The organism is Caldalkalibacillus uzonensis (assembly GCF_030814135.1).
In the GTDB taxonomy this organism is placed as follows: Bacteria; Bacillota; Bacilli; order Caldalkalibacillales; family Caldalkalibacillaceae; genus Caldalkalibacillus; species Caldalkalibacillus uzonensis.
In genome coordinates this window covers 1-57,542 of record NZ_JAUSUQ010000001.1, presented here as the reverse complement: position 1 = coordinate 57,542, position 57,542 = coordinate 1, and the positions used below count along the sequence as shown (strand labels likewise).

Below are 57,542 nucleotides of genomic sequence, written 5' to 3'. Positions count from 1 at the left end.
AGATCCCCTATCTGACAAGCAATGGACACGAACAGTACCAAACTGAGCATTTTCCCGTAGTTGGCAAAATGACCGGTCAAAAGCTGGAAAAGGAGAGCAACAGCCACTGCAACCCCAATCCCCCCTAGAGCGCCTTCAATGGTTTTGTTGGGACTGATACTGGGCCACAGCTTATGCTTGCCCAAAGACCGTCCAATAAAATAGGCACCGCTGTCGGTTGACCAGATCACAGCCAGAATAAAAAAAATAAAAGTGAGTCCTTCCGCTTCCCGGGCATAGATAAATTGGGCTAAACCAATGCCAACATAAAAAACGGCAAGCAAAAAAGGACCAAGGTGTTCAATAGTGACCTGATTTTTGGTCATAACTGTCATGACCAAGAACAGGATCAGAAACAGGACAAACAGTGCTTCCAGGGAGATCATCAAAAAGGACGGAACCGGGATGACATTGGCACGATGCAGGAAGGACAACAAGAGAGCCAGCAGAAAGGCCAGACCCAAGAGAGAGGGAGCGGAATAGACAGGAATACGGGCCATGTGGATCATCTCACGATAAGCCAGCACAGCCAAGACAGAAATGAGCAGGGCAAACCACAAGCCTCCCAAGATAAGAACAACGATAAACAGAGAACCACCAATTGCTGCTGTAATGATGCGCTGCTTCAACACACACCCTCCTCACGTTTGTCATCTTGAGTCTCGGCCTCTGTTGTTAAACAGAGCCGTAACGTCGAGCCCGCTGTTGAAACTCACTAATTGCTTCTTCAAAGTGCTTCTTGGTAAAATCAGGCCAATACACATCGGTGAACCATAGTTCGGTATAAGCCAGCTGCCAAAGCATAAAATTGCTTAAGCGAATCTCTTTGGTACGGATCAACAGATCAGGATCGGGTAATCCTCCCGTCTGCAGAGACTGGCTGACAAGCTGCTCGTTAATATCGTCGATGCTCAGTTCATGACGCTCAACTTTGGCGGCCAGCATTTTGACCATTTGGACAATCTCAGAACGGCTGCCATAGTTTAAGGCAAAATTAAGGATTAGTCCCGTATTGTGGCGTGTTTTATGTACGGCCTCTTTGACAGCCTCAAGGGTATGGGGTGGCAAACCTTCTTCCGAACCCAGCAAGCGGACCTGCACATTGCGCTGATTTAATTCGTCCAATTCGGTTGCCAGATACTCCTGCGGCAGCTTCATCAAGTAATCCACTTCTTCCCTTGGCCGCTTCCAGTTCTCTGTGGAAAAAGCATAAAGGGTTAATATTTTAACACCGATTTCATCAGCCGCTTTAGTAATTTCTTTCACGACTTTCATGCCGGCCCGGTGCCCGGCTACCCGCGGCAAGCCGCGCTGATTGGCCCAGCGGCCGTTGCCGTCCATAATAATGGCCACATGTTGAGGGATATTGGCTTGATCTATTCGTTGACTTCCTTTTGTCTCTCTAAGTCGGTTGGTAATCTTGTGTAACATGATAATTCCTCCAAGCATTGATGAACAAAATCACCCTCTTAAGTTGAGGGTGATTTCAAGTCACCTTCCGCGTTACACTTCCATAATTTCTTTTTCTTTCTTGGCAACAATTTGATCCACCTGGGCGATATGTTCATCGGTTGTCTTTTGGATGGTTTCCTGATGACGACGGGCTTCATCCTCAGAGATGTCTCCGCCTTTTTCAATCTTCTTGATGGACTCGTTGGCATCCCGGCGAACGTTACGAATAGCCACTTTAGCCTCTTCACCGTACTTTTTAACCATTTTAACCAATTCCTGACGTCTTTCTTCCGTTAGAGCTGGGATGGCAATGCGGATAATATTTCCATCATTGTTAGGTGTCAGACCCAATTCAGATTTTAAAATCGCTTTTTCAATGGCATCCAGTACGCTCTTGTCCCAAGGCTGAATGGTTAGTAAACGGGGCTCAGGCGCACTGATATTAGCCAGCTGATTAACTGGTGTTGGGGTGCCATAATAATCAACGTAAACTTTGTCAAGCAAGGCAGGAGTAGCACGGCCTGCACGCAAACTGGCCAGCTCCGATTTTAACTGGTTGACTGCTTTTCCCATTCTCTGTCGTGCATTTTGAATCACATCATTAACCATCAGGAATTCCCCCTTACAATTGTCCCTATTTCTTCACCGCAGACAGCTCGTTTAATATTTCCTTCTTCAGCAATAGAAAAGACGATCAGCGGAATGTTGTTGTCCATACACAAGGATGAAGCTGTAGAGTCCATCACACCCAGCCCCTCTTTCAGTACGTCGAGAAACGAAAGATTATCATACTTTTTCGCCGTCGGATCAACACTTGGGTCGGCAGAGTAAACGCCGTCCACTTTGTTTTTTGCCATCAGGATCACTTCAGCTTCAATTTCTGCTGCTCTCAACGCTGCGGTGGTATCTGTGGAAAAGTATGGATTGCCGGTTCCAGCGGCAAAAATGACCACGCGTTTTTTCTCCAAATGGCGAATGGCACGGCGGCGTATGTATGGCTCGGCAACCTGGCGCATCTCAATGGAGGTTTGGACCCGGGTCTGCACACCTTCTGCTTCAAGGGCATCTTGTAAGGCCAATGAATTCATTACGGTGGCCAGCATACCCATGTAGTCTGCAGTAGCCCGGTCCATACCTTGGGCACTACCTGCCATACCTCTCCAAATGTTACCACCACCTACAACAACAGCCAATTCAACACCAAGTTGAGTCACTTCTTTGAGTTGTTTGGCAATCGACTGAATCACCGATGGGTCAATTCCAAATCCTTGCTCCCCTGCCAGGGCTTCTCCACTTAACTTGAGGACGACCCGTTTATACTTCGGCTGCATAAGGGTTCCTCCATTCTGATATTCTACGCAACTGTCTTGATTCCTGCTTCATTTTTTCCTCAAAAATAGGGAACACAACGTGTTCCCTATATGATTGACTGGCCAGGCATATTGCGATTATTTTTTGACCTGAGACATCACTTCTTCAGCGAAGTTCTCTTCTTTTTTCTCGATTCCTTCGCCAAGCTGGTAGCGATAGAATTGTTTAATGGTGACGTCCTGTCCTTCTTTTTGCAACAGTTTGCCAATGGAGAGATCAGGATCTTTAACAAATTCTTGTTCTAAGAGACATACTTCTTTATAAAATTTACCAAGCCGGCCTTCTACCATTTTTTCTACAATATGTTCAGGTTTCCCTTCATTAAGGGCTTGTTGTTTAAGGATCTCTCTTTCCTGATTAACCACATCTTCAGGCACATCATCTCTGGAGATAAAACGTGGGTTCAAGGCAGCAATATGCATGGCTACATCTTTAGCCAGGTTCTCATTGGTGGTGTTTTGGAGAACGGTTAACACACTGATGCTGCCACCCATATGAATGTAGGCACCAAATGCATCTTTATCGGTTTTTTCAACCACTTCGAAACGTCGCAGCTTCATATTTTCACCGATTTTGGAAATTAAAGCATGCAAGCGCTCCTGAAGTGTTTCTTCTCGACCTTCCAGTTTTTGGGACAACGCTTCCTGTACACTGCTCGGGCGATGTTTGATGAGATGTTTGCTAACCTCAGAGATAAAGCTTTGGAATTCAGCATTTTTGGCCACGAAGTCGGTTTCACAGTTCACTTCCAACAACACGGCCACGTTACCTTCCACCTCAACAGAGGTTAAGCCTTCAGCAGCAACACGGTCCGCTTTTTTGGCTGCCTTGGCCAGTCCTTTTTCGCGAAGGTACTCGATCGCTTTCTCCATATCTCCGTTTGTTTCCGTCAGTGCCTTTTTACAATCCATCATGCCAGCACCGGTTTTTTCACGCAATTCTTTTACCATGCTTGCTGTTACAGACACAGCAGTCATCCTCCTTTAAGTCCGTTATCAATCCGTTAGTGGGTTTAGCTATATTTTTAGCATATGTATTTTCTATAATTAAAGTTTTTCCAAGCTTACTGTTTGTAAACCTTTAAAAAAAGGGGGCTAAGGGTATTCCCTCAGGCCACCCTTTTAAGTTTTTAAACAGGCAAGCTAAATTCCTGCTTAGGATACACTGGTTTGCTCCCCTTGATTACCTTCTAAAACGGCATCGGCCATTTTGGAAGCCAAGAGTTTAACGGCACGGATGGCATCATCATTGCCGGGAATCACGTAGTCAACCTCATCGGGGTCACAGTTGGTATCAACGATAGCCACAATAGGAATGCCCAGTTTACGCGCTTCGGCAATGGCGATCCGTTCTTTGCGGGGATCAACGACGAAAAGAGCATCCGGAAGCTCTTTCATGTCTTTAATTCCGCCTAAGAATTTTTCCAAGCGTTCTTTCTCCTTGCGCAGCAAAATAACTTCCTTTTTAGGCAGTACATCGAACGTACCGTCCGTTTCCATTTGTTCCAGTTCATGCAAGCGCTCAATACGCTTGCGAATGGTTTGGAAGTTGGTTAATGTTCCACCCAGCCAGCGCGTATTGATATAGAACATGTTGCAGCGCTCAGCTTCCTCTTTGATTGACTCTTGCGCTTGCTTTTTGGTGCCGACAAACAAAATCTTTCCGCCGTTTGCGGCCAGATCACGCACAAAGTTATAAGCTTCCTCAACCTTCTTCACCGTTTTTTGCAGGTCAATAATGTAAATGCCGTTACGTTCAGTAAAGATGTAACGGGCCATTTTGGGGTTCCAGCGGCGGGTCTGATGTCCGAAATGAACCCCGGCTTCCAATAGTTGTTTCATTGAAATGACTGCCATGTAAACATATCCTCCTTTGGGTTTTTTCCTCCGACAGCCGCTTTTTTAGATGAAACCTGCCTGATGGCAAGCACCCTCACCTAAATTGGCTGTCGTGTGTGATCCACACCAACAGATAATATATCACACTCAGTACAAATTAGCAATGCTTTTCAAAAAGACGGACCAACAGCTGGGCCTCTCCTATGCCGATGTTCAGCTGCCTGGCGATTTGTTCCGGAGTATAGCCCTGTTGATGCAAATGAATGGCCCGGTCAAACACTTTTTCCCCATATGTATCCGGCTGGGGAGGATCAGCCGCTTCACGGGATGATGCCTGATTTAACTGGTTTACTTTAATCTCCCACTCTGTCTCCAGGTCCTTTAAATGAGCCAGCATGTTTTGATAATAGGCTTCATTCTCCTGTTCAATTTGCTTAACAAAGGCGTCCAACTGCTCAGTGAGCGCTTGAGGGTCATAGGTTGGCTGACTTCTGTCAGCAGAGGAAGACCGCTGGTATAAAACAATAAGAGCAAAGAGGGTGATCAGATGCAGAAGAAAGCTAAGGACAAGCCATACAGTCACTCGACCATCCCACCTTATTAAAGTAAAGTGTTTTCTTCAGATTGGCTCAATCTAACGTCATGGATTGCAAATCAGTTCTTGTTCCTTGCTCAGGGCAGCTTTTAGGCGCAATAAAGCTTTGGAGTGGAGCTGGGATATACGGGAGGTAGATAGATTAAGCAACTGCGCAATTTCTGTTAAAGTCAGTTCTTCAAAATAGGCCAGGGAAACAACCCATTTCTCCTTCTCAGGCAATCGGTCAATAGCATGAGCCAGGGTTTCTTTCTTCCATTGTTCATCCACGTACTGCTCTGGATTGTCAGCCTGGCTGTTTTCCAAAACCGTGGACCTGACCATCTGCTGGGTCTCCTCATCATAAACCACCTCGTCAATAGAAAGCATAGCCGATAACGAAACATCAGCCAGCGTCTGTCTCAGCTCATGAACACTAATGCCCAGATACTGACTCACTTCTTGATCAGTGACCGATCGTTGTTTTTCCTGTTCCAATTGAAGATAGGCCTCTTCGATCTTGCGGGCTTTTTCCCTGACAGAGCGGGGCAGAATATCGGACCTGCGTAATTCGTCAATGATAGCCCCTTTTACTCTTAACCTGGCATACGTCTCAAACTGCAAACCTCTTTCCGGTTCAAACTTATCGAATGCGTCAAGCAAGCCGTCCAGGCCCCAACTTTTCAATTCATCTTTAGTGATACTATCAGGCAGTGTCAGCGATATGCGGCCCACCACATAATCAACGACCGACATATATTTTAACACCAGACATTGTCCTGCTTCAGGGTCTCGCCCGTCTTTCCATTTCCTCCAATTTTCCCAATCTTGTTTGGTCCACTTTTTTGTGCTCAATGGGCTCACCCCCTACCTTTTCACTTACAGCTCTTTGATACCCCGGTTTGCTGTACGTATATAAAGTACACCGTTCAACGTATCCAGCTCGATGGTACGTCCGAAATTTCCGCCGGTATCTTCAGCCACAACAGGGATGTTGAAGCGTTCAAGCTGACATTTGCACGCCTCCACATTACGCTCACCGATACGCATCACCTGGCTTGATGATTGAAACTTAAACATCTGTGCACCGCCTGCCAGTTTGGCTTGAAATTGACTTCTGTTGGCACCACAAGCTATCATTTTTTCTATTAAAGCAGGAATGGCCGTATCTGCATATTTAGCCTGATTTGTATCTCCCCTGGAAAACTCCTGGCTGGGCAGCATCACATGGGCCAATCCTGCTATTTTCCTGGAAGGATCGTAGATCACAACCCCTACACATGAGCCAAGACCGGTTGTTCTGATTTTGTCCGGTGCACAAGCGACATTAAGGTCAGCCATTCCGACGTTAATCACCTTTGTCATGTTCAGTTACTCCTAATGCTTGAAATAATATTGAAAAAGAATCAGGGTCAGGCAAAAGGAAGAAATGTCCTTCTATTGGTCTCTCCTGACCGGGTCGGTCGTAAAAGCATGTATCAATCACCAATGCATGATCTCCCACTTTCCCAACTTCAAGCAATCCGTAACTTAAAATGGCAGCCGCCATATCGATGGCTACTTCGGGGACCGAAGGCTGGATGTTAAGACCGGTTAAGTCAGCCAAAGCTGATAGGTAGGAACCGCTTAAAATATTGCCTACTTCCTGCACGGCAGATAAATGAAGTTCATTACACGAGTCAGCCTCCTCTTGGTTAAGTAGGGAGTGGATCAGCCTTTTTGCACCGTCTTGCTGGAGGATAAAAAACATATATCCTGTCACATCACCTTGAATGGTAAGTAAAGTGGTGACAACAACCTGCTCCGCTCCACCCAACCGTTCAGAAATCTCATTAAAGGAAACTAAACGAGCGTCAGGCACCTTCATTTCAACCGGTTTTTGTAACAATGATGATAACGAGGTAGCAGCATGTCCAGCCCCAATGTTGCCAATTTCTTTTAATATGTCCATGTGCATCTTGCTGAATTGCTTCCAGTTATTCATGATGTCGCCTCAATCGTTTTAGTTGGTTGAAATTCATCTCTGGCTAAGACACAATCAAGATTAAGCAAAATCAACAACCTGTTTTCCAGCTGGACCACGCCTCGCAAATAATCGGCCACCTCGCCCCCCACAACCTCCGGGGGAGGTTCAATATGATCAGCGGGCAGGTCAATTACATCATTGGCTGCGTCAACAATCAGGCCCACTTCCATTTCATCAACCACAACAATAATAATACGAGTGTTGTTGGTATACTCTATTTCTTCCATGTTAAACCGGCGTCGTAAATCAATAATAGGCGTGACCACTCCCCTCAGATTGATAACCCCTTTCACAAACGGAGGCGTGCGCGGCACCCGGGTAATCGGCTGCATGCGCTCAATTGAACGAACCTGAGCCACATCAATGGCGTACTCTTCGTTAGCTAAGCGGAAAACAATGAGCTTATTTTCCCCACTGATATCATAGTTGTCCACCATGTCTAACCCTCCCTGCTTTACTTAATCAGTGCATTGCAGTCAATAATCAAAGCCACTTGTCCATCCCCCAAAATGGTCGCTCCCGATATGGCGAATACCTGATTAAGATATTGACCTAATGTTTTCAGAACCACTTCTTGCTGACCAATCAATGAGTCAACAATCAAACCAGCCATTTTTTCGCCTTTTTTGACAATCACAATGGAAAGGATGCCATCCTCCTCCACTTCACCGGGAACTTCAAATACATCTTGCAATGAAACAAGGGGGACCACTTTGCCTCTAAAATCGATCACCCTTTGTCCTTGGACGGAACGAATATCTTCCTGTTTCACGGCAGCAACTTCAATAATCGATGTCAGTGGGATGGCATAGGTCTCATCCATTACTTTGACAAGTAAGGCGGAAATAATTGACAAAGTTAAAGGCAGTTGGACCGTGAAGGTGGTGCCAGCTCCAGGCTGTGACAGGACGGACACATTGCCGCCTAACGATTCAATTTTGTTTTTCACCACATCCAGCCCGACTCCCCTGCCGGATATGTCTGACACTTTTTCGGCCGTACTGAAACCTGAGGCAAACAATAACTGGTAAACATCCTGATCGCTTAACTCTTCACTCCGTTCCCGGGAAATGACTCCCCGTTCAATGGCCTTTTTTAACACTTTGCTGCGGTCAATACCCCTGCCGTCATCCCTGACCTCGATAAAGACGTGATTGCCGCTGTGATAAGCCTTTAATTCCAGCCGTCCCTGTTCCGGCTTGCCTAGGCGTTTTCGTTCCTCCGTTGTCTCCAGTCCATGATCAATGGCATTGCGCAGCAAATGCACAAGAGGATCACCAATTTCGTCAATCACCGTGCGGTCCAGTTCGGTTTCTGTACCGCTCATGGCCAGTTCAACCTCTTTGCCTAATTCCCGTGACAAACTGCGGACCATTTTGGGAAAACGGTTAAACACCTGTTCTATAGGGACCATGCGCATATTCAAAATAAGATCTTGCAAGTCGCTGCTCATACGGCTCATATGTTCCACCGTTTCGATTAACTCTTGATGCTGAAGTTCTTTTGAGATCTTCTCCAGACGCCCCCGGTCAATGACCAGCTCACTGAATAAATTCATCAAAGCATCCAGACGGTCGATATTAACCCGGATTGTTTTATTCAATGTCCGTTGTGATCCGTTTCTATGCGGCGATGTTTCCGGTTGCCCAGACTTCAATTGCTCACTGTCAGCACTTGGAGCGCTGGCAGCTGCTGTTTCTAAGGCTCCTTCCGCTATCTCCTGAGACTGATGGTACTTCAACTCCTCTGTTTTTACCGGCTGAACATGCACCTGTTCAATCTCTGAAACTTTATGAATAAGCTGTTGAACATAATCTGTGTCTTGTTTCGTAACATAGATCAGTTCAAAAGCAGATTCAAAGGCCTCCTCTTCTATATCTTGAACAGGGGGAAGGGTCTGGATGATTTCCCCTTCACTCTCCAAAAGCTGGAAAACCATATAAGCCCGGGCCGCTTTTAATAAACAGCCTTTATCAAGAGTGACTTGGATGTGATAGATGTTAAACCCTGTTTCCTCAGATTGAGTTAAAACCGTCAGGGCAAATTGGTCAACCGCTTGCAAAATAGCCCTGGGCACGCTGCTTGAGCGGTCCTGTGTCTGCTCTTCTCCGCTGGATGATGCCCCCTTAGAACCGTCTCCCTGAATCCCGTTTAAGGCCTGTATCACCTGTCCAACATCAACTTGTGCATTTTCCTCGTTGATCAGAGCATCAATCATTTTTTCCAGCGCATCCACACTGAAAAACAACGTATCCATCATGGGTGTGCTAACGGTTAATTTTCTGTTACGCACTTGATCCAGCACATTCTCCAAGTGATGGGTGAGCTCAGCCACTTCTTCAAAACCCATTGTGGCTGCCATGCCTTTTAAAGTGTGAGCAGAGCGAAAGATCTCCTGAACCAGTTCAAGGTTGGCCGGCTCCTTTTCGAGCAACAGCAAATTTCCATTGATTGACTGTAAATGTTGAGTAGCCTCATCTATAAAGGCATCCATGTATTGATTCATATCCATCGTTAAGCTCCCCCCAGTTCTTTTATCGCCTGTTCAATCGCCCCCGGCATGCCTTCGAGCGGTACCACCTTGTCAACCAGACCGGCTTCGATCGCCGTTTTTGGCATGCCGTATACAATACAGCTGGACTCATCTTCGGCTAACGAGTAAATGTGTTTTTGCTCCTTGAGCCATTTTAATCCTTCTGTTCCGTCCTTACCCATGCCAGTCATGATCACAGTGATTACACTATAACCTACGGCCTGAACAGCTGACTCGAACAACACATCCACGGCTGGACGATGTCCTTTACGAGGTGCTTTCTTGGTCAAGTACACCACAGGAGTACCTGCTTCCATCCTGATCTCCAAGTGGTAATCGCCTGGTGCAACATACGCATGAGCTCCCTTAATGGGATCACCATGCTTAGCTTCCTTCACTGAATATGACGACAGTTCATTGAGCCGCTTAGCCAGCGAATATGTAAAATTAGGAGGCATATGCTGAACAACAAGCAAAGCGGTATCCTTTCGTGCAGTTAAGTGTGAAAATAAATATTGCAGTGCTTTTGGCCCACCGGTGGACACACCTATTAGCACTAAAAATTTAAGTTGTCTTTGTTGACTGTACAGCGTAATGTGTACTCCCTCCTCATACAACCAGACCCTGCTGTTATCCCGTTCCCTTTTGGAGAAACGGGGCGATCAACTGCTTGAAAAAGGAACGTAACCCTCTACCTTCCCGCCTGGCATTATCCTGCAAGGGTTGGTTAAGATACCTGGCTGTCAGCACAGCGATGGCCTGTGCAGCTTGACAGGCAGGAAACAATTTGATAAAAGGCGTTTGACTGAGAACCGCTTGGTGGACGGACGGGTCATTGGGCAGATACCCTAAATAACGGATCTCCTTATTTAAAAATTGCTTGGCCACTGTTTGTAACCTTCGGGCTGTTCGTACTCCTTCCACTGGTGTGTAACAGCGGTTCACGATGACATGCAAGTTGATCTCCCCATTGTATTTGCACAATGCCTTAATGACGCCATAGGCATCAGTCATAGAAGTAGGCTCAGGTGTGGTGACCAGCCATATATCGTCAACAGCCAGCATAAGGCGGAGTGATTCGGCCGACAGTCCTGCCCCTGTATCCAAAATGATATAGTCAAGCCGCTTGGATAAAGTGTCCAGTTTATCCAACATATCATTGATTTGGCCTTGATCGAGGTGAAACAAACTGCCAAGTCCCGAGCCCCCAGAGATTAACTCCAAACCATACGGTCCTCTCTCGATCACGTCATCTAGGGACAGCCCCTTTTCCACCATGTCAATCAACGTCAAACGGGGCGTGTAGCCTAATAACACATCAAGATTGGCAAAACCAAGGTCAAGGTCAAATAACAGTGTCCGCTTACCCCGTTCCATTAAACTTAAGGCAAGATTAAGTGCCACATTGGACTTGCCCACCCCGCCCTTGCCACTTGTCACCGCGATGGTGCGCGCGACAGCTGCTCCCTGACTACGGCGAACCTTTTCTCTTAAACGTTCAGCTTGATCTTTCAACTTCTATCCCCTCACTCAACAGGGTATTGGCCAGCCATTCCGGTGACGGAGAGAGCAAATCATCTGGCACATTCTGGCCATTGGTTACATAAGCCAAAGGCAGCCGGTATTCACTCAGCAGGTTAACCAGCGAACCAAGTGTGTGGGTCTCATCCGCTTTGGTTAAGATTAAGGTATTAATTGGCAATACTTTGAAATTAACCACCACTTGCTTCATATCTTCATACTTGCTGGTTAAACTGAGCACCAGGCAAGTGTGTACATCTTGTTGGTCTGGGACCAACTGTTTGAGTTCATGAATATAGTAGGCTTCCATGTAGTTGCGGCCGGCAGTGTCCATCAAGATGTAATCACAAGAAGCCAGCCTGCTCATCGCTGCTTTTAAATCCTGTGCCGAGTAAACCACCTCCAGAGGCACATTCAAAATTTGGGCATAGGTTTTGAGTTGATCCACAGCGGCAATGCGGTATGTATCCGCGGTGATCAAGCCCACATTTTGACGCCTGGAAAGCAATATTTCTGCTGCCAGCTTAGCGATGGTCGTCGTTTTGCCCACACCTGTAGGACCAACAAAACACATGAATTTGGACAACTGTCGTTGCTGTCCTAAGGGCAGAGTTTCCAAATAATTGACCAAAAACTTCCGTATCTGCCGGCTGTCCAGCTGATCATTGTGCCCCTGGTAGTGTGTGAGCAGCTGTTGCAGGAGCTGGGCGCGGATGTCAGGCAAGACACCATGCTGTTTCAGTTTTTGATCCACCTGTCGTAAGGCAGGCGGCATCTGAAGCGGCACGCCGTCCATCATATTCAGCATAAACTGCTTAATTTCTTTTATTTCTTGGGTTAGAACCAAATGCTCAGCAGCAGGCAGAGCATGATGAGCACCTGGTGAAGCAACTGCTCCTTTTAAGCGTCTCTCTCTTCTGAGCCTGACGGGTTGGCTGTTAAAGTGCTGGTTTTGATTTACGCCTTGATCTGCAGCGGCAATCACTTCGATCTGTGTTTTCTTGCCAAAGAGGCCTAAAAATCCCCTTTTTTTCACTTTTTTTGTATCCAGAATGACCGCATTGTGCCCTAAATCCTGTTTAATTTCCTGCATGGCTTCAGCCAAGTTGTCCACAATATACTTTTTGACTCTCATCACACGTTCACCACCCCTACACTTTGCACCTCAAGATCAGCTTCCAGTTCGTTATAGGACAGAACCGGTAAATCAGGCATATAGCGGGCCAGTAAATGGCGCAAATGCATTCTTATCGCCGGTGAAGTTAAGAGAACAGGCTCCAGGCCCAGTTCCTGCACGCGTTTGACTTCAGCCAACACCGCCTGGGAGATTTTCTGGGTGGTTTCCGGATCCAAAGCCAGGTATGGGCCCTGCTCCGTTTGCTGGATGGCATCAGCAATGCACTTTTCCAGGGATGCACCAGCTGTGATCACCCTTAAGGATCCGCTATCTCCTGCATATTGCTGTGTGATCTGTCTGGCCAGGCTCCCGCGGACATATTCAGTTAACAGCTCAGGATCTTTTGTATGCGGAGCATAATCGGCCAGGCATTCCAAAATAAGTGGCAAATTACGGATAGAGACTCGTTCCTTTAGCAGGTTGCGCAATACTTTCTGCACGTCCCCTATGCTGAGGAGATCCGGAATCAACTCCTCCACTACCGCTGGAGCCGATTCTTTTACATGATCAAGCAATGTTTTCACTTCCTGGCGACCCAGGAGCTCATGAGCATGGCGCTTAATCACTTCCGTTAAATGCGTAGACACCACCGATGGGGGATCCACAACCGTGTAGCCAGCCAGCTCTGCCCGTTCTTTCATTTCCTCATTAACCCACAGGGCAGGCAAGCCAAACGCTGGCTCTACAGTTTCAATACCCTCTACAGATTCATCTTCCACTCCGGGGCTCATGGCCAGATAATGATCAAGGAGCAATTCCCCTTGTGCTACACGGTTTCCCCTGATTTTGATCACATATTCATTGGGTTTTAATTGAATATTGTCTCTTATGCGTATAACAGGTACAATGATACCCAGCTCCAAGGCACATTGACGGCGGATCATGATCACTCTATCTAGTAGATCCCCTCCCTGATTGGCATCGGCCAACGGAATCAGGCTGTAACCAAATTCAAACTCGATAGGGTCCACCTGCAAAAGGGGCGTCACGCTTTCAGGACTTTTCACCTCTTCAATGGCTTGTTCTTGTTGATCATTTTCCTCTTGTTGTTGCTGCTGTTCCAATGCCTGCTGCATTCTAAAACCGCCAAAAGACATGAAGCCGGCAATCGATAAGGTCAAAAATGGGTTAATCGGTGTGACAATACCTAATAAAGCAATGGTGCCCCCAACCACATAAAGGAGTTTAGGATAGGCAAAGATTTGACGGGAGATATCCAGGCTCAGGTTACCGTCTGAAGCGACCCGCGTCACCACGATACCTGTTGCAGTGGAGAGTAAGAGAGCCGGAATCTGACTGACCAATCCATCACCAATAGAGAGTAAGGTATAGGTGGACACAGCATCGCTGAAGGCCATGCCCATCACCATAATCCCGATCAACAGACCGCCAATGATGTTAATAATGGTAATCACAATAGCGGCAATGGCATCACCTTTGACAAATTTGGCCGCCCCGTCCATGGCCCCATAAAAGTCTGCTTCTTTCTCAATTTTCTCCCGTCGTGCTCTCGCCTCCTGTTCATTAATGATCCCCGCGTTCAAATCAGCATCAATGCTCATTTGTTTACCTGGCATCGCATCCAACGTGAAGCGGGCTGCCACTTCAGCGACACGCTCCGAACCTTTGGTAATCACAATAAATTGGATAATGACTAAGATCAGAAAAACCAAAAAACCAACGATGACACTCCCCCCAACCACAAATTCACCAAAGGTCTGAATGACACTGCCTGCATCTGCACCGGTCAAAATGGCCCGGGTGGTGGATACGTTTAAGCCGAGCCTAAACAAAGTGGTTAACAGGAGTAGTGCCGGAAAGATCGAAAATTGAAGCGGCTCATTGGTATTCATCGCGACCAGGATAATCGTCAGCGCCAAGGAGATATTGATAATAATCAAGATATCCAGCATCCAGGTTGGAAGAGGAATGACCATCATCACAATGATCATAATGACGGCCAGTAATATACTATAATCTCTTAACACCAATGATAATCCTCCTCCTTAAACTTTGCCCTTCAGGCGATACACATAAGCAAGCACTTCGGCCACGGCCTGAAAGAGATGTTCAGGAATTTCTTCACCAATTTCCACCTGAGCATACAGAGCACGGGCCAGGTGTTTGTTTTCCACTACAGTGACACCGTGCGCCTCACCAATTTCTTTAATTTTTAAAGCAACAAATCCTGTGCCTTTGGCTACCACCCGTGGGGCATCCATTTGCTCTGCATCGTATTTTAAGGCTACAGCATAATGGGTGGGGTTGGTCAGAATCACATCAGCCAGAGGAACTTGCTGCATCATTCGTCTCATGGCCATTTGCCGCTGCCGCTCTTTGATTTTAGATTTGATCAAAGGATCCCCTTCTGTCCGCTTATGCTCATCCTTCATTTCCTGTTTGGACATACGAATATTTTTTTCGAACTCATATTTTTGGTAAAGATAATCAAGCATGGATAAAACCAGTAAGACAATAGCCACACTCAGACCGAGCTGAAAGGTGTACCTGCCCAATAAGGCCAGTGCTTCTCCCACCCCTGCTTGAGAAAGTTGAAAGATGTCTTCCCGGCGATACATAAGCAGCGTAAAAACCACGGTTCCGACCAGTGTGACCTTAATCAGTGATTTTAACAACTCGACCAGGGCCCGGGTGGAAAAAATACGTTTAAACCCTTTAAGGGGATTGATACGTTCCAATTTCATTTTCAATGGCTCTGTGGAAAAGAGAAACCCGACTTGGATGTAATTGCCCAGGACTCCGGCCACCAGCGCCATCAGCATCACCGGTGCTGTGACTTTAGCTGCTTGAAAGGAAAGTTCCTGAAAAATAACGGGAATCATCTGCACTGTGACTTCCTGGTGGATATATTGAGTGAGGCTTTTAACATACAAGGCCTTAAACTGGGTCAACATCCATTCTCCAATAAAAAAAAGTAAGATAAACACAAACAGTAAAATAAGGGCTGTTGGCACTTCAGAACTTTTGGCCACCTGTCCTTTGCGCCGGACTTCTTCCCTTTTTCTGGGCGTTGCTTTTTCTGTTTTTTCTTGTGAATCCTCAGCAAAAAATTGCAGTGGCAGGCGCTGTTTGTCCATCAGTTGTCACCCTAACACTCTTAACAGTTGGCCCATGGTGTTAACCATCTCCCCAACCAGACGATGCAAAAGATAGAAAAAACCTGGCAATGTAATTAAGATCAACACAAAACCGCTAAATATCTTTAAAGGCAACCCGACCACAAACACGTTGATTTGCGGTACGGTTCGGGCCAGAATGCCCAGTGAAATATCAACGAGAAATAAGGCACCTACGACTGGCAAGGCAATTAAGAGCGCTACCACAAACATCTGTACAAACACATGGGTCATTAATTGGGCTACCCCTGCTGAACCTATCTCCACCATATACTGATCAATGGGTACCAACTGATAACTGCGGATAACCCCCTCAATCAATAAATGGTGTGCATCTACAGATAATAAAAACAAGAGGGTCAAAAAGTATTTCAGATTACCAATAATGGGGACCTGGGCCCCCGTTTGGGGATCAACGAGATTGGCAATGAGAAAGCCCATCTGAAAATCGATAAACGCTCCAGCCACCTGAACCGTATAGATCACAAGAGCGGCAACAAAGCCCAAAGCCAAGCCAACCAGTGCTTCTTTGCCAACATAGAAAAGGAAGCTCAGGTCCCAAGGAATCGGGTCACCCACTTCAATGGAGGTTAAAGAGACTAAGGCGATAAAACAAGCCAGCCCGATTTTAAACATGTGCGGCACCCCTTGCATGGAAAACAGAGGGGCCGCCACAAAAAAGGTGGTCAGACGAACCAGGATCAACAAAAAAACCGGCAAAAGATTAAGCCACTCTAACAGCATTGATCACTCATCCTACAATGAGGTGTAAGTTTTGCCACAACTGATTGGTAAAGTCCAAAATCACAGACAACATCCAAGGTCCAAAAATAACTAATGATAGAAGCACAGCCACAATCTTAGGAATAAAAGCTAACGTTTGTTCCTGAATCTGTGTTGTCGCTTGAAAAATACTGACCAACAAACCCACCCCAAGCGCCATCAGCAGCATGGGGCCAGCCACTAGCAGAATGGTGAAAACCGCATTTTGGGCCAAATCCAAAACCAACTGGGGTGTCATCCGTTTCGTGCACCTACCTTAGCGAAAGCTGAACAGCAGCGATTCTACCACGAGGTACCAGCCGTCAACCAGTACGAACAATAAGATTTTAAACGGCAGGGAGATGATTACAGGCGGCAGCATCATCATGCCCATTGACATCAGGGTGCTGGCCACAATCATATCGATAATCAAAAAAGGAATAAAAATCATAAAGCCAATTTGAAAAGCAGTTTTCAACTCACTAATGGCAAAGGCAGGAACAAGGGCGGTCAAAGGGATATCCTGGACTGATTCAGGTTGTTCCTCATCCACATATCTGAGAAACAGAGCCAGATCTTTTTCCCGTGTATGTTGGGCCATAAACTCCTTAATGGGGCCGACGGCCAGATTAAACGCCTCCTCTTGACTAATCTCACCTGATAAATAAGGCTGTAGAGCATTTTCATTAATTTCCCCAAATACTGGTGCCATGACGAAAAAAGTTAGGAAAAGGGCCAAGCCGATCAACACTTGGTTGGGCGGCATGGTCTGCGTGGCGAGTGACATTCTCACAAAACCCAGCACGACCACAATCCTGGTGAAACAGGTCATCATGATCAAAATGGCAGGAGCCAACGACAGAATTGTCAATAATGCTAAGAGTTGCAGTGTCAGTGCAACATCTTCAGGATCTGTTGATGCGCCAATTTCTAGATTAAGACCTGGGATCAGTGCACCGGTTGTTTGTGCTATTAACATGTCTATCACTTACCTCAACCCTCTTTTTTTCCCCGGCCACTTACATCAGCGGAATGTCCTTGATGCAAATGACGCTGGTACTGTTCGCGCATCACTTGCTGGTTCTGTAAACTCCTCTTCAGCAGTGAATGGAAATGTGAATCTTCTTTTTGGTTTCGCCATTGATCCAGCGAGTACTTCCACCGCTCTAAAACAGGCGTCTGCAAGAATACCTGCTGTTTCTCCCTGTCCGCTTCGATCCGTTCAATTTCAGCGGGATCATCTATCTCTTTAATGAGCGTTATCTGCTCACTAACACCAAGCAGATAGATTTTATCTCCCACTTTGATTAGTTGAAGGGATTTATTGGGCCCCAGCGAAGTGCCCCCCATGTGCTGAAACAACTGGTGGTAGCCTAACTTCTGCTGCCGTTTACCCAAAAAACGGACGAATAACACAATGAGGCCTATAACAAGCAGGGTGTAAACCACGACCTGAATCATCATCCGGCCCAATGCTTTGCTTTGGTCAGGCAATTCAATTTGCTCGCTTGTTTCGCCCACTTGTGTTGTTTCTGAGGTGGCTTGCACACCTTCCGCCAGAACAAAAGTAATCCCGCAAGCCACTACTACAAGTAAGCACAACCCCAAATAACACTTGCTTAGCATCTGCTATCCCTTATCCTATCACTTTTTTTATGGCTTCCAGCACCCGGTCTGCCTGAAAAGGTTTGACAATAAAGTCTTTTGCCCCTGCCTGGATAGCATCAATCACCATCGCTTGTTGTCCCATTGCTGAACACATGACCACCTTTGCTTCAGGATCTATCTCTTTTATTTTTTTCAATGCTGTGATGCCATCCATTTCGGGCATAGTAATATCCATTGTGACTAAATCCGGTTTTAATTCCGAATATTGCTCTACAGCCTGTTGGCCGTCAGCGGCTTCTCCTACCACTTCATAACCGTTTTTGGTCAAAATATCTTTGATCATCATGCGCATGAAAGCAGCATCGTCGACAACAAGAATTTTTCCCATTTCAGCTTCCTCCTTACCTATTTCATCCCGTGTTAAAGCTTATATTTTTTTGAGACGGTCCCACTGGCTTAATATTTCAGTTACCCGTACACCGAAATTTTCTTCGATAACCACCACTTCACCCTTGGCAATGGGTTTGTTGTTAATGAGAATGTCCACAGGTTCACCTGCCAGCTTGTCCAATTCGAGGATAGAACCGGGAGACAGTTCTAAAATTTCTTTAATAGAGCGCTTGGTCCGTCCCAGTTCTACCGTAACCTGCAAAGGAATATCCATCAATAACTCCAGATTTTTGGGCTGGGAAGTAAGCGAAGCTTTACTGTCAAATTCGGCAAATTCAACAGGTTGGACTGAGGGTTGTTGAGTCCTGTTATTCTTTTGGACTGAGCTGGACATTTGAGAACTGCCTAAATTTGACTCACTTACATGCTTTTCAGCTTGAGTGGCGTTTGGACTTCCTGTTTGCCGGTCACCATTATGTATGGTTTGGTTAGGTTCACCTGCAGATGACACCTGTTTTTCTTGAGACTCTCCCGGGTTCATAAGTAACTGAACCATCTCTTTGGAAAAGGGGATAGGGATTAATTGCATAATCTCCGAGTCGATCAGCTCCCCAACACACATTTTAAAAGCAACTTTAAGCAATATCTTTTCTTCCAGGATTGGATGCTTAAAATCTGGACTGGATACATCAAAGATATCAATGCCAGGAGGGGAGATATCAATCCGTTTGTTAAAAATGGTGGACAGGGATGTTGCTGCTGACCCCATCATTTGGTTCATCGCTTCCTGAATGGCACTGGTATGAATCTCATTCAGTTCCGGGTCAGGGTTGGTCCCGTCACCTCCCATCATGAGATCTGCAATAATACAAGCATCTTCCATCTTTATCACCAGCAAATTTAACCCTTTAAATCCCTCTGTGTAATTCACATGAACGGCCACATGAGGCTTAGGAAACTCTTCCTCCAAGCGATCAGTATGCAAAAGTGAGATCCGAGGTGTGGTAATATCCACCTTTTGGTTCAACAGCGTTGACAAAGCTGTAGAAGCACTGCCGAAAGATATATTTCCAATCTCCCCGAACGCATCCTGTTCAAAGGAAGACAAATACTCGTTTACTTCTCCACTCATCCCCTTTTCATTCTGATCTTCATTGTCCTCATTCTGTCTTAGAAGGGCGTCAATCTCCTCTTGGGACAGCATATCACTCGCCATCTTCGTCCTCCTCTCTGATCAATTCCGTAATGCGAACAGCCATCCTACCGCGGCAGGTGCCAGGTTGGGCCCTAAACTTTGGTTTTTGACCCACTTTGACAATCAGTGGATCATCCACTGTTTCATTCAAACGGATCACATCGCCCACATCAAGTTTAAGAAATTCTCCCACACTAAGCAGTGAATAACCTAAATCCACGACTAAGGGAAGGGACGTTTTTTTGACTTTTTTGCGCAGCAGTTCAACCTCTTTTGGTTCACGGGCCTTCTTTTGGGCAGCAAACCAGTGCTGGGCCGTCAGTTTGGGAATAATTGGCTCCAGTACCACATGAGGCAAACAAAAATTAATCATACCGGTCACTTCACCAATTTTGGTATTCAAGGAGACCACTGCTACCGTCTCATTAGGAGACACAATCTGTAAAAACTGAGGATTAGTTTCCATGAACTCTATCGTTGGTGCCAGTTCAACAATTGATTTAAATGCTTCCGGCAAGCGCTCGATAGCCCCGTTGAAGATGCGCTCCATCACATTGCTTTCAATCTCAGTCAAGTTGCCAATATTGGACGGACTGGTACCAATTCCCCCCAGTATCCGGTCCAGCATCGTATAAGCAATATTGGGATTGATCTCCATCAGTAACCGTCCTTCCAAAGGCGAAGCATGAAACACATTCAGGATGGTCATACTGGGCACAGAACGGATAAACTCCTCGTAGGGCAGCTGCTCCACAGATTCAACAGAGATTTCAACAAACGTGCGCAGCTGGGCTGAGAAGTAAGTGGTTAACGTCCGGGCATAATTCTCATAGATTCTGGTCAAGCTGCGGATTTGATCTTTGGAAAAGCGGAGTGCCCGTTTAAAGTCATAAGTTTTTATCCGTTTCTCCTCTGTTTTTTTTAACTCATCCACATTCATTTCTCCCGTAGAAAGGGCACTCAGCAAATCGTCAATCTCTTTTTGTGACAAAACATCTGACAAGGGATTAACCTCCCTTTGACCTAGTTTTGAGCGTCATCTTCGTGAAGGCTGCTGGAAGGCAACCCTTCTTTGATGATCTGCCGGATCATACCGGCCTGACGATAGTATTCGGTGACGAGCTGGGTCACCTCTCCAGCTGACTCCAAGACAATGATTTTTCGGCCGTTGATCAGTGTAATCACTGTATCCGGCGTGGAATCAACCCGCTCAATATAGATGGCATTGAGATAAAACGTCTGTTTGTTCAGCTTTGTTAGCTTTATCATGGGTATACAGCAAACCAGGCTTGGGTCCCTGGCTCACCCCTCCTTTACAGCAGTCATGTTTGTACCCTGCGCCAAAAATGGCCTATCTTAGCGCTTCAGATTGACAACTTCCTGCAGGATCTCATCTGATGTGGTAATAATGCGGGAGTTGGCCTGGAACCCGCGCTGGGCAATGATCATTTCCGTAAATTCCTCTGTCAGGTCCACATTGGACATCTCCAGCATACCGGAGATGATCTCCGTCGTTACACCAAGACTATCAATCGTTCCTAGGTTTTGTCCCCATACTAACGCTCCATCGGGATGGGCGTTTGCAGTCATCTCATAAAGTGAACCGCCTATCTTTCTCAGACCGCCAGGATTATTGACTAAACCAAGGGCAATAACAGCAATGACCTCAGATGTACCATCCTCAAGATAACCTATTACATTTCCATTGCGTGTAATGTCATAAGCAACAAAATCAGCATCCGGATCGATTCGGATGGAAATAGGGCTATTAATGGCGTTTCCATCGTCATCAACGTCAAAGCCAAGCACTAGATAACCATCAGACGTCACCAACTGTCCTTCCGCATCAAGAGTAAAATTACCGGCTCTGGTTAGATAATAGTTTCCGTCATTAGGATCCATTCCGGGAGGTACCACCAAAAAGAACCCGTCTCCGGCAATGGCTAAATCAGTTAATACCCCTGTGGTCATAGGTGAGCCCGGTGTGTGAAGGGTATCGATTGCTCCAATTTGGACACCTAAACCCACTTGCCGTGGATTAACCCCTCCGCGGGTTCCCTCTTCTGGGGCGGAAACACCCGATAAATTTTGACTAAGCACATCCTGAAACATCACCCGGCTTTTTTTGTAGCCAACGGTATTGACGTTAGCAATGTTGTTCCCAATCACATCTAGCTTGGTTTGGAACCCTTTCATACCTGATACACCAGAATACATGGAACGTAACATGAGACATAACTCCTTTCATCACTGTAATAAAGTAATCATCACTCTGCCTGTTCTACCCGGTACACATGTTTAAGCGCAATTGTTTTACCACTGTCCAATTCAGCCATGACTTCTCCATCTCTCACAAACACAGCGTTGACATATCCCTCTCCGCTTTGCTTGTTATTGTTACTGTCTGTCTCCCAGTAAACTTTTTTGCCAATGAGATGGGAATAATGAGTTAAAGTTTGTTGAAGTTGAGAAAAGGTCAAGTCCTGCATTGTCTGATTGATGGCCATAAGCTGTTCCAAACTGCTGAATTGGGCCGTCTGGGCAATAAAATCCCGGTCTTCCATCGGATTTAAAGGATCCTGATAACGCAATTGGGCAATTAAGATTCTTAAAAAGGCATCTCTGCCCAACTCACTTCTCTCTTCAAATGTTGGCACTTGTCTAAAGTACGGGTGAGTCGTTGATTGTACGGATGCCGTTTTCTCCATTGTTCTACTCCTCCATCTCGTCATCGCCTAGACGACATAATCCACAGTAGCCGAATCCCCCAGGACTCTATAATGGGCGATATAATCTCCTTGTTCAGGTGACTTATCACGAGCTGTTTCTTTTGCTGTGCTTTGTTGGTCTTGACCCTGGTGGGCATGTCGGTGGCCCTCCTTATCGTGCTGGCCGGAAAGCTCTTGAGATAACAGTTGCTGATGGATGACTTCTATACGCTCAACCTGCAAACCTTGTTGGGCAAGGACCGCTTGCAGTTGGTACATATGCCGGTCCAGGGATTCTAAGGCGAACCGGGTAGAGGCCAATATTTGTATGGTCATCTTTCCTTCATTGGAGGTTAAGCGAATATCCATCTCACCCAAATGTTCGGGATGGATTTGTATACGTATTTGGGTTACATTTCCTTCCTGCACGCGGTTCCACTTCATGCGCAGCACCTGCTCAAGATCTTGTACCATGTAGGCATAGCGGACAAGCGTGGATTCCTTTGTCCCGTTCTCCTGAACACTCTTAGTGGCTTCCGTTGCACCAGATGTTAATGTACTGTCAGTGGAGAGGTTCAGAGTGTTTGTCCCGGTGTGCTGCTCTCCAAATGAATGATTGGTTTGGGATGAATGAAATCCTTTCTGATCAGCAGATTGAGCAGACGGGGCTAGTCCCTGGTCAGCACTCCAGCCAGCCAGTAGTTGATGCATCCCTGGTTTTGCTTGGCCTACGTTGCCAGCGGGAGCAGCTTCTTCTCTTAGTGAATCATAGACACTGTTTTCTTGTGTAAGAAGGTGACGTGGATAGCCATGACTAATTACTTTGAACAGGCTGTTTTTGTCAGATTGAGAGATGAGAACCTGCTGTTGTTCTGGACGAAAATGATCAATAAATACAGCATCCTTCAAGATGTTCCCACCTTCTCCGGACTCTGCAATTGTTTTAACCTGCAGTTGAACCGATTGGGAGACGCCTTCGCTGTGTGGGAACTCTGCCGTCTCAAAGCTTACAGGCATCACCTGCTGAGCAAAACGGGGTTCTTGTTCCTCGTTGGAAACCTCTGGTGAAGCTGGAGTTACAGCCCCAGTGTGTGTATTTTCTTCAAACAGGAGGTCACCAGTTGTGTCAGTATTAGATTCTCTGACCTTAGGCCATTCCCGCGTTGGAGAATAGCTGTTAAATGGAAGTGAAAAATCCCCTCCTCTTTTTCCAGCGGAGTTGTCAGAAGCAGAATTTTCCTGTTTCCTCGCCCTGTCAAAGCTGTCACCTTCTAACTCCCCTAGAAGCCGGACAAATTGCATGGAAAAGGAAAGGGGTGTATCCGCGGTACTTGGCCCCTCTTTTGCTGCCAGGCCGGGCCGCTCACCTTTGACAACTTTGGCTTGCCCTGACCTTTCTTGATGCTGGGTAAACAAGGTTAGCATATCCAACATTTCCATCACCTCCTTCCGTAGATGATCTTACATTTATCCAAAAGTTATTCAGCCAGGGCCCGGACATAAACTTTAGCCATATCCGGTTCCATGTTCTCTAGTATGTGAGAGCGTGGTGTATCCCCCATGTTGGCCATAATGGTTACAGCCAAGGCAAACTCAGCCGGATCCTCTTCCATGGCAGTGAAAATTTGAGCCGCTTGGCCGGGGGCCATTTGTTCAAAGGTGGAGACCATCTTCTGGATAGAGATGCGGCTTTCTGCTTGTTCCACCGACTCCATTAATAACACAATCCGTTCTTGCAAGGCCGCCATATCCGGGTTTTCCACCTGTTCGAAGTCTTTCAATACCACGGTAAGATCAGCGGCAAACGGAGGTGTCATGCGGGCCAAAATCCGGGCTTGTTGTTCGTGATCCATGCGCTGTAAAACCAGCGCGGCTTCAGTCAGGGTCAAATTTTCAAGAATGGATGCTGCCCGTGAGGCAGACATGCTCGAATAGACGTCAGCAAGCTCAGACAACTTCTGTTCCCTTTCCTCATCGGTCAGGGTCTTCTCTTTCAACTCAGCTTCCAGTTCATCATTTTGTTCCCATAATGCCCTGACTTCCTCCTCTTTCTCCAGTAATTGCTGTTCCATCAGGGCCAGCACGGTTTCTTTTTCCTCGAGTTGCTCCTCTGCTTCCTGTAAACGCTGCTCCAGGACCTCCACCCGTTTCTTTGCCTGCCGTTCTTCCAGATCAGGAAGGAGGGCAGAAAGCACGGGAACCTGCTGCGCCCTTGCCATCAGCTCCCCTACACCTTGACCTCCCATCCACAGAACAATGGCGGCGGTGATGAAGAGGATAATCAGAAAGAGGCCCAAAAACAAACTCAGTTTTTTCCATTTGCCGAATGAAGAACGCTCATGCTCTGTCAAACTGTTCACTCCTCAGTGCTGCCACTCCCCAATACTTGTGTCTGGCTACTTCATCTGTTTCTTTTTGTTCTTTTCTCCGCTGTTCTAAAACATAGGCCTTCAATTGCTTCTCTTTCAATTTCAACCACTTTTTTTCTTCCGTCATAAACTGGCGTACTCTGTGCTGAATTGTAGAAGTATAGTGCTTGGCGCTCAGCAATGCTCTCTGTTCTGTCATGAGCTGTGAGTGGAGATAATGGGCATATTGGGAAAACTGTTGCAAATCAGTGCTGGATATCCCCTGTTGCTGCTGATTGACCATGTGCTGATTCAATTGTTCAATGGCCTGCTGGGTCTTATGTAAGCGTTCCTCTGCTTGGTTTTGACGGTCCATCGCCTCGGCCAATTGAAGCTGAGCCTGTTCTTTTTGCTTGGTGTTAACATCGAGAAGCCTTTGCCAGAGATCGTTATATTGAGCCATGGTCGGTCTCCTTTCCGAAGTGCTCGATCAAGTGCTGTCTGCTTTCCTCAAAGCTCGATCGTTCATTTATCCCCTGCTGCAAATAGCGAATCATATCTGGATACATTCTAACTGCCAGGTCAATATTGCGGTTAGAGCCTCTCTTGTAGGCCCCGATGTTGATCAAATCTTCTGCCTCATTGTAGTAACTCAGCATACGTGCAAACTGCTGGGCAGCCTTCTGGTGTGTCTCACTGACGATCGCTTTCATCACACGGCTGACACTGGCCAGCACATCAATGGCCGGAAAGTGGCCTTTTTGGGCCAGTTGACGGTCAAGGACGATATGACCATCCAAGATACCACGCACGGCATCACTAATGGGGTCGTTAAGATCATCCCCGTCTACCAATACGGTATAAAAGGCAGTGATCGAGCCCACCCGAGAGGTACCCGAACGTTCCAGCAGTTTGGGCAACAGGGCAAAAACACTGGGCGGATAGCCCTTAGTGGTTGGCGGTTCACCAATGGCCAGCCCCACTTCCCTTTGGGCCATGGCAAAACGGGTCACCGAATCCATCATCAGCAACACGTCTTTGCCCTGGTCGCGGAAGTATTCGGCGATTGCCGTAGCTGTAAATGCCCCTTTGATCCTTTGTAAGGCAGGCTGGTCAGATGTGGCCACAACCAAAACAGTCCTTTGTCTGCCTTCAGAGCCTAAATCCCGCTCAATAAATTCGCGGACTTCCCGCCCCCTTTCCCCAATCAGGGCGATCACATTCACATCGGCTGTGGTATGGCGGGCAATCATACCCATTAAGGTGCTTTTACCTACACCGCTGCCGGCAAAGATACCTACACGTTGTCCCTTGCCTATCGTTAACAATCCATCAATGGCCCGGATACCTACGGAAAGGGGATCCTTAATGGGCGGTCTTTCCAGTGGATTGATCGGAGATTGATTGGTTGAATAGCAAATTAGCCCTTGAGGGAGTTTTCCACCAGAAAGGGGTTGTCCCAAACCATCCAAAACTTGTCCCAAGAGAGGGCTGCCCACTTTAATGTGCAGAGCGCCCCCAGTGGCTTCTACAGAGCAACCAGGCCCAATTTCGTCCATGGGACCCAAAGGCATCAAAATCACATGTTGGCCTCGGAATCCAACCACTTCCGCTTGAATTGGAGGCTTGCCCTGACCTGGATTGATCAGGCAAATATCTCCCAACCTGGTATGGGGGCCAACGGATTCAACTGTTAAGCCAATCACCTTGGTCACTTTGCCGTATTTGACTATTGTCTCAGTGCGGGCAATGACCTGCGTATACTCTTCAATATTGTTAATCACGGGCCATTCTCTCCTCGCAGCAAACCAACAACTGCTTCTTAATCTCTTCCAGCTGTCTGTCGATACTTAAATCATAGGAACCATGAGGGGTATGTAACATACATTGCTGAGCCGTGAGGGTACTGTCAGGTATCAGCTTCAATTCCCCTTCAACTTCAGCAGCCCACTCATCTATATAGGCTAAAAAGGTGGTATACTGTTCAGCTGGAACGTGAAGACGAAGCTCATCTCGTTCAAGGACATGTTGCAAACTGTGCTGAATTAACGATTTAACGACCTCAGGCGACTGTTTTATCTCCTCTCCTATCACCTTCCGGGCAATAGCCACACTCAGCTTTAACAAATCAGGTTCAGCACTTTTTAACAATTTGTCCCGCTGTATATAAGCCTCTTTAATGATGTTCTCCACTTGCTCAATTTTATCCTTAAACTGTTCTTCTGCATCCTGTTTGCCCTGTCTGAAACCTTGTTCGTACCCGTCCCGGTAGGCATTCTCCCTCACCTGTTCCAGCTCTTTTTCTTGTTGCTCCCACCATTTCTGAATCTCCCGCTGTGTTTCTTCTTGCAAAAGACTAGCTTCCTTTTGCAGTCGTACCTGTTCTTGTTCGAGCCGGTTAATCTCTTCGATCAGACTCTCCTTTTGCTGCAGTAATTGTTCCAGTTCTGTTCGGACCGTATTGTTATCCTCAACCCTTGTATCAGGTTCGAAGCAATCAGGCAAGTTTTGATTGAACAATTTTCGCACCTGAGCAGAATGATAGGCTGACTTTAGCAGGTTAGACAACGATGTCGTCCCCTCCTCCACGGGCGATCACGATCTCCCCGGCCTCTTCCAAACGGCGTATGGTGGCCACCACCCGGGTTTGAGCTTCTTCCACATCTTTTAAGCGGACCGGACCCATCAGCTCCATCTCTTCCTTGAAAGTTTCAGCCATGCGCTTGGACATATTGCGGAAAATCACTTCTTTAACTTCTTCACTGGCCACTTTCAAGGAGAGCAGCAAGTCATCATTTTCAATATCCCGGATCACCCGCTGAATAGAGCGGTTATCGAGGTTGACAATATCTTCAAAGACAAACATGCGTTTCTTGATCTCCTCAGCCAATTCCGGGTCTTGGACCTCCAACTCGTCCAAAATAGTGCGTTCCGTGCTGCGGTCCACCCCATTCAATATTTGAACAACTGCCTCTATCCCGCCAGTGGCTGTAAAATCCTGGGTCAATGAAGAGGAAAGTTTTTGTTCCAAGATATATTCGACTTGGCTGATCACTTCCGGTGATGTGCTTTCCATCAGTGCGATACGCCTGGCCACCTCTGCCTGCTGTTCCGCCGGTAAGGCCGAAAGGATTTGGGATGCTTGTGGTGGTTCTAGATATGAAAGAACCAGGGCTATCGTTTGCGGGTGCTCATTCTGGATAAAGTTTAAAATCTGATTTGGATCCGCTTTGCGGGCAAAATCGAAGGGGCGCACCTGCAGTGTTGCAGTTAGACGGTTTATAATCTCGACCGCCTTTTGTTGGCCAAGGGCTTTTTCCAACACCTCTTTAGCATAGGAAATCCCCCCCTGGCTGATATAATCCTGTGCCAAACACAGATGATGAAACTCTTCTACAATCGCCTCTTTCGTTTCACTGTCCACCTTACGCACATTGGCAATTTCCAATGTCAACTGTTCAATTTCTTCTTCATTTAAGTGTTTAAATACTTGAGCAGACACTTCCGGACCAAGGGAAACAAGCAAAACGGCAGCCTTCTGTTTACCGGTTAATTCTTTTACCGAACGCATGGCTCCCCCCTCCTAATCTTCCGCCATCCATGATTTCAACAGTTTGGCAAATTCATCAGGCCGTTCTTTGGCCAGTTGCTCAAGCTGGGAACGTTTGGTGGGTTGCTCATCCAGCTTGGATAACAGATCGTCTTCCGGCTCTGCAGACACTACAAGTTCCTCTTCGTTCTCTGCAGATTGCCTTCTCTGACGGATGATGACAAAGGCAAGGCTGCCAAGGGCTAAAGCAAGAGCAGCCCCAAGGCCATAAACCAACAGGTTGCCAGATCCTCCATCAGCGTCTTCAGGAAACAAAGGCTCGCCCTGAAATGCTTGGGAGAAAATCGTGATCCGCTGTTCCAATTGTTCCTCGTCCAATTCGGCTCCGCTTGCACTCAGGGAGGTATGTAACACAGATATAAGCAGCTCCTGAAGAGCACCTTCCACTTCCGGCACGTTAATGGAGTCATCCAAACCCACATTGATAGATAAATCTGTCACTTTATAAGGACTTGATTCAATTTGCCGGTGAATTCGGTTAACTTCTTGGTTAATTCGTTCTTCAACACGTTCATATTCGGATTCCCCACCGGCCAATGTCCCCTGGTAACCTGTAACATCAGCATCACCTGTACCAGCAATGCCACCGGGCGGGGTACCCTGTCCTTCAAACATTTCCTGAATCCTTTCTATGCTGATGGCAATCCCTTCATCATCAACCACCGGCTCAACGAAGTGCTCTTCTCTGTTTTCTTTTGAAAAATCAACATTAGCAAAGACGGAGACAACCACGTTCTCCATGCCAAAGATACGGCCAAGCATCAATTGCAGTTCCCGTTGAATATCTTGCTCAATATCCCGTTTAATTTGCCTGTGCTGCTGATGAAGAGCTAAATTGTTGCCCGCATCATCCTCTGCTCTTAACTCCAAAGGCTGCATATTTTGATCCATAATCACAATATTTTCAGGAGGCAGCTGTGGCACACTTTTGCTAATCAAGTGGTACAAGCCGTTGATCTGCCCTTGGCTTAAACTCAGCCCAGGCCGGGTCTTTATGACCACTGAGGCAGTGGCTGTTTGTTCTTCATCAGCCAGCCAGACGCTCTCTTTGGGCAAGGTTATCATCACCTTGGCCTGGTCGATGCCCTCTATTTGCTCAATCAGATAACGCAGTTCATTTTGCATCGCATCCCGTTCAACAACATCAAGCTGACGGTCTGTTGTTCCCCAGCCCATGTTCTCACTAAAGACGCTGTAATTGATATTTCCGCTGCGGGGAATGCCGGCATGGGCCAGCTCCACTTTCAGGCGGCTTGCTTCCGATTTCGGCACGCTGATGGTACTCCCGTCTGCCGATAACTCGGCAGGAATGCCGCGCGATTCAATCGCTTCCATAATTTCACCCGCTTCAACGGGGGAAACATTGGTATAGATGGGAACAAATTGGGGGCGGGAAGCCCAGTATGTAACTAAAGCCAGTGTAAGGCAGATCAGGAAAAACGAACCAAAAACCATCCATTTTTGTTTTCTGGTTAATGATTGCCATGTTTCAATGAATTGGTCCTTATACTGTCGGATTTTTTCTTTCATCATTCACCTCATCCTATACACAAACAGACTACATTTGCATCCGCATGATGTCTTGATAAGCCTCAACCACTTTATTGCGCACCTGGATGGTTAATTGAAGCTGCAGATTCGCTTTTTCAGCGGCAATCATCACCTGGTGTAAATCATCAACTTCTCCAGTCACAAGTTTTTGTGTTAATTGATCGGCTTCCTGTTGCGAGCGGTTCACCTCGCGGAGGGCCTGCTTTAACAGCGCGCCGAAGTCAGTGGAAGAAGCATGGTGCCGCTCGGGCTGAGCAGCTTTTATCCCGGGAAGAAACCCGATTCTGTCGATACTGTTCATTCACACCATCCTCCTTTTGACTATTTACCGATTTCCATCGCTTTCATATACATCTGTTTGGCCGCATTCAAAGTGGTGACATTGGCCTCATAAGCCCTGCTGGCTGACATGAGGTCCACCATTTCTCTGACAATATCCACATTGGGCATCTGTACATATCCATCCTGATTGGCATCAGGATGGTCAGGATCATAGACCAATTTAAAAGGGCTTGGGTCATGCCGGATGGCCGTCACCGCCACCCCTCCGGTCGCATCACCGCGCCCGCTGACCTGGTGGCTCAACATTTGCCGGAAAGAACCCTGGATTTGCGGCCTGAGCTCAACTAACTTCCGCCTGTAAGGCTGCCACTGGCCATTAACCAACTGGGCCCTGGTCGTTTGGGCATTGGCGATGTTAGCAGAAACAACATCCATTCTGAGCCGGTTGGCTGTTAATGCTGAAGCACTTATGTTCATACCCTGAAATAATCCCATTCTCTACCGCCCCTCATTGATCACTGTTCTTAGTTTCTGGAGATGGCCGTTAGCCCGGTCTATCAAGGCATGATATTTAATCTGGTTTTTGGCCAACTCAGCCATTTCGAAATCCATATCGACATTATTGCCGTTATGGTTGTACATAGTATGCTGGTCGATGATGACCCTGGGCTCAAGTGAGGTTTGATGTTTAAACGGAAGGTGACGGCGATCTGTCCGGTAGGCAGATAATGATTGGTTGCGGCGATCAACTGCCTTTTGCAATTCAGCTGCAAATGATACATCCCGCCGCTTATAATAAGGTGTGTCTGCATTAGCAATGTTACTGGCTATCGTTGTATGTCTCAGCGCGGCGGCATCAAGCGCTTTTTCAACCAGCCCAAAGGTGCCGGAAAACAAATGCATGCATGATCCTCCCCATTCTTCCAGTTTATTCATTGATATTTGACAAAGTTTAACATAATTCACACTTAACTATTCGACAAATTCCCGGTAAATCCTTCCTACGGGAAACTAAATGCAACAAAATAGTACTAAGGTACCATCCATAAAAGTAAGGTTTTTGCCGAATTGAGGGATGGGAAGAAATTGTCACAAAATATAACCTAAAGCTCACGAAAAAAGCCCGATCTTTGATAAGATCGGGCTTTTTTCACAGGAGTCCAGTGTTGAAATCTAACGAACAACTGGCTTGAAGTTGGCCTGTGCCATGTCATTGGTACAGGCTTTATTTAGCTTAACAACGCTTTTTCTGGGTTATGAGTTTTTAATCTTCTCCAGCTCAACCAACAGTTTTTCGTTTAAAACTTTGATATACGTCCCTTTCATGCCCAGAGAGCGAGACTCGATGACGCCTGCACTTTCCAGCTTGCGTAAAGCATTGACAATGACGGAGCGGGTAATGCCCACTCTGTCAGCAATTTTGCTGGCAACTAAGAGCCCCTCTTTGCCTTCAAGTTCTTCAAAGATGTGTTCCACAGCTTCTAATTCGCTGTAAGACAAGGAGCTGATCGCCATCTGCACGATCGCTTTACTGCGAGCCTCTTGCTCAATTTCTTCAGAACGCTCGTGCAGAATTTCGATTCCGACAACTGTGGCGCCATATTCAGCCAGAATAAGATCATCGTCTTCAAAACGCTCATTGACACGACCCAGGACAAGAGTGCCCAAACGTTCACCACCACCGACAATGGGAACCACAGTGGTCAGTGCATCTTTGAAGACATCCTTCATTTCCACCGGAAATGCCGTATATGGGCTGTTAATATCCAAGTTGGCAGACGTTTCCTGGATTCTGAGTAACCCTTCGGTGTATTCGGCCGGGAATTTACGCTCTTCCAGCATGCGTGTGTAACGCTCATTTTCAATCTCTTGAGCGATGGAGAACCCCAGCAATTTGCCTTTGCGGCTGACGACAAACACATTGGCACCAATCACTTCGCTTAATACTTCGGCCATCTCTCTGAAGTTAACAGGCCCTGCTACTTTTTGCAGCATTGAGTTAATTCGTCTTGTTTTTGTTAATAGATCCATTTTTTATTCCTCCCTTAGCATTATAAAATATACTGAGACAAGTCTTTATCTTTGGTGATAGTGTCCAGTTTTTCGCGCACATACTGAGGGGTGATTTCAACCTTTTCCAAATGGATGTCAGGCGCTTCAAAGGACAGGTCTTCCAGAAGCTTTTCCAGGATCGTATGCAATCGCCTTGCCCCAATATTATCGGTGTTCCGGTTGACTTGTTCTGCCATTTTTGCCAGTTCATAAATAGCATCGTCAGAAAATTCAACTTTTATACCTTCAGTTTCTAAAAGTGCAGTATATTGCTTTAACAAGGCGTTTTGCGGTTCGGTTAAGATCCTGACAAAATCCTCCACACCCAAATCAGTCAGTTCAACCCGGATTGGAAAACGCCCTTGCAATTCAGGTATCAAATCAGACGGTTTGGCTGTATGGAAGGCACCTGCGGCAATAAATAAGATATAATCGGTCTTAACAGGTCCGTATTTGGTCATCACTGTTGAACCTTCCACAATGGGTAAAATGTCTCTTTGCACACCCTCCCTTGACACATCAGGTGATTGGGAGCCTTGTTTGCCAGCAATTTTGTCAATCTCATCAATAAAAATAATTCCAGACTGTTCAGCGCGTCGAACTGCCTCTTGCTGGACCTCATCCATATCAATTAATTTATTGGCTTCCATCTGGGTCAATATGCGGCGGGCTTCTGACACAGGCAGTTTGCGCTTTTTGGTTCGCTTGGGCATCAAATGGCCAAACAGATCCTGCATGTTGATACCCATTTGCTCCACACCCTGACCGGAGAAAATTTCAAACATATTAGGTGACTGATCTTCCACCTCAATTTCAACGATCCGGTCTTCCAGCTCTCCTAAAGCCAATTGATGGGCGACCTGTTTGCGCCGCTGGGCCAAGGCCTGTTCTTCCTGCTGCTTTTGGCCAGCGTCCTGATTCTCTTCCTCTCCCTGAGCCCCGAAAAACATCTCCAGCGGGTTTTTGACTCCCCTTTTTTGCTTGCGCTCAGGAGCCAACAACTCAACCAGCTTTTGGTTGGCCATCTGCTCGGCGCGGTCCTTGACACTTTCCATCTTTTCTTCTTTGACCATGCGGATGGCGGTTTCGACCAAATCTCTGACCATCGATTCCACGTCACGTCCAACATAACCTACTTCGGTAAATTTTGTGGCCTCCACCTTTACAAAAGGGGCATTAACCAATTTAGCCAGCCGCCTGGCGATCTCGGTTTTGCCAACACCGGTCGGACCGATCATCAGGATATTTTTAGGCACAATTTCATCCTGCAGATGGGCAGGCAACAAACTGCGCCGGTAACGGTTTCTAAGGGCGATGGCGACAGACTTCTTTGCTTGCTGTTGGCCAACAATAAAACGGTCAAGTTCTTCCACAATCTGACGTGGGGTTAATGCCTTTTTATCCAATTTAGAACCTCCAACTTTTTCTTTGGGTTTAGAACACGCCTCACTTAACCTTCAAATGACCAGCTTTACTTCACTTCTTCAGTGACCAGTTGCTGGTTGGTATAAACACATATTTCTCCAGCAATTCTTAGCGCTGCCTCCGAGATATCCTTTGCTCTCAAATGGGGGGCATGCCGTTTCAATGCCCTTCCTGCAGCCAGCGCATAAGCACCGCCGGAGCCAATAGCCAACATACCATCGTCCGGCTCGATCACTTCTCCGTTGCCGGAAATAAGCAGCAAGCCTTGCTGATCCATGACAATCATCATCGCTTCCAGCCTGCGCAGATATTTATCTTGCCGCCAGGCTTTAGCCAGTTCAACAGCGGCCCGCTGCAAGCTGCCATTAAACTCTTCCAGTTTGCCTTCAAACATTTCAAACAGGGTCATGGCATCGGCCACCGAACCGGCAAAGCCAGCTACGACTTGGCCTTTGTAAAGCCGTCTCACCTTACGGGCGGAATGTTTCATGACCATGGCATTGCCAAAGGTCACTTGTCCATCACCGGTCATGGCCCCTTCTCCTTGATGATGAATGGCAAAAATGGTTGTGGCGTGCAAATTGGAACTCATCATTTCCCCTCCTCATTGTTATATCCAGGCCTGCCACTGGACATGATGTTAAGCATGTGCTCACTTGGAACGGGGATGAGCCTTATAATAGACAGCTCTCAAATGTTCATTCGATACATGAGTATAGATTTGTGTGGAGGAGATCTGAACATGCCCAAGCAGCTCCTGAACCGTTCTCAGATCAGCGCCGCCTTCCAAGAGATGGGTGGCAAACGTATGGCGTAACTTATGGGGCGTGATCTTCTGGGTTAATGACGTGCTTTCGATCAGTTGGTTCAAGATCCTGCGTATGCTGCGGTCAGTCAAGCGTCCTCCACGGTAGTTTAAAAACACAGCCTTTTCGTTTGCCTGCCGCATGAGAGAAGGGCGCCCCTTCCGGAGATAGTCCTCCAGTGCTTGCTGGGCATAATGGCCGAGGGGAACATACCTTTCTTTGCCCCCTTTCCCGTAGACAAGCACAACGCCCAATTCAAGATCCAGCGCATCCATGTCAAGCCCCACCAGTTCACTGACCCTCATTCCCGAAGCGTACAGCGTCTCCAGTATAGCTAAGTTACGCAGCCCCAATGGTGTTGACCTGTCCACCGCCTGAAATAATTGTTCCATTTCAGCACAGAAAAAAAATTGCGGTAATTTTTTTTCCAACTTTGGCGTTGATACCAGTGTAACCGGATTAGCGGCGACGTAACCCTCCCGTTCTAAAAAGCGGAAAAAACTACGCAAACTGGACAACTTTCGTGAGACGGTGCGTCTTGCGTACTCCTTATGGTGAAGCAAGCTCAAATATCTCCGGATATGTACATAAGAAACAGCAGCATAGTCCGCAACGGCTTGCTGCTTTAGAAATCGTGTGAAATCTTCAATATCCTGGACATAGTAGCGCAGTGTATAGGGAGACGCATTCTTTTCCAACTGCAAATAGTCTTGAAATGCTAGAACCACCGCATGGTTTATGCTCAAGCCCACCACCTCACTTGCGCAAGCAACATTATCTTAGCACATCTTTCAGAGCAAAAGCAAGGTTTAAATGTGACAATTTTGTATAAGATTCTGAATTGATCTCAATGCCCGTTCAGCCTGCTGCTCCTGGCGCTCTGTTTTATTTTTGACCTTCTTAGGCAGTGGAGGGAACAAACCGAAATTGGCATTCATCGGCTGAAAATTGGCCGGGTCCGCCGTGGTAATGTAATGGGCTAAGCTTCCTATCGCCGTTTCCTGGGGAAAGACAAGGGGCTTCTCCCCTTTAGCCAGCCGGCTGGCATTAATGCCGGCGACCAGTCCGCTGGCGGCAGACTCAACATATCCCTCAACACCTGTCATTTGCCCGGCAAAGAACAGGGTCTCCCTGTCTTTATACTGATAAGTGGGTTTTAGCAATTTGGGTGAATTGATAAACGTGTTGCGGTGCATCACCCCATAACGGACAATCTCAGCATGCTCCAGTCCGGGAATGAGCTGAATGACCCGCTTTTGATCCCCCCATTTCAGATGGGTCTGGAAGCCGACAATATTATACAAGGTACCGGCGCTGTTGTCCTGCCTTAATTGCACCACGGCAAAAGGCTGCTTGCCGGTTCGCGGATTCACAAGTCCCACGGGTTTCATTGGGCCGAATAAAATTGTTTGCTTACCCCGCTTGGCCATCACTTCAATGGGCATACAACCCTCGAAATAAATCTCTTTCTCAAATTCCTTTAAGGGTACCGATTCAGCCGAAATCAGCGCCTCGTAGAAGCGGTCAAATTCCTCCTCGCTCATCGGACAGTTGATGTAGGCGGCTTCTCCTTTATCATAGCGGGAGGCGATAAAAACCTTGTCCATATTGATGCTCTCTTTTTCCACAATGGGAGCTGCTGCATCATAGAAGTACAGATACTCTTCACCTGTAAGATCTCTCAACTTTGCTGAAAGGGCATCAGATGTGAGCGGACCTGTCGCTACCACAGTGATCCCTTCGGGAAGGGAGGTGATCTCTTGCCGGTGAACCGTAATGTTAGGATGTTCTTCAATAGCCCGAGTAATACGTCCGGCGAACTCGTCCCGATCCACAGCCAAAGCACCCCCAGCCGGAACAGAGCAGTTGTCTGCAGAATGGATAATTAAGGAATTTAAGTGCCGCATCTCCTCTTTTAAAATACCTACCGCATTGGTTAAGCTATTGGCCCTTAATGAATTACTGCAGACCAGCTCAGCAAAACGGTCCGAGCGGTGGGCAGGGGTCATTTTCACCGGGCGCATCTCGAATAAATCCACCTGGATCCCTCTGTTAGCTATTTGCCAAGCTGCTTCACTCCCCGCCAAGCCGGCCCCGATGACGGTGATGCGAGAGGCTGTCATACGATCCCTCCTCTTCATGATGCTCGTTACTGTGATGTTTCTTCATAGTCACATTGGGTACATTGTACTTTAATATGTTTTTTCGAGCGCTTCTCCACCAAAAGGCTGTTACATTTGGGACATGGACGGGGCAAAGGTTTATCCCAGGAAACAAAATCACAGTCCGGATATTCACTGCAACCGTAGAAAACCCGGTTCCTCTTACTTTTTCTTTCCACAATCTGTCCCTTTGTACACGTCGGACACTGAACCCCGATTTCTTTAACAATGGGTTTGGTATTGCGACATTCCGGGAATCCCGAGCATGCTAAAAATTTGCCGTAACGCCCAATTTTGTAGACCATGTGGCGACCGCATTTTTCACATTCTTCATCAGCCACCTCGTCCTCAATCTCCACATTTTTCATTTGTTCATCGGCAACCTGCAGCCTTTTTTCAAACCCGGCATAAAATTCATCCAAGATTTTTTGCCAGTTTTCTTTCCCCTCTTCAATTTCATCCAGATGCTGCTCCATCTCTGCTGTAAAGCCCACATCCAAAATCTCGGGAAAAAACTCCTCCATTAATTCAATCACAATTTCCCCTAATTCCGTCGGCACAAAGCGGCGGTCTTCGAGGGTGACGTAACCCCGCTTCTGAATGGTATCAAGTGTGGGCGCATAAGTGGAGGGACGGCCAATGCCTTTTTCCTCCAAGGTTTTGACCAGTCTCGCTTCCGTATAGCGGGGAGGCGGCTGGGTAAAATGCTGTTTCGGTTCGATCTCTTCCGCTTCCAAACGCTCACCTTCAGTTAATTCGGGGAGAAAGCGGTTCTCTTCTTTTTTGCCATCATCATTATCTTCAATATACACCTTCATGAAACCAGGAAACTTCACTTTTGATCCTGTGGCACGGAAAGTGACGCCGTTTGCCTCTAAATCAACGGTCATGGTATCCATCACAGCCGGAGCCATCTGGCTGGCCACAAAACGCTCCCAGATTAAGCGGTATAGCCGAAATTGATCTCGTGACAAATACTTTTTCACTGATTGAGGGGTACGCATCACTGAGGTAGGGCGGATCGCTTCGTGGGCATCTTGAGCTTTTTGATTTTGTTTGCCTCCTCCGCTGCTTTTGCCCAGGTATTCTTCACCGTAGTTCTCTTTAATAAATTGGGCAGCTTCTTCCTTGGCCAAGTTGGAAATACGGGTCGAATCGGTGCGCATGTAGGTAATAAGACCGGTTGAGCCTTCTTTGCCCAAATCAATCCCCTCATACAATTGCTGAGCCAGCATCATGGTTTTGGCTGCTTTAAAGTTTAATTTGCGGGCTGCTTCCTGCTGCAACGTAGAGGTAATAAACGGGCTGACCGGGTTGCGCTTCCGCTCTTTCTTCTGAACCGACCGCACCACCAGAGGCTGGCCCTCGATTTTCTCAAGAATTGTTTTAACGTCAGCTTCGTTTTTTAAGTCTTGCTTGTGGCCTTCCACTCCGTAAAACTTGGCTTCGAAACGCTGATCGTCCTTGGTTAAGTAAGCGGTAATACTCCAATACTCTTCCGGTTTAAACGCCTTAATCTCATTCTCACGATCGATGATCAGTTTAACCGCAACAGATTGGACACGGCCAGCACTTAATCCTTTTTTTACTTTTTTCCACAAGAGCGGACTGATATTATAACCCACAAGCCGGTCGAGGATCCGCCGTGCTTGCTGGGCATAAACAAGATCCATATTAATGCTGCGGGGATGCTTAAATGCTTCTTTAATCGCCTGTTTAGTGATTTCGTTAAAGACAACCCGGCAGTTAGATTGAGCATCTATCTCCAGGCTGTGGGCCAGGTGCCAGGCTATGGCTTCCCCTTCCCGGTCAGGGTCGGCGGCTAAGTAGACATGTTTTACTCTTTTGGCCGCATCACGCAGTTCCTTAAGGACTTTCCCTTTTCCTCTGATCGTAATATATTTAGGGCTAAAACCATTATCAATATCGACACCCATTTGACTTTTTGGCAAATCGCGAACGTGTCCCATTGAAGCTTTAACAACATATTTTTTTCCAAGGTATTTACCGATTGTTTTCGCTTTAGCGGGAGACTCGACGATTACAAGTGCGTCAGGCATCAAGTGTCCTCCCCCTTCATGATGAATCAAACTTTTTTCATTATGAAACAATTCCCTTCCCCTTGTCAAACCTTTCTGCTATTAATCAGAGCCGGAAGGGAGTCCTTGCTTTTGGTAAAAGGAACCGGGCAGGGATATGACCAGCTTCTTCATTTCCAGCTTAAGCAATATACGCTGGATGTCACTTAAGGAGAGTCCGCTTTTGAGATGTAGTTCATTAATATGCACCTTTTCTTCATTTAACAACGCCAGTACTGTCTTTTCTTTATCATCTGCCACTTGGTACTCCTTTAATCCTGCTCCCTTGCCCGAATCCGGCTGTTTATTCAGGGGGAGGATATGGTGCAATTCTTCCACAATGTCCCGATGAGCAGTCACTAGTTTGGCCCCGTGCTCCTGAATCAGGTTGTTTGTCCCCACCGATTGACGGCTGAAGATAGAACCAGGAACAGCGAATATCTCCCGGCCATGTTCAAGGGCATAGTGGGCCGTAATCAGTGAGCCACTTTTTTGAGCTGCCTCCACGACAAGCACACCGTAGCTCAGTCCGGCAATAATGCGGTTCCGTTGCGGAAAAAACCCGGGATGGGGGGCTGTTTGAGGCGGATATTCGGAAAGAATCAGACCGTGCTCTACCAGCCTGTGATACAAACGCCGATTTTGTTCAGGATATATCACATTAATCCCGGCTCCCAGCACAGCAATGGTGTCACCCCCAGCTTCAAGGGCCGCTTGATGAGCATAAGCATCAATCCCTAGGGCCATGCCGCTGACGATACACAGCCCTTCTTCGCACAATTTGGGAACGATTTGTTTGGTAATTGTCTGGCCATAAGCGGTGGTTTTCCGTGAACCAACCACAGCCAAGCAAGTCCTCTTTAAAAGCTGCAGATTCCCTTTGGCAAACAAAAGCCAGGGCGGCTGGGCTATCTCCTTCAACAAGGCAGGATAATGTTCATCGGTAATGGTAAGGTAATCAATATCATTGTTAAATAATTGCTGTTTAATACTATTTATCTTATCTAGGTTCAGTGTCTGGCTTAATGCTTGTGCTTGTTTATTTGTTAAACGTTGAAATGCTGCTTTCCACTGCGCTGCGCTTAAGTTGAATCCTGTCTCATCCACCCCCTGCCGCAGCAAATCATAAATCGTTTTCCACCCGATACCAGGTGTCATGACCAGTCCCAACAATAGATCCCGCATTCTGTTACCCCCCTTTGGCCTGTATCATGCTGGAATGTAAAAAAAGCTACACCAGCACTTGGTGTAGCTTCTTAAGATGACCGCTGTATCGAACGCCTTATTCAGCGTCATGTGTTTTACATTTGTCAAGCAGGCCGTGTTCCTCCAGTACAGAAACAAGCGTTTCACCGATCACAGCCGGGGTGCGGGCCACTTTCACATCGCATTCTTCCAGCTTGGCGATTTTGCTCTCAGCTGTTCCTTTACCTCCTGAAATGATGGCACCGGCATGACCCATGCGTTTTCCAGGAGGTGCAGTTTGCCCGCCGATAAAGCCGACAACAGGCTTTTTCATGTTGGCTTTAATCCATTCAGCTGCTTCCTCTTCGGCTGTGCCGCCAATTTCACCGATCATAATCACGGCATAAGTGTCGGGATCCTCGTTAAACAATTTCAGAACGTCGATAAAGTTGGTGCCGTTAACAGGGTCGCCGCCGATGCCCACAGCGGTGGATTGACCAATGCCCCGTGTCGTCAGCTGATGCACAGCCTCGTAAGTTAAAGTTCCACTGCGGGAGACAACCCCGATGTGACCTTTTTTATGAATGTAACCGGGCATAATACCGATTTTACACTCTTCCGGTGTAATCACACCCGGGCAGTTGGGGCCAATGAGGCGTGTTTTCTTTCCTTCCATGTAACGCTTCACTTTGACCATATCCAAAACAGGGATGCCTTCCGTAATACAAATCACCAAGTCCAGCTCAGCATCCACAGCCTCCATGATGGCATCAGCTGCAAAAGCAGGAGGAACATAGATAACTGAAGCTGTTGCCCCTGTTGCTTTTTTGGCCTCCTGGACAGTATCAAAGACCGGCAAGCCTTCTACTTCTGTCCCCCCCTTACCAGGGGTAACACCGCCAACCATTTTGGTTCCATATTCAATAGCCGCTTTGGTATGGAATAAACCGGTTGCCCCAGTGATTCCTTGAGTAATCACTTTTGTGTCTTTGTTAATCAGAATACTCATACCTTTCCCCGCCTTTCTCCTTCATCTCTTAGTCAGGTCTTAATGGCTGAACACGAACTGAACGCTCGGTCAACTTTATAACGTGTTTGTGCCAACCACTTCTTATTTAACAAGTTCAACGATTTTTTGGGCACCATCTGCCATTGATTCTGCAGCAATTATATTGAGGCCGGATTCACTTAAAATCTTTTTACCCAGTTCCACATTGGTGCCCTCAAGACGAACCACAAGCGGAACATTGAGGCTGACTTGTTTGGCTGCTTCCACAATGCCATTGGCAATGACATCGCATTTCATAATGCCACCAAAAATGTTCACAAAAATGCCTTTGACATTAGGATCAGACAATATAATTTTAAACGCTTCGGTCACCTTCTCTGTGGTTGCGCCACCGCCTACATCCAAGAAGTTGGCCGGTTCACCACCGTAATATTTAATAATGTCCATGGTGGCCATGGCCAGTCCAGCACCGTTCACCATACAACCGATGTTACCGTCCAGGCTGATGTAACTGAGATCATATTTGGAAGCCTCGATCTCCTTTTCATCTTCCTCGGATAAATCGCGCATTTCCACAATGTCAGGATGACGGAAAAGGGCATTGGAGTCAAAGTTTAATTTGGCATCAAGCGCCAATACTTGACCATCACCGGTGGTCACCAGCGGATTGATTTCCGCCATAGAGCAATCTTTATCAACAAATGCTTGATACAAACCAAGCATAAATTTCACAGCTTTATTGACAAGCGGTTTAGGAATATTGATGGCATAAGCTAACTTGCGTGCTTGAAAAGGCATCAACCCTACGGCAGGGTCAATCACTTCCGTAAAGATTTTTTCCGGTGTTTGAGCAGCCACCTCTTCAATCTCTGTTCCACCCTCTTCAGATGCCATCATCACCACACGCCCGGTGGCCCGATCCACAACGGCCCCAATGTAATATTCTTGCTTAATGTCACAGCCCTGTTCAATCCAGAGACGCTTCACCTCTTTTCCTTCCGGTCCTGTTTGGTGTGTCACCAGGACTTTGCCCAGGAGTTCGGAAGCATATGTACGCACTTCATCCAAGCTTTTGGCCACTTTAACACCGCCAGCTTTTCCGCGGCCTCCGGCATGGATTTGGGCTTTAACCACGACAACATCGGTCCCCAGCTTTTCGGCCGCTTCCACTGCTTCATCCACAGTGAAAGCAACATGTCCTTCGGGAACGCTTACACCATATTGTTTGAGCACTTGTTTTGCTTGGTATTCATGGATATTCATTCATTATCCTCCCATCCAAACCTGTCTCTAAAATTAAAATAGACTCCCTATAACAGCTTACATTAATCTTGCCCCTTTGTCGATTTTTTCAGCAAAAAAAGATGGGATATTCCACTTTAACTCCCTCTTTTTCGAAAAGAACTGACATTGTGCGTCAAGTTTAGAGCTTCTGTATAATTTCCAATGTTGAATCGTGCGAATTTTCTTATTTTCGGGGAAATACTGGGCAAGCCTGCTTTATATACAAGCCTTGGTTCCGTTTGCTCCAGTCCTGAAACGTTTAGAAAACGCCGGTGATGACGGGCACCTTATCTCCCAAGATCACTTCACTGAGCGTGATTTGACACTTTCGCCCCAGCAAACGGACACCGCTCATTGCTGCTTTTTCCAATTCCTCGGCGAAACGAGGATCAATGTCATGGGCTGCCTCAATCCTTATGGCATCCTCTCGCTGAACCACAAACAGAACAGCCGCTTCCATCTGCGGCTTTCCAGCAAGTCTGGCGAGCTCTCGAAGATGCTTTGTCCCACGCACCGTGACAGCATCAGGAAACAGGGCCACCTTATCCTTGACAAGGGTGACGCTTTTCACTTCTAAGACCAGTTTGCGGCCATCCCGGCTATGGGTTAATAAAAAGTCCCAACGAGAGCGTCCCAGCTTAAATTCAGACTGAACCAGAGACCAGTCCCGGAGTTCCTCTATCGCCCCGGCTTCAAGGGCCGCGGTAATTAAACGGTTTGGCAGAGTCGTATCCAGAGAGACCAGCCCCTTCCCATCAGGTGTCTCACATAAAACGACAGTCCATTTCGTTTTACGTTTAGGTTTAGTGTTGCTTCTAAGCCATAGTGTGCAGCCGGGAACAAGAAGCTCTTTGAGCCGACCTGGATCGGGAAGGTGGGCTTCCACTACGCAGCTTGCTAACCCTGGATCAGCACATCGTGCGCCATGAAGAGGCTGGCCTAATAATTCACAACGGACCACGAAGCGATTGAGCCGCTCTATAAAATGGGCTTGGTGTAATTGGCCGTTATATGGAATAGAGATATTGTTATTTTTCTGCATTGCTATGCCTCCTTACATATCCATTTAATGGAAGGTGAATACTGCCTCTCTTTTAAATAGCATTGCCCTATGTAGTAGTCAACGGTCACTTTGTGTTACCAAATCACCAGTTGTGGTGGATTGTGAAAAAGAAACGAATTGGGGTAATATGATATTGAATAACTGCCGGATCCTCAAGATGGAAGGAGTATAACAATATGAATAAAACACTGAAGCCTTTGTTTGAACAAGATCCGTATGCTCGATACCTAGGGATTGAACTCGTGTCCTTAGAGAAAGGTGTTGCCCAAACGAGAGTGACCGTAACTGAACAACACTTAAATTTTAACGGAGCTTGCCACGGAGGGCTAATCTTTTCCTTGGCTGATTATGCTTTTGCTGCAGCCAGCAATTCCCATGGCCAGGTGGCCGTTGGCATCAATGTTCACATGTCCTACCTCGCTCCCGGTCAGATAGGCCAAACCTTGACATGCACGGCCACAGAGATAAAAAAGACCCCCCGCCTGGCCGTGTATGAAATGACTGTGACGAATGAAGAGAACGATATTGTGGCACGCATGGAAGGAATGGTATACCGGAAAAAAGAGGTCCATGAAGTACAACATGGTCTCTTTTGATCAACCTTGGATTTTGAATAAGAGCGAGACATTGTCTGGCTCTTTTTTTACATGTTTTAAATAACGGCGGTTAACCTAATGACTAAAGCTGATAGTTGGATAACATTCTTTAAACTAACGGGAATGGTAAAGGGAGACCTCTGTTGGTCTCCCTATTAAGGTGTTACTCGTTTTCATGGTTGTTAGTCGGTGAAAAGTTGCACAAACATTTTGCCGTATGGACCACCATCAATAATCCCAATTCCCACTTTACCAAATTGTCCGTTTAAAATGTTAGCCCGATGTCCGTCAGAGTTCATCAGTGACTGATGGGCCCCTTCGACTGAAGGATTGCCAGCCAGATTTTCTCCCGCGGTGCGGAACTGGACGCCAAAGTGATTTAACATGTCAAAAGGTGAACCATATGTTGGAGAATGGTGGCCAAAATAATTGTTATCGATCATATCTTGCGCCTTGACACGGGCCACTTTAACTAGTTCTGCATCTACTTTTAATGGGGATAAGCCGCGCTTTTGACGTTCTTGGTTTACCAGATCTACCATTTTTTGTTCATCGGCGCTTAAAGAAACCTCTGTATCTGTTTGGATTTGACGCTCATTATCATTTTGTGGAGCTTGATACTGTTGCTCGGGTTCCGACTGCTGCACCCCATCTTGACTGCCTTGGGCAGGAGGTGTTTGCTGTGAAGGTTCTGCTTGCTGAGGTTGTTGAAGATTAAACTGACCGAGCACATTTTCTATGAGTTGGGCAACTTCCTGGTTAAACTGAGAAGTATCAACACCACGGACGAGCTTATCACTCCACACATCACAACCTGAAGTAGCCGCTTGGGCATTGATCACACCTAATGATCCAAAGACGAGTAACGATATACTGAACAATAAAGCAACTTTTCTAAACATTGTTCCCCTCCCTGGTACCTTTTGTTTTAAAGCCAATATCATGGCTCTCACTATACTAGGTTCGTAGTGTTTAAGAATAGGAGGGGGTATGGAAAAACTTAACTGTGCCCAGCTGATTCTTGTCAAATTAATGATACGTTTTGTCCAACGACTCAGGATCCAAAACCTAAATTCCAAATTATGAAAGACTTTCACCACCCTCTTCTGGCAAAGTATGAGCGCTTTCTCAGAGATAATGGTATTCATTTTGCAGGCATTGAATTTATCCAGGATCAATATGGTCAGATTTATACCTATGACGTGAACACCAACACGAATTATAACCCCCAGGCGGAGCAGGCAGCTGGGGTGTCAGGCATGAGAGCTATTGCTCAATTCTTAGCTCAAGCGCTTAAATCACTCTGAAGAAAAAACCAGGAAATAGTCTTGTAGAGTAGAGAATTTCAATTTTCTGGTGACCTTGCGGTCGCCATAATCTTTCTGGTCCTCGTTTCAATATATTAAAAAGAGGTAGTCGTAGATAAGAAAAACCGACTGCCTCTTAAATAAAGTCATATTATACTTAATACTGGATTCCATTGGTTTTGTTGTTGAACCACTGCTTATGTTATCCCTAAAATAATCGCCGACGGCGAAATAGAGCAAAAAGTAAGAAAATAAAGAGTATGATGTCAAATGAAAAGGGGGTTGGACAATCAACATTGGCCAATAGTTTTAAAATGTAATAAACCTTACGGTGTAGGGTTGTGTAGAAAAGCAGATTAACTGTCATGTCGTTTAATGTAAGCCATTTTTTATTTCTTCTAACTCAATTAATAACTGTTTTATGTCATCATGACTAAGTCTTATTGGCATCTGATCATTAACAGTTATAACATAGTCTTCACTACTGTTAAGCACTTTTGACAAATGCTTATAAATTGTTTGAATTTGCTCAGGACTAATGACAGATTGGGTTTCCAAATTTTTAACCTTTTTTAGGACGTAATTGTTTGATACTGGATCTATCTCCCCTTCAAAGATATGTTGAATGTTTTGGCTACCCAATTTTATCCCTCCAGATTAAAAATAACATTATAAGAATAAAAATGTCTCATTGCAATACACTGTTTCATGTTAAACGAACACTTATATTTTCTGGAAGTACATTCGAAAATATACACGTTTGTGAATTTAAAAAATGAATGGATGCCCAAAAACCTCCCTATCTTTAAAAGGCTGTGTACTTCCTCTTTGTGGTAATCCCAGCCTACTGCTTAAATATTTCTGTTTCTGCTTCATTTGTCACCCACTTTTTGTCCAAAAAATGTATGTTAAGCATAATTTGTCAAAAGTTTGACGAAGAAACTCCTGTCTCAATACAGACAGGAGTTTCTTCGTTTGGTTTATTTATCTATAAAATAGCGGACTGGCTTGTTTCCATTGTTCTTCCACTTCTAAAACCTCTAATATATCTTTAACAGTTTTCATTAGAGATTTTTTTGCAGTTTCTGAGCAATTTCATACAAGTCTTCCGGTGTAAAGCCTGGAGCATAGGATTCAGGCTGCTCCTCCATTTCCAGAACAGGTCCCCCTTCAGGCAATGTGTCTGAGACAATTAACTCTTGGCCATCATCTGGATGTTTTCCGTTCCAGATCAGTTTAATATCTTTGTAGTCATCTGGACTGAAGCGATACAAGGTACGATGGCTTCCTTTTTCCTCAAATTTTCTGGCTTCAGGGAATTTGTTGTTATCGATGTCTGGAATAGGGAGCATTTTCTTCACATCAACACCAGTTAACGTTTCCAGTGCCTTGGCGTATGCCAGGGCGTGAACACCTCCACGGACCAGCAAATAGCCAATCATTTCGCGGGCCACGGGGTTGTCCGTCATTTGATAGACCCGGATTTTCTGGGTGCGTGCGCCCACTTCAAGGAAGAAATTATGCAGAAGATCAAGAACCAAGTTACCGCTGTTAAAGACATAATCTCCTTGCCAAGCTTGTCCCATGGAATTACCTACCAGCGTTGCTTGTCCAGTAGCTATATAGTGATGGGTATTGCGGACATCTTTAGCAAAGCCAAAAGGCGTTTGATCTGGAGCCTTGTTAGGTGCTGTGTTTTCCAGTAACGCATTCACCGTGGCGGAAACCAGTTCGATATGCCCCAGCTCTTCTGTGGAAATATTGGCAATTAAGTCATAGTAAGGTTTTAGTTTCTTCTTTTCGCGGAAATTAAAAGATTGATACATATAATTCATTAACGTGGACATTTCCCCAAAGCGCCCACCTAGCAACTCCTGCACTGCTGCTGCTGCATTGGCATCCCCTTCTTTTGGTTTGGGCAACTCAATTTGTAACTTGTCAACACGCATGAACATAAATTATCTCCTCCTCCATTTTCTAATTTGACAAGTGTCCCGGGATCACTCACCTACCAATAGATTAAATGATAATTATAATCATGTCAATATTATACTAATAAGTTTATAATATTTATTATTATTAATTAAAAATTCTGATATTAAATATTCTGTTGAAATTCCTTCCTAATGCTCAACGTCAAAATGGTCTTTCTTATGTTACAGACCCTAGGTCCCTGACTGGATTAACGTGGAAATGTTCATACTATATAAAGCTAGGAGGATTTGTAATAATGATTCCAAACAGATGGCTTATGATAATGTTCTGTTTATTAGCATTCGTTTTAAGTATATTTGACAGCCAACCTTACGGAGCAACACAACAAAGTGTACATCATGAAGAAGCCCTTGAAAAGTTAGCAAATCAACTCAATGCCGTGTTACAAGACCCCAGACTTGATGGCGCTTTGGTTGGAGTCAGCGTTCGTTCGGCCAAAACGGGAGAGGTTTTATATGGTTACCAGGACCATGTGCGTCTTACGCCTGCATCAAACCAAAAATTATTAGTTGGTGCTGCAGCATTAGAGGTGCTAGGACCAGACTATACCTTTGAAACGCTCGTGCTCACAGATGGTGAAATAAAAGGAAAGGTTCTCCATGGCAATTTGTATTTAAAAGGAAAAGGGGATCCAACACTTTTAACAGAAGACTTTGATCGATTTGCTGAGGGGCTTGCAAAAAAAGGAATACATATCATCCGGGGAGATCTTGTCGCCGATGATACCTGGTTTGATGATGTCAGACTTTCAACGGACATGGCCTGGGATAATGAAAGCAGTTATGCCGGGGTGCAAGTTTCCGCATTGACCGCTTCTCCAAATGAGGATTACGATGCTGGTACAGTCATCGTAGAAGTTCATGCGACAGAACCGGGAAAACCTGCTGAATTGCAGGTGATTCCTGAAACAGATTACGTCACCATCATAAACAATACTGAAACGGTAGAACAAGGCGGACCCAGGAGCATTTCCATCCAGCGGCAACATGGACATAATCACATCGTAGTCGAAGGAACCATACCGCACAACGGTCTGCATGACAGAACCTGGGTGAGCGTTTGGGAGCCGACTGGATATGCTTTGGATTTATTCAAACAGTCTCTTCAACAAGTTGGAATTCGCATACTTGGAGATGATCAAGTTTATGCAGCCACTCCAGAAGATGCAACTCCTTTAATCACCAGGCAATCTATGCCTTTATCTGAGCTTTTTATTCCTTTTATGAAGTTCAGCAATAACGGACATGCCGAAATCATGGTCAAAGAGATGGGGAAGGTGATCCATGATGAGGGAAGCTGGTCAAAAGGACTAGAGGTCGTATCAAATTATCTTGCCTCACGTGGTTTAAATCATGAAGCGATCCGGCTCAGAGATGGTTCCGGAATGTCTCATTTGAACATGATTGCGGCCAAAGATTTAACTCAGCTGCTCCATGTGGTGCAAGAGGAGCCATGGTTTGATGTATTTTTTGGGTCGTTGCCAGTTGCTGGCATCAGTGAACGAATGGTTGGCGGAACCCTGCGCCATCGTATGCGGGATACAGCTGCTGCTGGAAATGTGAGAGCCAAAACAGGCTCATTGACGGCCAAAACATCATTATGCGGCTATGTGACCACAGCTGATGGACATCCATTAACATTTGCCATTTTATTGAATAACTATATGGGCAGTAGTCCAAAGGATCTTGAAGATGAAATTGCGATCAGGCTGGCAGAGTTTTCTTTTGAGTGATGCTTGGATTAAACAGAAACTCAGAGACCCTGAACGCAGTTGACAAAAGGGGCAAGTCCAGTCGTCGGTTCATCAAGAAATCGGACGCCTGTACGCCAGGACCGAGCAACAATTCAACATCTTGTTCACGACCCACGTGAAATATGGGTTGTAAAGGTCAAGAATGGATGGATTTTTTTAAAAAAGAGATCTTAGTCATTGGAAATAATGACTTTTAATGCTTTTTCTTTTGCTGCGTTGCCAAAAACCTCATAAGCTCTCATAATGTCGGAAAAGGCAAAGCGGTGAGTAATTAATTGTTCCGGTTTCAATTTGTCCGATTGCACCGTTTTCAATAACATCGGTGTAGAAGTCGTATTGACAAGACCGGTTGTTAACGTAATGTTACGTATCCATAATTTTTCAATATGAAACTCAACACTTTTTCCATGAACACCTATATTGGCTATATGGCCGCCTGGTTTTACAATTTCTTGACAAATATCAAATGTTGCTCGAATTCCGACGGCTTCCATCGCGACGTCTACCCCTTTTCCGTCGGTTAAGCCCATAATTTTTTCAACAGTCCTACCGTCAGCGCTATTGATCACTTGAGTTGCACCAAAAGTTTTGGCAACTTCTAAACGGTTATCGTCTAAATCAACCATAATGATCTCTGCAGGTGAATAAAACTGAGCTGTTAATAACGCTGCCATACCTACGGGACCAGCTCCGATAATGGCAACTGTTTGTCCAGGCTGAACCTTACCGTTTAACACACCAATTTCAAATCCTGTTGGCAGAATGTCACTCAGCATGACGAGAGCCTCTTCATCTACACCCTCCGGAATAGGATAAAGGCTATTGTCTGCGTAAGGAATTCTTACATATTCTGCTTGGGTTCCATCAATTAAGTGTCCTAAGATCCAGCCCCCATCTTCACAATGCGCATACAAACCTTTTTTACAATTTTCGCATCTTCCACAGGAGGTAATACAAGAAATCAATACTCTGTCACCTTTTTTAAAATTTTTTACACCCGAACCAACTTCTTCAATAATTCCTACACCTTCATGTCCTAAAATTCGACCTTCTTCTACAGTAGGAACATCCCCTGAAAGAATATGTAAGTCCGTTCCGCAAATCGTTGTTTTTGTAATTCTAACAATGACATCTGTCTCCTTTTCAATTTTTGGTTTTGGCTTTTCCATTAGTTCCTTTTTTCCTGGCCCCAGATAAGTAACGGCTTTCATTTTTAGTCCCTCCTTGACATTCTCACCATCTAGTGTGAGCAATTCGAAACAAACTATGCATAGTATTTAGTGTAATTGTAAAGGATGTATCACTATGAGCCTCGATATTTTCCACAATACGCAGAGGGTTCTTAAAACGTGATTTAGGATGTTCTAAACAAGTATCGTACGTAAACTTAACGTCTGCAGCAGTTAGCGTTTGTCTTCAGGCAATTAAGACATTATCATACAACGTAAATTCATAAACTAGTCCGTCATCGCTGACTGTATAATGGCTGAAGAATATTTTGCTCGTCCAATTGAAAAAGTGTATCGTACTGTTTCTTTGATTACAGGAATCACCTCTTTAGTTATTAGCCCAGCCTATTTTACTCCGTTCATCTCAAACCATACTTCGTACTCCCTACGGTCGTGAAAACCAACGATACGGGACAGCTCTTCTCCCTCTTTGTAATGGACAACAGCAGGAACAGCATCCAAACCATAGGTCTCCCAACTTTCAGGGAACTCTCTCAAGTTGTGTAAATATAACTCGAAGCTCTTCTCTTTCGCAAGCCCAACCAAATTTGGCGTCACTTCCTGGCAATAGGGGCAATCCGGCTGGTAGTAATAGATAAACAGCTCCTCTCCATTCTGGATTCTTTCTGCTAATGCTTCGGGTAAGATCTGATTATGATACAACGGATTATCTAACTGCTTAACGGTCTCAGGGTGAAGACGGTCCTTGCCATATGGATTTCCTCCTATCGCCTTCTGTTGTTGAAAATAAGTGACAATGCCCAAGGCGCTAAACAATCCAAAGATAATGACTCCAAACAAGATGACTTTTTTCATTTGCTTGCGCTCCTTTGTACATAGAATAATGACAGGTGAATGATTGTGATCAGTATAAAAGCAACAAGTGCCAAAAAGGGAATAGTCACAAACCCAAACCAGTTAATATACTCAATGTTACATGGTATGGGGCCACATGCTGCACCTTGTTCACGTAAAAATGTCACTTTTTGAGTTAAATAATGAAATAAAGAAATGCTTCCACCCATGATGGACAAGGGCAAGACATATACAGCCACCCCAGTATCCTTCTTCACTGTGGCGATAACCAAAATAATAGCTAACGGATACATCAATATGCGCTGATACCAACAATACTCGCAGGGAATAAATCCTATTATCTCTGAAAAATATAAACTGCCGAGTGTTGCTGTGAAAGCGATTATCCAAGAAACAAACAATCCTTGTTCAAGTAAGATACGTCTTAACCACGGTTTTGATAGCATATAGCTCGTCCTCCAATATGCTCTTCTCCTAAGCTCGTGTTTGGACATTTCTACTATACCAAACGAAGAGCTATTTTTCTAAGGACATGCTTTTGGCCCATAAACGCCTTCAAGTAAACGAAAAACCCCTTTTGTCCCTCATGACATAAATGTTAGCAAATTTTTGTCATTATTATCATTCTATACATCCCATTTAACATAACAGGTTTATCTTCTTCAATTCTTAAATTTTGATTATTTTTTAACAATAATTCCTCAAAGTTAACACCAATATCAGTTCCTAATACACGAATAATGGGTCTCAGAAACTTTTTAGGTAATGAAAGATCTTTATTTTTTGGAGAAAATTTATCAAAAATAATCATTTGCCCTCCCTTCTTTAGAACTCTAGTCATTTCCCTGAGACATGTATCTGGTTCAGGTACTACTGACAGGGTTAGACTGGCAATAATACAATCAAATGAATCTTTACTAAATTTCATATTCTGTGCATCCATCTCTAAAAACTTAATAGAGGAATGTTCAAATTTAGCTTTTGCTTTTTTAAGCATGTCTGGGGAAATATCAATTGCAGTTATGTCTAAATAAGAGTGGTCAATTAACTCCAAATCTGCTCCCGTTCCTACGCCTACAAAAAGTATTTTTTGTTCTCTCTTAATTGATATTTCTTTAAAAATTTGCTTTCGTGTTGCTAAAAATACACCAGTATGTTCTGCCTCGGCATAGGATTCAGGGTGAATGGGGGTTTGGTCAAAAATTTTGTCATAAATTGGAGACCAGATTTATAGATTACTTTATTCCAAGAATTATTCATTACTCTACCCACCTACTTGATTATTGTTTAAAACAGTTTTTTTAGGAGTATACAACAATTATTCTATTATACTGGACGCTCACAATACCAGCCAACTTGCCTTTTGCCTGGGACATTTCTCACTAACAAACCATTTAAAGTGAAGTCGTCACCATCAGTTGATTGAAGACGGTAAAATTAAGTAGTTTCCAATCGCTTCAGTTCTCGGGCACCGCCATGATCAGAAGTGTATTGATCGTTTATTATTTTATTTTGAGGCTTCCGTTTATTGAATAAGTTGTTTGACATATACTATAATAAAATTAGTTAGCGAAACTAACTAATTAGCACAGGTTTGTAAAACCAATCACTTTCGGGGGAGGGACAGACTGATTGGAACCACAGCACATATTTATCAGCTATGAGTTAAAACGGATTGTCCAATCGTTGGGTCAAGCCTTTCAAATGGAGTTAAATTCTTTTGGACTGACAAACGCTCAAGTTTCAGTTTTGTTATGTCTGATCAGTCAAGATGGTCAATCTCAAAAAGATATCGGGAATCACTTAAATATCAAAGCCCCTTCATTGACATCATTGGTTGACCAATTAGAACGCAAAGAACTGATAGTCCGCTACGTAGACTCAACTGATGCACGTGCCAAGCGGATCTTTTTGACCGAAAGTGGAAAAAAATTTTTAAACCAACACTTTTGGCCACTAGCTAACCAGTTGGAGGATCAGTTGTTAGCTGGTTTCACACCTGAAGAAAAAGCAATGCTTATGACGATGCTTAACCGCATGCGTCACAACCTGCACAAGTACGAACATAAGTGTACTTAAAGTACTAGTTTGAATTTGGGATAAAGGAAGTGATGATGGTGGCAGAGCTGTTAAAGCGTTTTTTTGATCAGTTTAAGCTACCTGAAGGTTTTTGGGGACATGTAGCGGGGAAAATAATGGCTGTCTCTAACCGGGAGCTTAACGCCTGGACTGTTTCCATCTTATCTATTCAGCCTGATGACAGAGTGCTGGAAGTAGGCTTTGGCCCCGGAGTTGCTATTGAACTGGTCAGCAAGCAGCTTGACACAGGAATGGTTGTTGGAATTGACGCTTCACCAATCATGATGCAGCAAGCATCTAAACGAAATGCCACAGCGATCAGCTTAGGAAAAGTGGAGCTAAAGCAGGCGTCCATTGAGCACCTCCCTGCTTTTCATGAGCCCTTCGATAAAATATTTACCGTTAATTCACTCATGTTTTGGCCAGAACCGGTTACGCACTTGCGCCAATTAGGTCAACATCTGAAACCCGGTGGAATACTGGCGGTTACTTTCCAACCCCGCAATAAAGGGGCCACGGATCAGACAGCACTAGAGGAAGGGAAAACTTATACACAATATTTGAAAGAAGCTGGTTTTACTGATATCCACATGCAATCCATTAAGTTGAAGCCTGTTCTAGCTGTATGTGTGACTGGGTATAAACCTGAACTAACATATAAACCTTGAATCGTATTCCATGGTTTGTGATGTCCTCTTAGCTACTTCACTGCCCAACAACCTTGCTATCACATGAAAAGCCATATCAATTCCCGCAGAGACGCCTTGTGAAGTGACAACATTCCCATCATCCACAACCCTTTGATTGCGGACAACCTTTACTTTCGGAAACATATGTACTGACTTCTTCGTTAAGTAATATCCGCTGAATGCAGGAAAACGGGCCTCCGGGAACAACCACAATATCAAAACAAGGGGCTTTTTCGAAGTTATAGTCCGGCTCAACACGTAATCCGTTGTGAGTCACCACTCTCCTTCCATCTTGCGTAAGAGTTGAAACAAGAAACGGCCTGTTAACCTCCTCCCCTGAAGACCGATTGGTCTTTTTTGATTCAAAAAAAATATAAATATCAATCATGCAATTAACTGTTTATAAAATTAAATAATTTTTGATGTGCTCTATCACTTGCCTCTTTGTCCGCTGCAGATGACTGCTGTCATTGTAAAGCTTGCTCAACATAATGGCCCCTTCAAACGATGAAGTGATAAATGAGGCTATCTCTTCAACTTCCAAATCAGGACGAAGTTCCTTCCGCTTTATCCCCCTTAATAATATGTAACGTATAAGAGAGAGCCAGCGATCCATGGCTTGCTGAACACGTTTAAGTAATACCTGGTGAGCGTCATCACTTTCAATTGCTGTATTTAACAGGGGACAGCCGCCTTCAATCGGCGGATTTTCTATGTCTTCATACACTGAAAATAAAGCCTCAATTTGTTCCAAGACAGTTGTTTTTCCTTGTAGTGCTTGCGCATAGTGCCGGCTCATCTCTTCAACAGCATAATCAAAAGCTTTCAGTGCCAATTCATCTTTGCTTTTAAAGTGATTATAAATGCCACCCTTTTTAAGTCCCGTAGCAGCCATGATGTCTGAAACGGAGGAACCAAAATAACCGTAACGATTAAACAGGGGCACTGTTTTTTTAATAATCATCTCACGAGTTATATCACCTTTGCGCATATTTGTTCCCCCTTCAAAAAGAAACCATTCGGTCTGTTTCCACTATAAATGAGACTGAAGATTTTGTCAAATTCTTTGGAATGATTACGTTAGGTGAGAAGATATGCCATGGTGTTACCGTATTAAAATCTTGGTTTTAATAACTTTGATTTTGTTTCCCGGTCGCGGGCATACGGAGAATTATTATGATGATATTTCATTATATGATGATCGTATTCAAATATATATTGATCTATGGCATAACGAGTTCTGGAAGCATCATCCGACTGGATATCCACATAAGGCTGGAACCAGGTGTAATTTTTGTTTCCTTTGGCAACATTGATGTCTCCTTTTTCAGCAGCCAAGATATTACTTAGTTCAAAGGTACGTTGCTGTTCACGAAGCGTACAAAAAGCAATGACCTTTTCTTAAGTTATTTTCTTTACGAATATGGTTCGGTATGTGATGTGGCCTTTTTTATCCATATAGATAATGTCCACAGGATGATTCATCATCTTCTGTTTCAATAGGAACTTTTTCATAAGCCGCCCACCCAAAAAGAACATTTGTTCTCATTATACACGAATATATGTTCATTATTCTGCAAGTAATTAATTCCAAACAATCGAAGTTAGTAATAAAACAGGCTGCGCACAAAGCGGTGCCGCCGGTCTGCGTTAAAATGGCTTGTGGTCGTATGGGCCATAAAACCATAATACGGCTAAAACGCGGCAGATAAGGCAATGGCAGCAATAGTGGTATGAAACATCAATAATCCTGACAAAATTCCATCGCTAACCTGGGTAATACGCCCTTACAACTATTCACGATGGACGTATATTAATGTAACCGTACTGAGAGGAGGGTAGCCAATGTCTGACGGAAGAGTCCTGCCTTTCCGGCCTTTCGATGACTTTGCGTTAATCGTTGTGTTGTTCGTCCTACTTATCATTGTCGGCTGTTTCTGTTTCTTGCCCGTTCATAGACCCTTCTGCTCCTAATCCAGGTGTAATCCCATTAAGGTAACAAGACACGCGTTCCTCTATTGTAACTCCCCTGTTGATACAAGGGCCAAATTGATGACAAACAAGCACTGTCAGAAGGGCAGTGCTTTTACTTTTACGGCTTGTCATGTTGGACATTATTACGTTCCGTCCAGAATTTAATCCACCCCTTTACATCATTATCGGTATCTAACTCCGTACATAGGGGGTTGGGGAAAGTCCAGCATTTTCTACATAAATACCGATTTGATTTAAGGCATGTTCTGCAAGTGCCAGTTTATATTGAGTCAGCTCTTGCCAATAAATTATGGTTTCAATATATGGTTTTACATCAGAATCTGCCGCTTCTTTCATAACATATAACCATTCCATAACGCCTCTGTCTTCCATTTTCGCATTTTGAATACAGGAAGATAAGGTCTTGATAATGGATTCATGATATTCTCCGTGCTGTAACCGCTGAGCCGAGCCGATGGCAGTTACTCGATGATAAGAGGCCGGAACCAGATGCTGATGCATTTCAGGGTTCCCTTCCAAATCTTGAGTTCGCGGGATATGAAATAGTTGCGTACTCATCGAACAAACCATTTGTTCAGCAAATAAGCTCCGTTGCAGGTTATCTAAGACCTGTGACCAATTATAACCAGTAAGCATGTGATTCAACTTCTATCCCCCACTTCACTGCAGACATAGGTTTTCATCACAGCTTATGTTTAGTTTTTAATTTTGTGCGTGTCACATCTACCTAATTTAACAAATCCCAAGATATACACCCTGCTTCTTTATAAGCGTCCGGCATAGTATAAATTGAATTTTTTAAACTTAAGATTTTCTAAAGGAGGATCGAAAACCATGTCCAGATATTATGCTCTTTGCCGGGCGAACATTGGACGAGTGGCCAGAATTGGCACCCGAGATGGAAGAATTTTCGACGGAAGAATATCCCGCGTAACCCCAACACACGTTTATCTTACACCGGTAGCCGGAGGAATTGCATCCGATCAACTATCACAAGCGATTGGTCAGACAGCCGATTGGACAAAAACAAAAGAAAAAGGCTCTCAAGTCCAATTCTTCTTCTTCCCGTTTGCCATTCCTTTTTTCAGCATCGCCTTTTTATCATTTTTCCCATTCAGAAGACGCTTCAGAAGACGTCCATTTTTCTTTTAAACAACTTCATGTATCACCCATTTCCATCGTCCAGCAATGACCGGACAACACAATAAAGAGCAGCGCTTATGCTGCTTTTTTTCGTTCCTTATCCTCTTATCAAAAAGAGCGGGGACCGTGCCTTTAATTTTTTTAAAACCAATATTCTGGTTTCAATGTATCCTATGAATCACCACAATCAAAAGCAAAAGACCTTTATACTGTATTGACATAAAAATACACGATTAACCATTTTTAAGTCTGAAAAAGTAACTAAGACTTACAAAAAAGAAGCCCTAAGGGCATTTTCGCGGCATATCCTCGCTGTTGCTTTGGTATTCCACGTTCCCTTGACAGCCCAGTGGCATATTCTGCCTGCATGACGTAAATGCTCATGCTCAGATATCATCTGATCATGTTCCTGTGCTTTGCGCCACCCCCAGTATTCAGTCGTTAAGATTACAAACGACGTGTAATCCAATTTTTCATCGATCTCTAGCAAAACAGCCCCAATCAACCGGGTAGCTGACTCACGGTTTGGAAAGATACGAATGATCCGTTCATGGACCGTGGAGCCTTGTCAATATAATCTTTAATTACTTGATTTAACAAAGTGTGTGCAGCCTTAAGATCTGGAGCATGAAGAATTGCTCTACTGCTTAATAATATACCGAGGAAATTTTGTTAATCTTCAATCTCCACTTTAAGAACTTGGCCAACATATGCATCAACTTTAACCTCATATATGTGCTGAGGAGTTCTTATA

General features: G+C 45.3%; 63 protein-coding genes and 2 pseudogenes (1 of these 65 running past the window's edge). 7 read left to right on the top strand and 58 right to left on the bottom strand.

Going from position 1 to position 57,542, the window contains the following annotated elements; translation table 11 throughout:
* From J2S00_RS00325 to sfsA, 47 genes are all read right to left on the bottom strand, one after another.
* Positions 1-668: the 5' portion of a phosphatidate cytidylyltransferase gene (locus J2S00_RS00325; RefSeq protein ID WP_307334251.1), read on the bottom strand. 127 nt of this gene lie to the left of the window's left edge; the window shows 668 of its 795 coding nt (coding positions 1-668); its start codon is at positions 666-668; its stop codon lies beyond the left edge, outside the window.
* Positions 669-714: 46 nt separating this feature from the next.
* A complete protein-coding gene (uppS, locus tag J2S00_RS00320) occupies positions 715-1,470 on the bottom strand; it encodes an undecaprenyl pyrophosphate synthase (RefSeq protein ID WP_307334248.1) in 756 nt (251 codons plus the stop codon).
* Between the two features lie 72 nt (positions 1,471-1,542).
* Positions 1,543-2,100, bottom strand: a complete 558-nt coding sequence (frr, locus tag J2S00_RS00315; RefSeq protein WP_307334246.1) for a ribosome recycling factor — start codon at positions 2,098-2,100, stop codon at positions 1,543-1,545.
* Positions 2,100-2,822 carry a UMP kinase gene (pyrH, locus tag J2S00_RS00310; RefSeq protein WP_307334243.1) on the bottom strand — a complete coding sequence of 241 codons (723 nt, stop codon included), beginning with the start codon at positions 2,820-2,822 and terminating at the stop codon, positions 2,100-2,102. The genes frr and pyrH overlap by 1 nt, the downstream gene beginning before the upstream one ends.
* Positions 2,823-2,939: 117 nt before the next feature.
* Entirely contained in the window at positions 2,940-3,830 is an 891-nt protein-coding gene (tsf, locus tag J2S00_RS00305) for a translation elongation factor Ts (protein ID WP_307334240.1), read from the bottom strand.
* A gap of 186 nt (positions 3,831-4,016) precedes the next feature.
* On the bottom strand, positions 4,017-4,718 hold the full coding sequence (rpsB, locus tag J2S00_RS00300) for a 30S ribosomal protein S2 (RefSeq protein WP_307334237.1): 702 nt from the start codon (positions 4,716-4,718) through the stop codon (positions 4,017-4,019).
* Between the two features lie 139 nt (positions 4,719-4,857).
* Positions 4,858-5,283 carry a DUF6115 domain-containing protein gene (locus J2S00_RS00295; RefSeq protein ID WP_307334234.1) on the bottom strand — a complete coding sequence of 142 codons (426 nt, stop codon included), beginning with the start codon at positions 5,281-5,283 and terminating at the stop codon, positions 4,858-4,860.
* 57 nt (positions 5,284-5,340) lie between these two features.
* The gene (locus J2S00_RS00290) at positions 5,341-6,138 is read right to left on the bottom strand and encodes a FliA/WhiG family RNA polymerase sigma factor (protein ID WP_370875802.1); all 798 of its coding nucleotides are present in this window, start codon (positions 6,136-6,138) and stop codon (positions 5,341-5,343) included.
* Between the two features lie 15 nt (positions 6,139-6,153).
* Complete coding sequence (locus tag J2S00_RS00285) at positions 6,154-6,639, bottom strand: chemotaxis protein CheD (RefSeq protein WP_307334229.1); 486 nt, start codon at positions 6,637-6,639, stop codon at positions 6,154-6,156.
* Positions 6,623-7,258 (bottom strand): chemotaxis protein CheC, encoded by a 636-nt coding sequence (locus J2S00_RS00280; protein WP_307334227.1) that lies wholly within the window; start codon positions 7,256-7,258, stop codon positions 6,623-6,625. The genes J2S00_RS00285 and J2S00_RS00280 overlap by 17 nt, the downstream gene beginning before the upstream one ends.
* Entirely contained in the window at positions 7,255-7,737 is a 483-nt protein-coding gene (locus J2S00_RS00275) for a chemotaxis protein CheW (protein ID WP_307334222.1), read from the bottom strand. The genes J2S00_RS00280 and J2S00_RS00275 overlap by 4 nt, the downstream gene beginning before the upstream one ends.
* Positions 7,738-7,754: 17 nt before the next feature.
* Positions 7,755-9,812: a chemotaxis protein CheA gene (locus tag J2S00_RS00270; protein ID WP_307334220.1), complete on the bottom strand. Its 2,058-nt coding sequence runs from the start codon at positions 9,810-9,812 to the stop codon at positions 7,755-7,757.
* A gap of 2 nt (positions 9,813-9,814) precedes the next feature.
* Positions 9,815-10,450, bottom strand: coding sequence for a CheB methylesterase domain-containing protein (locus J2S00_RS00265; protein ID WP_307334218.1), 636 nt, complete (start codon positions 10,448-10,450; stop codon positions 9,815-9,817).
* 13 nt (positions 10,451-10,463) lie between these two features.
* Positions 10,464-11,348, bottom strand: coding sequence for a MinD/ParA family protein (locus J2S00_RS00260; protein ID WP_307334216.1), 885 nt, complete (start codon positions 11,346-11,348; stop codon positions 10,464-10,466).
* The gene (flhF, locus tag J2S00_RS00255) at positions 11,332-12,489 is read right to left on the bottom strand and encodes a flagellar biosynthesis GTPase FlhF (RefSeq protein ID WP_307335179.1); all 1,158 of its coding nucleotides are present in this window, start codon (positions 12,487-12,489) and stop codon (positions 11,332-11,334) included. Before flhF ends, J2S00_RS00260 begins: the two co-directional genes overlap by 17 nt.
* Positions 12,489-14,522 (bottom strand): flagellar biosynthesis protein FlhA, encoded by a 2,034-nt coding sequence (gene flhA, locus J2S00_RS00250; RefSeq protein WP_307334213.1) that lies wholly within the window; start codon positions 14,520-14,522, stop codon positions 12,489-12,491. The genes flhF and flhA overlap by 1 nt, the downstream gene beginning before the upstream one ends.
* 15 nt (positions 14,523-14,537) lie before the next feature.
* Positions 14,538-15,629, bottom strand: coding sequence for a flagellar biosynthesis protein FlhB (gene flhB, locus J2S00_RS00245; RefSeq protein WP_307334212.1), 1,092 nt, complete (start codon positions 15,627-15,629; stop codon positions 14,538-14,540).
* Between the two features lie 6 nt (positions 15,630-15,635).
* Positions 15,636-16,412 carry a flagellar biosynthetic protein FliR gene (fliR, locus tag J2S00_RS00240; RefSeq protein ID WP_307334209.1) on the bottom strand — a complete coding sequence of 259 codons (777 nt, stop codon included), beginning with the start codon at positions 16,410-16,412 and terminating at the stop codon, positions 15,636-15,638.
* Between the two features lie 7 nt (positions 16,413-16,419).
* Entirely contained in the window at positions 16,420-16,689 is a 270-nt protein-coding gene (fliQ, locus tag J2S00_RS00235) for a flagellar biosynthesis protein FliQ (RefSeq protein ID WP_307334207.1), read from the bottom strand.
* Between the two features lie 18 nt (positions 16,690-16,707).
* Entirely contained in the window at positions 16,708-17,409 is a 702-nt protein-coding gene (gene fliP / locus J2S00_RS00230; RefSeq protein ID WP_307334205.1) for a flagellar type III secretion system pore protein FliP, read from the bottom strand.
* A 14-nt stretch (positions 17,410-17,423) separates the two neighbouring features.
* A complete protein-coding gene (locus J2S00_RS00225; protein ID WP_307334202.1) occupies positions 17,424-18,032 on the bottom strand; it encodes a flagellar biosynthetic protein FliO in 609 nt (202 codons plus the stop codon).
* Positions 18,033-18,066: 34 nt separating this feature from the next.
* On the bottom strand, positions 18,067-18,426 hold the full coding sequence (locus J2S00_RS00220; RefSeq protein WP_307334199.1) for a response regulator: 360 nt from the start codon (positions 18,424-18,426) through the stop codon (positions 18,067-18,069).
* Between the two features lie 39 nt (positions 18,427-18,465).
* A complete protein-coding gene (gene fliY, locus J2S00_RS00215; RefSeq protein ID WP_307334196.1) occupies positions 18,466-19,644 on the bottom strand; it encodes a flagellar motor switch phosphatase FliY in 1,179 nt (392 codons plus the stop codon).
* Entirely contained in the window at positions 19,634-20,626 is a 993-nt protein-coding gene (gene fliM / locus J2S00_RS00210; RefSeq protein WP_307334193.1) for a flagellar motor switch protein FliM, read from the bottom strand. The genes fliY and fliM overlap by 11 nt, the downstream gene beginning before the upstream one ends.
* Positions 20,627-20,646: 20 nt before the next feature.
* Complete coding sequence (locus tag J2S00_RS00205; protein WP_307334191.1) at positions 20,647-20,892, bottom strand: flagellar FlbD family protein; 246 nt, start codon at positions 20,890-20,892, stop codon at positions 20,647-20,649.
* A gap of 87 nt (positions 20,893-20,979) precedes the next feature.
* Positions 20,980-21,852 (bottom strand): flagellar hook-basal body complex protein, encoded by an 873-nt coding sequence (locus J2S00_RS00200; protein ID WP_307334189.1) that lies wholly within the window; start codon positions 21,850-21,852, stop codon positions 20,980-20,982.
* Between the two features lie 38 nt (positions 21,853-21,890).
* Positions 21,891-22,331, bottom strand: a complete 441-nt coding sequence (flgD, locus tag J2S00_RS00195) for a flagellar hook assembly protein FlgD (protein ID WP_307334186.1) — start codon at positions 22,329-22,331, stop codon at positions 21,891-21,893.
* A gap of 27 nt (positions 22,332-22,358) precedes the next feature.
* On the bottom strand, positions 22,359-23,765 hold the full coding sequence (locus J2S00_RS00190) for a flagellar hook-length control protein FliK (RefSeq protein WP_307334184.1): 1,407 nt from the start codon (positions 23,763-23,765) through the stop codon (positions 22,359-22,361).
* 44 nt (positions 23,766-23,809) lie between these two features.
* The gene (locus J2S00_RS00185; protein ID WP_307334182.1) at positions 23,810-24,682 is read right to left on the bottom strand and encodes a MotE family protein; all 873 of its coding nucleotides are present in this window, start codon (positions 24,680-24,682) and stop codon (positions 23,810-23,812) included.
* Positions 24,669-25,142 (bottom strand): flagellar export protein FliJ, encoded by a 474-nt coding sequence (gene fliJ / locus J2S00_RS00180; protein WP_307334179.1) that lies wholly within the window; start codon positions 25,140-25,142, stop codon positions 24,669-24,671. The genes J2S00_RS00185 and fliJ overlap by 14 nt, the downstream gene beginning before the upstream one ends.
* A complete protein-coding gene (fliI, locus tag J2S00_RS00175; protein WP_307335178.1) occupies positions 25,129-26,460 on the bottom strand; it encodes a flagellar protein export ATPase FliI in 1,332 nt (443 codons plus the stop codon). The genes fliJ and fliI overlap by 14 nt, the downstream gene beginning before the upstream one ends.
* A complete protein-coding gene (locus J2S00_RS00170; protein ID WP_307334176.1) occupies positions 26,456-27,247 on the bottom strand; it encodes a FliH/SctL family protein in 792 nt (263 codons plus the stop codon). Before J2S00_RS00170 ends, fliI begins: the two co-directional genes overlap by 5 nt.
* Positions 27,240-28,250: a flagellar motor switch protein FliG gene (gene fliG / locus J2S00_RS00165; protein ID WP_307334174.1), complete on the bottom strand. Its 1,011-nt coding sequence runs from the start codon at positions 28,248-28,250 to the stop codon at positions 27,240-27,242. Before fliG ends, J2S00_RS00170 begins: the two co-directional genes overlap by 8 nt.
* Before the next feature lie 12 nt (positions 28,251-28,262).
* Positions 28,263-29,819, bottom strand: a complete 1,557-nt coding sequence (fliF, locus tag J2S00_RS00160) for a flagellar basal-body MS-ring/collar protein FliF (protein WP_307334171.1) — start codon at positions 29,817-29,819, stop codon at positions 28,263-28,265.
* Positions 29,820-29,847: 28 nt separating this feature from the next.
* Positions 29,848-30,141: a flagellar hook-basal body complex protein FliE gene (gene fliE, locus J2S00_RS00155; RefSeq protein ID WP_307334169.1), complete on the bottom strand. Its 294-nt coding sequence runs from the start codon at positions 30,139-30,141 to the stop codon at positions 29,848-29,850.
* A 20-nt stretch (positions 30,142-30,161) separates the two neighbouring features.
* The gene (gene flgC / locus J2S00_RS00150; protein ID WP_307334166.1) at positions 30,162-30,617 is read right to left on the bottom strand and encodes a flagellar basal body rod protein FlgC; all 456 of its coding nucleotides are present in this window, start codon (positions 30,615-30,617) and stop codon (positions 30,162-30,164) included.
* 3 nt (positions 30,618-30,620) lie between these two features.
* Positions 30,621-31,025 carry a flagellar basal body rod protein FlgB gene (flgB, locus tag J2S00_RS00145; protein ID WP_307334164.1) on the bottom strand — a complete coding sequence of 135 codons (405 nt, stop codon included), beginning with the start codon at positions 31,023-31,025 and terminating at the stop codon, positions 30,621-30,623.
* 351 nt (positions 31,026-31,376) lie between these two features.
* A complete protein-coding gene (gene codY, locus J2S00_RS00140; RefSeq protein ID WP_307334161.1) occupies positions 31,377-32,153 on the bottom strand; it encodes a GTP-sensing pleiotropic transcriptional regulator CodY in 777 nt (258 codons plus the stop codon).
* A 20-nt stretch (positions 32,154-32,173) separates the two neighbouring features.
* Positions 32,174-33,580 (bottom strand): ATP-dependent protease ATPase subunit HslU, encoded by a 1,407-nt coding sequence (gene hslU / locus J2S00_RS00135; protein ID WP_307334158.1) that lies wholly within the window; start codon positions 33,578-33,580, stop codon positions 32,174-32,176.
* A gap of 65 nt (positions 33,581-33,645) precedes the next feature.
* Positions 33,646-34,191 (bottom strand): ATP-dependent protease subunit HslV, encoded by a 546-nt coding sequence (hslV, locus tag J2S00_RS00130; protein WP_307334156.1) that lies wholly within the window; start codon positions 34,189-34,191, stop codon positions 33,646-33,648.
* 60 nt (positions 34,192-34,251) lie between these two features.
* Entirely contained in the window at positions 34,252-35,151 is a 900-nt protein-coding gene (gene xerC, locus J2S00_RS00125; protein ID WP_307334153.1) for a tyrosine recombinase XerC, read from the bottom strand.
* A gap of 63 nt (positions 35,152-35,214) precedes the next feature.
* Positions 35,215-36,528 (bottom strand): FADH(2)-oxidizing methylenetetrahydrofolate--tRNA-(uracil(54)-C(5))-methyltransferase TrmFO, encoded by a 1,314-nt coding sequence (gene trmFO / locus J2S00_RS00120; protein WP_307334151.1) that lies wholly within the window; start codon positions 36,526-36,528, stop codon positions 35,215-35,217.
* Between the two features lie 26 nt (positions 36,529-36,554).
* Positions 36,555-38,627, bottom strand: coding sequence for a type I DNA topoisomerase (gene topA / locus J2S00_RS00115; protein WP_307334149.1), 2,073 nt, complete (start codon positions 38,625-38,627; stop codon positions 36,555-36,557).
* Between the two features lie 81 nt (positions 38,628-38,708).
* Positions 38,709-39,830 carry a DNA-processing protein DprA gene (gene dprA / locus J2S00_RS00110; protein WP_307334147.1) on the bottom strand — a complete coding sequence of 374 codons (1,122 nt, stop codon included), beginning with the start codon at positions 39,828-39,830 and terminating at the stop codon, positions 38,709-38,711.
* 97 nt (positions 39,831-39,927) lie between these two features.
* Positions 39,928-40,839, bottom strand: a complete 912-nt coding sequence (sucD, locus tag J2S00_RS00105; RefSeq protein ID WP_307334144.1) for a succinate--CoA ligase subunit alpha — start codon at positions 40,837-40,839, stop codon at positions 39,928-39,930.
* Between the two features lie 102 nt (positions 40,840-40,941).
* Positions 40,942-42,102, bottom strand: a complete 1,161-nt coding sequence (gene sucC / locus J2S00_RS00100) for an ADP-forming succinate--CoA ligase subunit beta (protein WP_307334141.1) — start codon at positions 42,100-42,102, stop codon at positions 40,942-40,944.
* Between the two features lie 280 nt (positions 42,103-42,382).
* Positions 42,383-43,165 carry a DNA/RNA nuclease SfsA gene (gene sfsA / locus J2S00_RS00095; RefSeq protein WP_307334138.1) on the bottom strand — a complete coding sequence of 261 codons (783 nt, stop codon included), beginning with the start codon at positions 43,163-43,165 and terminating at the stop codon, positions 42,383-42,385.
* A gap of 197 nt (positions 43,166-43,362) precedes the next feature.
* Here sfsA and paaI point away from each other — a divergent pair, with 197 nt between their 5' ends.
* Positions 43,363-43,782: a hydroxyphenylacetyl-CoA thioesterase PaaI gene (gene paaI, locus J2S00_RS00090; RefSeq protein WP_307334135.1), complete on the top strand. Its 420-nt coding sequence runs from the start codon at positions 43,363-43,365 to the stop codon at positions 43,780-43,782.
* A gap of 182 nt (positions 43,783-43,964) precedes the next feature.
* On the opposite strand, the gene J2S00_RS00085 is transcribed toward paaI, so the two are convergent.
* Entirely contained in the window at positions 43,965-44,684 is a 720-nt protein-coding gene (locus J2S00_RS00085; RefSeq protein WP_307334133.1) for a CAP domain-containing protein, read from the bottom strand.
* A gap of 180 nt (positions 44,685-44,864) precedes the next feature.
* Between J2S00_RS00085 and J2S00_RS00080 the strand changes: the two genes are divergently transcribed.
* Positions 44,865-45,089 (top strand): hypothetical protein, encoded by a 225-nt coding sequence (locus J2S00_RS00080; protein WP_307334130.1) that lies wholly within the window; start codon positions 44,865-44,867, stop codon positions 45,087-45,089.
* 372 nt (positions 45,090-45,461) lie between these two features.
* Here J2S00_RS00080 and J2S00_RS00075 read toward each other — a convergent pair whose 3' ends face one another.
* Together J2S00_RS00075 and J2S00_RS00070 are read right to left on the bottom strand one after the other, a co-directional pair.
* Complete coding sequence (locus tag J2S00_RS00075; protein ID WP_307334127.1) at positions 45,462-45,731, bottom strand: hypothetical protein; 270 nt, start codon at positions 45,729-45,731, stop codon at positions 45,462-45,464.
* A gap of 422 nt (positions 45,732-46,153) precedes the next feature.
* Positions 46,154-47,044, bottom strand: a complete 891-nt coding sequence (locus J2S00_RS00070) for a manganese catalase family protein (protein WP_307334125.1) — start codon at positions 47,042-47,044, stop codon at positions 46,154-46,156.
* Between the two features lie 275 nt (positions 47,045-47,319).
* Here J2S00_RS00070 and dacB point away from each other — a divergent pair, with 275 nt between their 5' ends.
* Entirely contained in the window at positions 47,320-48,816 is a 1,497-nt protein-coding gene (dacB, locus tag J2S00_RS00065) for a D-alanyl-D-alanine carboxypeptidase/D-alanyl-D-alanine endopeptidase (RefSeq protein ID WP_307334122.1), read from the top strand.
* Between the two features lie 191 nt (positions 48,817-49,007).
* Here dacB and J2S00_RS00060 read toward each other — a convergent pair whose 3' ends face one another.
* The 4 genes and pseudogenes from J2S00_RS00060 to J2S00_RS00045 form a co-directional block, all read right to left on the bottom strand.
* On the bottom strand, positions 49,008-50,048 hold the full coding sequence (locus J2S00_RS00060) for a zinc-dependent alcohol dehydrogenase family protein (protein ID WP_307334119.1): 1,041 nt from the start codon (positions 50,046-50,048) through the stop codon (positions 49,008-49,010).
* A gap of 363 nt (positions 50,049-50,411) precedes the next feature.
* Positions 50,412-50,882 (bottom strand): thioredoxin family protein, encoded by a 471-nt coding sequence (locus tag J2S00_RS00055; RefSeq protein ID WP_307334117.1) that lies wholly within the window; start codon positions 50,880-50,882, stop codon positions 50,412-50,414.
* Complete coding sequence (locus J2S00_RS00050) at positions 50,879-51,328, bottom strand: disulfide oxidoreductase (protein ID WP_307334115.1); 450 nt, start codon at positions 51,326-51,328, stop codon at positions 50,879-50,881. The genes J2S00_RS00055 and J2S00_RS00050 overlap by 4 nt, the downstream gene beginning before the upstream one ends.
* A 152-nt stretch (positions 51,329-51,480) precedes the next feature.
* Positions 51,481-52,142: pseudogene (locus tag J2S00_RS00045) on the bottom strand (class I SAM-dependent methyltransferase).
* Between the two features lie 372 nt (positions 52,143-52,514).
* Between J2S00_RS00045 and J2S00_RS00040 the strand changes: the two are divergent.
* Positions 52,515-52,961 carry a MarR family winged helix-turn-helix transcriptional regulator gene (locus tag J2S00_RS00040; protein ID WP_307334114.1) on the top strand — a complete coding sequence of 149 codons (447 nt, stop codon included), beginning with the start codon at positions 52,515-52,517 and terminating at the stop codon, positions 52,959-52,961.
* A gap of 38 nt (positions 52,962-52,999) precedes the next feature.
* The gene (locus J2S00_RS00035; RefSeq protein ID WP_307334112.1) at positions 53,000-53,629 is read left to right on the top strand and encodes a class I SAM-dependent methyltransferase; all 630 of its coding nucleotides are present in this window, start codon (positions 53,000-53,002) and stop codon (positions 53,627-53,629) included.
* A gap of 421 nt (positions 53,630-54,050) precedes the next feature.
* Here J2S00_RS00035 and J2S00_RS00030 read toward each other — a convergent pair whose 3' ends face one another.
* Both J2S00_RS00030 and J2S00_RS00025 read right to left on the bottom strand, forming a co-directional pair.
* Complete coding sequence (locus tag J2S00_RS00030; RefSeq protein ID WP_307334110.1) at positions 54,051-54,641, bottom strand: TetR/AcrR family transcriptional regulator; 591 nt, start codon at positions 54,639-54,641, stop codon at positions 54,051-54,053.
* 122 nt (positions 54,642-54,763) lie between these two features.
* Positions 54,764-54,988 (bottom strand): hypothetical protein, encoded by a 225-nt coding sequence (locus tag J2S00_RS00025; protein WP_307334108.1) that lies wholly within the window; start codon positions 54,986-54,988, stop codon positions 54,764-54,766.
* 507 nt (positions 54,989-55,495) lie between these two features.
* On the opposite strand from J2S00_RS00025, the gene J2S00_RS00020 reads away from it, so the two are divergent.
* Complete coding sequence (locus tag J2S00_RS00020; protein WP_307334106.1) at positions 55,496-55,624, top strand: YjcZ family sporulation protein; 129 nt, start codon at positions 55,496-55,498, stop codon at positions 55,622-55,624.
* A 192-nt stretch (positions 55,625-55,816) separates the two neighbouring features.
* On the opposite strand, the gene J2S00_RS00015 is transcribed toward J2S00_RS00020, so the two are convergent.
* Positions 55,817-56,281: a hypothetical protein gene (locus J2S00_RS00015; RefSeq protein WP_307335174.1), complete on the bottom strand. Its 465-nt coding sequence runs from the start codon at positions 56,279-56,281 to the stop codon at positions 55,817-55,819.
* Between the two features lie 198 nt (positions 56,282-56,479).
* Between J2S00_RS00015 and J2S00_RS00010 the strand changes: the two genes are divergently transcribed.
* Positions 56,480-56,797 (top strand): hypothetical protein, encoded by a 318-nt coding sequence (locus J2S00_RS00010; RefSeq protein WP_307334105.1) that lies wholly within the window; start codon positions 56,480-56,482, stop codon positions 56,795-56,797.
* A 448-nt stretch (positions 56,798-57,245) separates the two neighbouring features.
* On the opposite strand, the pseudogene J2S00_RS19860 reads toward J2S00_RS00010, so the two are convergent.
* Positions 57,246-57,338: pseudogene (locus J2S00_RS19860) on the bottom strand (transposase); the annotation flags it as partial.
* Between the last annotated feature and the right edge of the window lie 204 nt (positions 57,339-57,542).

What these genes read in the sequence shown, in the direction of transcription:
- uppS (WP_307334248.1), bottom strand. Translation starts at nt 1,470, where the DNA reads ATGTTACACAAGATTACCAACCGACTTAGAGAGACAAAAGGAAGTCAA.
- frr (WP_307334246.1), bottom strand. Translation starts at nt 2,100, where the DNA reads ATGGTTAATGATGTGATTCAAAATGCACGACAGAGAATGGGAAAAGCA.
- pyrH (WP_307334243.1), bottom strand. Translation starts at nt 2,822, where the DNA reads ATGCAGCCGAAGTATAAACGGGTCGTCCTCAAGTTAAGTGGAGAAGCC.
- rpsB (WP_307334237.1), bottom strand. Translation starts at nt 4,718, where the DNA reads ATGGCAGTCATTTCAATGAAACAACTATTGGAAGCCGGGGTTCATTTC.
- J2S00_RS00285 (WP_307334229.1), bottom strand. Translation starts at nt 6,639, where the DNA reads ATGACAAAGGTGATTAACGTCGGAATGGCTGACCTTAATGTCGCTTGT.
- J2S00_RS00280 (WP_307334227.1), bottom strand. Translation starts at nt 7,258, where the DNA reads ATGAATAACTGGAAGCAATTCAGCAAGATGCACATGGACATATTAAAA.
- J2S00_RS00275 (WP_307334222.1), bottom strand. Translation starts at nt 7,737, where the DNA reads ATGGTGGACAACTATGATATCAGTGGGGAAAATAAGCTCATTGTTTTC.
- J2S00_RS00270 (WP_307334220.1), bottom strand. Translation starts at nt 9,812, where the DNA reads ATGGATATGAATCAATACATGGATGCCTTTATAGATGAGGCTACTCAA.
- flhF (WP_307335179.1), bottom strand. Translation starts at nt 12,489, where the DNA reads ATGAGAGTCAAAAAGTATATTGTGGACAACTTGGCTGAAGCCATGCAG.
- flhB (WP_307334212.1), bottom strand. Translation starts at nt 15,629, where the DNA reads ATGGACAAACAGCGCCTGCCACTGCAATTTTTTGCTGAGGATTCACAA.
- fliR (WP_307334209.1), bottom strand. Translation starts at nt 16,412, where the DNA reads ATGCTGTTAGAGTGGCTTAATCTTTTGCCGGTTTTTTTGTTGATCCTG.
- fliQ (WP_307334207.1), bottom strand. Translation starts at nt 16,689, where the DNA reads ATGACACCCCAGTTGGTTTTGGATTTGGCCCAAAATGCGGTTTTCACC.
- fliP (WP_307334205.1), bottom strand. Translation starts at nt 17,409, where the DNA reads ATGTTAATAGCACAAACAACCGGTGCACTGATCCCAGGTCTTAATCTA.
- J2S00_RS00220 (WP_307334199.1), bottom strand. Translation starts at nt 18,426, where the DNA reads ATGGGAAAAATTCTTGTTGTCGACGATGCTGCTTTCATGCGCATGATG.
- fliY (WP_307334196.1), bottom strand. Translation starts at nt 19,644, where the DNA reads ATGGCGAGTGATATGCTGTCCCAAGAGGAGATTGACGCCCTTCTAAGA.
- J2S00_RS00205 (WP_307334191.1), bottom strand. Translation starts at nt 20,892, where the DNA reads ATGATAAAGCTAACAAAGCTGAACAAACAGACGTTTTATCTCAATGCC.
- J2S00_RS00200 (WP_307334189.1), bottom strand. Translation starts at nt 21,852, where the DNA reads ATGTTACGTTCCATGTATTCTGGTGTATCAGGTATGAAAGGGTTCCAA.
- flgD (WP_307334186.1), bottom strand. Translation starts at nt 22,331, where the DNA reads ATGGAGAAAACGGCATCCGTACAATCAACGACTCACCCGTACTTTAGA.
- J2S00_RS00190 (WP_307334184.1), bottom strand. Translation starts at nt 23,765, where the DNA reads ATGTTGGATATGCTAACCTTGTTTACCCAGCATCAAGAAAGGTCAGGG.
- fliJ (WP_307334179.1), bottom strand. Translation starts at nt 25,142, where the DNA reads ATGGCTCAATATAACGATCTCTGGCAAAGGCTTCTCGATGTTAACACC.
- fliG (WP_307334174.1), bottom strand. Translation starts at nt 28,250, where the DNA reads ATGCGTTCGGTAAAAGAATTAACCGGTAAACAGAAGGCTGCCGTTTTG.
- fliF (WP_307334171.1), bottom strand. Translation starts at nt 29,819, where the DNA reads ATGAAAGAAAAAATCCGACAGTATAAGGACCAATTCATTGAAACATGG.
- fliE (WP_307334169.1), bottom strand. Translation starts at nt 30,141, where the DNA reads ATGAACAGTATCGACAGAATCGGGTTTCTTCCCGGGATAAAAGCTGCT.
- flgC (WP_307334166.1), bottom strand. Translation starts at nt 30,617, where the DNA reads ATGGGATTATTTCAGGGTATGAACATAAGTGCTTCAGCATTAACAGCC.
- flgB (WP_307334164.1), bottom strand. Translation starts at nt 31,025, where the DNA reads ATGCATTTGTTTTCCGGCACCTTTGGGCTGGTTGAAAAAGCGCTTGAT.
- codY (WP_307334161.1), bottom strand. Translation starts at nt 32,153, where the DNA reads ATGGATCTATTAACAAAAACAAGACGAATTAACTCAATGCTGCAAAAA.
- hslV (WP_307334156.1), bottom strand. Translation starts at nt 34,191, where the DNA reads ATGAGTTCCAATTTGCACGCCACAACCATTTTTGCCATTCATCATCAA.
- trmFO (WP_307334151.1), bottom strand. Translation starts at nt 36,528, where the DNA reads ATGACAGCCTCTCGCATCACCGTCATCGGGGCCGGCTTGGCGGGGAGT.
- topA (WP_307334149.1), bottom strand. Translation starts at nt 38,627, where the DNA reads ATGCCTGACGCACTTGTAATCGTCGAGTCTCCCGCTAAAGCGAAAACA.
- dprA (WP_307334147.1), bottom strand. Translation starts at nt 39,830, where the DNA reads ATGCGGGATCTATTGTTGGGACTGGTCATGACACCTGGTATCGGGTGG.
- sucD (WP_307334144.1), bottom strand. Translation starts at nt 40,839, where the DNA reads ATGAGTATTCTGATTAACAAAGACACAAAAGTGATTACTCAAGGAATC.
- sucC (WP_307334141.1), bottom strand. Translation starts at nt 42,102, where the DNA reads ATGAATATCCATGAATACCAAGCAAAACAAGTGCTCAAACAATATGGT.
- sfsA (WP_307334138.1), bottom strand. Translation starts at nt 43,165, where the DNA reads ATGCAGAAAAATAACAATATCTCTATTCCATATAACGGCCAATTACAC.
- paaI (WP_307334135.1), top strand. Translation starts at nt 43,363, where the DNA reads ATGAATAAAACACTGAAGCCTTTGTTTGAACAAGATCCGTATGCTCGA.
- J2S00_RS00085 (WP_307334133.1), bottom strand. Translation starts at nt 44,684, where the DNA reads ATGTTTAGAAAAGTTGCTTTATTGTTCAGTATATCGTTACTCGTCTTT.
- J2S00_RS00080 (WP_307334130.1), top strand. Translation starts at nt 44,865, where the DNA reads ATGAAAGACTTTCACCACCCTCTTCTGGCAAAGTATGAGCGCTTTCTC.
- J2S00_RS00070 (WP_307334125.1), bottom strand. Translation starts at nt 47,044, where the DNA reads ATGTTCATGCGTGTTGACAAGTTACAAATTGAGTTGCCCAAACCAAAA.
- dacB (WP_307334122.1), top strand. Translation starts at nt 47,320, where the DNA reads ATGATTCCAAACAGATGGCTTATGATAATGTTCTGTTTATTAGCATTC.
- J2S00_RS00060 (WP_307334119.1), bottom strand. Translation starts at nt 50,048, where the DNA reads ATGAAAGCCGTTACTTATCTGGGGCCAGGAAAAAAGGAACTAATGGAA.
- J2S00_RS00055 (WP_307334117.1), bottom strand. Translation starts at nt 50,882, where the DNA reads ATGAAAAAAGTCATCTTGTTTGGAGTCATTATCTTTGGATTGTTTAGC.
- J2S00_RS00050 (WP_307334115.1), bottom strand. Translation starts at nt 51,328, where the DNA reads ATGCTATCAAAACCGTGGTTAAGACGTATCTTACTTGAACAAGGATTG.
- J2S00_RS00030 (WP_307334110.1), bottom strand. Translation starts at nt 54,641, where the DNA reads ATGCGCAAAGGTGATATAACTCGTGAGATGATTATTAAAAAAACAGTG.
- J2S00_RS00020 (WP_307334106.1), top strand. Translation starts at nt 55,496, where the DNA reads ATGTCTGACGGAAGAGTCCTGCCTTTCCGGCCTTTCGATGACTTTGCG.
- J2S00_RS00015 (WP_307335174.1), bottom strand. Translation starts at nt 56,281, where the DNA reads ATGCTTACTGGTTATAATTGGTCACAGGTCTTAGATAACCTGCAACGG.
- J2S00_RS00010 (WP_307334105.1), top strand. Translation starts at nt 56,480, where the DNA reads ATGTCCAGATATTATGCTCTTTGCCGGGCGAACATTGGACGAGTGGCC.